47 protein-coding genes and 1 tRNA gene (1 of these 48 running past the window's edge) are annotated in these 56,136 nt (G+C 71.4%); 29 read left to right on the top strand and 19 right to left on the bottom strand.

Annotated elements, in window-relative coordinates:
* The first annotated feature begins 187 nt into the window (after window positions 1-187).
* Window positions 188-260 (top strand) — tRNA-Thr (locus IE134_RS09810).
* 65 nt (window positions 261-325) lie between these two features.
* On the opposite strand, the gene IE134_RS09805 is transcribed toward IE134_RS09810, so the two are convergent.
* On the bottom strand, window positions 326-2,953 hold the full coding sequence (locus IE134_RS09805; RefSeq protein ID WP_032768924.1) for a SpoIIE family protein phosphatase: 2,628 nt from the start codon (window positions 2,951-2,953) through the stop codon (window positions 326-328).
* 401 nt (window positions 2,954-3,354) lie between these two features.
* Between IE134_RS09805 and IE134_RS09800 the strand changes: the two genes are divergently transcribed.
* The 11 genes from IE134_RS09800 (at window position 3,355) to IE134_RS34065 (ending at window position 18,683) form a co-directional block, all read left to right on the top strand.
* On the top strand, window positions 3,355-8,814 hold the full coding sequence (locus tag IE134_RS09800; RefSeq protein WP_098895077.1) for a HAMP domain-containing protein: 5,460 nt from the start codon (window positions 3,355-3,357) through the stop codon (window positions 8,812-8,814).
* Between the two features lie 244 nt (window positions 8,815-9,058).
* Window positions 9,059-9,742: a response regulator gene (locus IE134_RS09795; RefSeq protein ID WP_006128007.1), complete on the top strand. Its 684-nt coding sequence runs from the start codon at window positions 9,059-9,061 to the stop codon at window positions 9,740-9,742.
* A gap of 116 nt (window positions 9,743-9,858) precedes the next feature.
* Window positions 9,859-12,687, top strand: a complete 2,829-nt coding sequence (locus IE134_RS09790; protein WP_189430210.1) for a DNA translocase FtsK — start codon at window positions 9,859-9,861, stop codon at window positions 12,685-12,687.
* Between the two features lie 333 nt (window positions 12,688-13,020).
* On the top strand, window positions 13,021-13,824 hold the full coding sequence (locus IE134_RS09785; RefSeq protein ID WP_030715872.1) for a helix-turn-helix domain-containing protein: 804 nt from the start codon (window positions 13,021-13,023) through the stop codon (window positions 13,822-13,824).
* Window positions 13,825-13,988: 164 nt separating this feature from the next.
* Entirely contained in the window at window positions 13,989-15,470 is a 1,482-nt protein-coding gene (rimO, locus tag IE134_RS09780; RefSeq protein WP_189430208.1) for a 30S ribosomal protein S12 methylthiotransferase RimO, read from the top strand.
* Window positions 15,467-16,336: a CDP-diacylglycerol--glycerol-3-phosphate 3-phosphatidyltransferase gene (pgsA, locus tag IE134_RS09775; RefSeq protein ID WP_030715874.1), complete on the top strand. Its 870-nt coding sequence runs from the start codon at window positions 15,467-15,469 to the stop codon at window positions 16,334-16,336. Before rimO ends, pgsA begins: the two co-directional genes overlap by 4 nt.
* Window positions 16,333-16,842 (top strand): CinA family protein, encoded by a 510-nt coding sequence (locus IE134_RS09770; protein ID WP_189430206.1) that lies wholly within the window; start codon window positions 16,333-16,335, stop codon window positions 16,840-16,842. Before pgsA ends, IE134_RS09770 begins: the two co-directional genes overlap by 4 nt.
* Before the next feature lie 109 nt (window positions 16,843-16,951).
* Window positions 16,952-17,335, top strand: a complete 384-nt coding sequence (locus tag IE134_RS09765) for a helix-turn-helix domain-containing protein (protein WP_003965837.1) — start codon at window positions 16,952-16,954, stop codon at window positions 17,333-17,335.
* Between the two features lie 201 nt (window positions 17,336-17,536).
* Window positions 17,537-18,007 carry a Dps family protein gene (locus IE134_RS09760; RefSeq protein ID WP_030715879.1) on the top strand — a complete coding sequence of 157 codons (471 nt, stop codon included), beginning with the start codon at window positions 17,537-17,539 and terminating at the stop codon, window positions 18,005-18,007.
* A 54-nt stretch (window positions 18,008-18,061) separates the two neighbouring features.
* The gene (locus IE134_RS09755; RefSeq protein ID WP_030715881.1) at window positions 18,062-18,253 is read left to right on the top strand and encodes a CsbD family protein; all 192 of its coding nucleotides are present in this window, start codon (window positions 18,062-18,064) and stop codon (window positions 18,251-18,253) included.
* A gap of 172 nt (window positions 18,254-18,425) precedes the next feature.
* Window positions 18,426-18,683 (top strand): hypothetical protein, encoded by a 258-nt coding sequence (locus IE134_RS34065; protein ID WP_229823456.1) that lies wholly within the window; start codon window positions 18,426-18,428, stop codon window positions 18,681-18,683.
* Here the strand turns inward: IE134_RS34065 and IE134_RS09750 are convergent.
* The 3 genes from IE134_RS09750 to IE134_RS09740 form a co-directional block, all read right to left on the bottom strand.
* Window positions 18,631-19,395 carry an SDR family NAD(P)-dependent oxidoreductase gene (locus IE134_RS09750; RefSeq protein WP_030715884.1) on the bottom strand — a complete coding sequence of 255 codons (765 nt, stop codon included), beginning with the start codon at window positions 19,393-19,395 and terminating at the stop codon, window positions 18,631-18,633. The genes IE134_RS34065 and IE134_RS09750 overlap by 53 nt on opposite strands.
* Window positions 19,396-19,431: 36 nt before the next feature.
* Window positions 19,432-20,301 (bottom strand): Fpg/Nei family DNA glycosylase, encoded by an 870-nt coding sequence (locus tag IE134_RS09745; RefSeq protein WP_189430204.1) that lies wholly within the window; start codon window positions 20,299-20,301, stop codon window positions 19,432-19,434.
* Window positions 20,302-20,382: 81 nt separating this feature from the next.
* Window positions 20,383-25,068, bottom strand: coding sequence for an Lhr family ATP-dependent helicase (locus tag IE134_RS09740; RefSeq protein WP_189430201.1), 4,686 nt, complete (start codon window positions 25,066-25,068; stop codon window positions 20,383-20,385).
* A gap of 102 nt (window positions 25,069-25,170) precedes the next feature.
* Here IE134_RS09740 and IE134_RS09735 point away from each other — a divergent pair, with 102 nt between their 5' ends.
* The 3 genes from IE134_RS09735 to IE134_RS09725 all read left to right on the top strand — a co-directional run bounded on the left by IE134_RS09735 (window position 25,171) and on the right by IE134_RS09725 (window position 27,241).
* A complete protein-coding gene (locus IE134_RS09735; protein ID WP_189430199.1) occupies window positions 25,171-26,019 on the top strand; it encodes an AraC family transcriptional regulator in 849 nt (282 codons plus the stop codon).
* Between the two features lie 95 nt (window positions 26,020-26,114).
* Complete coding sequence (locus tag IE134_RS09730; RefSeq protein WP_098016605.1) at window positions 26,115-26,939, top strand: AzlC family ABC transporter permease; 825 nt, start codon at window positions 26,115-26,117, stop codon at window positions 26,937-26,939.
* On the top strand, window positions 26,936-27,241 hold the full coding sequence (locus tag IE134_RS09725; RefSeq protein ID WP_030715898.1) for an AzlD domain-containing protein: 306 nt from the start codon (window positions 26,936-26,938) through the stop codon (window positions 27,239-27,241). Before IE134_RS09730 ends, IE134_RS09725 begins: the two co-directional genes overlap by 4 nt.
* 39 nt (window positions 27,242-27,280) lie before the next feature.
* On the opposite strand, the gene IE134_RS09720 is transcribed toward IE134_RS09725, so the two are convergent.
* Window positions 27,281-28,195: a hypothetical protein gene (locus IE134_RS09720; protein ID WP_189430197.1), complete on the bottom strand. Its 915-nt coding sequence runs from the start codon at window positions 28,193-28,195 to the stop codon at window positions 27,281-27,283.
* A 79-nt stretch (window positions 28,196-28,274) separates the two neighbouring features.
* Here IE134_RS09720 and IE134_RS09715 point away from each other — a divergent pair, with 79 nt between their 5' ends.
* Window positions 28,275-28,469: a DUF3046 domain-containing protein gene (locus IE134_RS09715; RefSeq protein ID WP_030592235.1), complete on the top strand. Its 195-nt coding sequence runs from the start codon at window positions 28,275-28,277 to the stop codon at window positions 28,467-28,469.
* Between the two features lie 257 nt (window positions 28,470-28,726).
* Window positions 28,727-29,893 (top strand): AI-2E family transporter, encoded by a 1,167-nt coding sequence (locus IE134_RS09710; RefSeq protein ID WP_030715903.1) that lies wholly within the window; start codon window positions 28,727-28,729, stop codon window positions 29,891-29,893.
* A 29-nt stretch (window positions 29,894-29,922) separates the two neighbouring features.
* Here IE134_RS09710 and IE134_RS09705 read toward each other — a convergent pair whose 3' ends face one another.
* Together IE134_RS09705 and IE134_RS09700 are read right to left on the bottom strand one after the other, a co-directional pair.
* Window positions 29,923-30,807, bottom strand: a complete 885-nt coding sequence (locus IE134_RS09705; protein ID WP_098016604.1) for an SDR family oxidoreductase — start codon at window positions 30,805-30,807, stop codon at window positions 29,923-29,925.
* A gap of 121 nt (window positions 30,808-30,928) precedes the next feature.
* A complete protein-coding gene (locus tag IE134_RS09700) occupies window positions 30,929-31,549 on the bottom strand; it encodes a dihydrofolate reductase family protein (protein ID WP_189430195.1) in 621 nt (206 codons plus the stop codon).
* Window positions 31,550-31,844: 295 nt separating this feature from the next.
* Here IE134_RS09700 and recA point away from each other — a divergent pair, with 295 nt between their 5' ends.
* Both recA and recX read left to right on the top strand, forming a co-directional pair.
* Window positions 31,845-32,969, top strand: a complete 1,125-nt coding sequence (gene recA, locus IE134_RS09695) for a recombinase RecA (RefSeq protein ID WP_098895073.1) — start codon at window positions 31,845-31,847, stop codon at window positions 32,967-32,969.
* A 3-nt stretch (window positions 32,970-32,972) separates the two neighbouring features.
* Window positions 32,973-33,725 (top strand): recombination regulator RecX, encoded by a 753-nt coding sequence (gene recX, locus IE134_RS09690; protein WP_030715913.1) that lies wholly within the window; start codon window positions 32,973-32,975, stop codon window positions 33,723-33,725.
* 69 nt (window positions 33,726-33,794) lie between these two features.
* Here recX and IE134_RS09685 read toward each other — a convergent pair whose 3' ends face one another.
* The 9 genes from IE134_RS09685 to IE134_RS09650 all read right to left on the bottom strand — a co-directional run bounded on the left by IE134_RS09685 (window position 33,795) and on the right by IE134_RS09650 (window position 41,272).
* Window positions 33,795-34,463, bottom strand: coding sequence for a DUF6197 family protein (locus tag IE134_RS09685; protein ID WP_189430193.1), 669 nt, complete (start codon window positions 34,461-34,463; stop codon window positions 33,795-33,797).
* Between the two features lie 176 nt (window positions 34,464-34,639).
* The gene (locus IE134_RS09680; RefSeq protein WP_030715925.1) at window positions 34,640-35,053 is read right to left on the bottom strand and encodes a rhodanese-like domain-containing protein; all 414 of its coding nucleotides are present in this window, start codon (window positions 35,051-35,053) and stop codon (window positions 34,640-34,642) included.
* Window positions 35,050-35,625: a cupin domain-containing protein gene (locus tag IE134_RS09675; protein WP_189430191.1), complete on the bottom strand. Its 576-nt coding sequence runs from the start codon at window positions 35,623-35,625 to the stop codon at window positions 35,050-35,052. The genes IE134_RS09680 and IE134_RS09675 overlap by 4 nt, the downstream gene beginning before the upstream one ends.
* Before the next feature lie 73 nt (window positions 35,626-35,698).
* A complete protein-coding gene (locus tag IE134_RS34610) occupies window positions 35,699-35,785 on the bottom strand; it encodes a putative leader peptide (protein WP_311605579.1) in 87 nt (28 codons plus the stop codon).
* 84 nt (window positions 35,786-35,869) lie between these two features.
* On the bottom strand, window positions 35,870-37,576 hold the full coding sequence (locus IE134_RS09670; protein ID WP_189430190.1) for an FAD-dependent monooxygenase: 1,707 nt from the start codon (window positions 37,574-37,576) through the stop codon (window positions 35,870-35,872).
* A 176-nt stretch (window positions 37,577-37,752) separates the two neighbouring features.
* On the bottom strand, window positions 37,753-38,694 hold the full coding sequence (locus tag IE134_RS09665; RefSeq protein WP_189430188.1) for an amino acid ABC transporter permease: 942 nt from the start codon (window positions 38,692-38,694) through the stop codon (window positions 37,753-37,755).
* Window positions 38,691-39,338 carry an amino acid ABC transporter permease gene (locus IE134_RS09660; RefSeq protein WP_006128036.1) on the bottom strand — a complete coding sequence of 216 codons (648 nt, stop codon included), beginning with the start codon at window positions 39,336-39,338 and terminating at the stop codon, window positions 38,691-38,693. The genes IE134_RS09665 and IE134_RS09660 overlap by 4 nt, the downstream gene beginning before the upstream one ends.
* Window positions 39,339-39,530: 192 nt before the next feature.
* On the bottom strand, window positions 39,531-40,454 hold the full coding sequence (locus tag IE134_RS09655; protein ID WP_030715937.1) for a glutamate ABC transporter substrate-binding protein: 924 nt from the start codon (window positions 40,452-40,454) through the stop codon (window positions 39,531-39,533).
* A gap of 32 nt (window positions 40,455-40,486) precedes the next feature.
* Window positions 40,487-41,272, bottom strand: coding sequence for an amino acid ABC transporter ATP-binding protein (locus tag IE134_RS09650; RefSeq protein WP_030715940.1), 786 nt, complete (start codon window positions 41,270-41,272; stop codon window positions 40,487-40,489).
* Between the two features lie 388 nt (window positions 41,273-41,660).
* Between IE134_RS09650 and IE134_RS09645 the strand changes: the two genes are divergently transcribed.
* Both IE134_RS09645 and IE134_RS09640 read left to right on the top strand, forming a co-directional pair.
* Window positions 41,661-42,353 carry a response regulator transcription factor gene (locus IE134_RS09645; protein ID WP_030715943.1) on the top strand — a complete coding sequence of 231 codons (693 nt, stop codon included), beginning with the start codon at window positions 41,661-41,663 and terminating at the stop codon, window positions 42,351-42,353.
* 21 nt (window positions 42,354-42,374) lie between these two features.
* Entirely contained in the window at window positions 42,375-43,769 is a 1,395-nt protein-coding gene (locus IE134_RS09640) for a sensor histidine kinase (RefSeq protein WP_098895069.1), read from the top strand.
* A 36-nt stretch (window positions 43,770-43,805) separates the two neighbouring features.
* Here the strand turns inward: IE134_RS09640 and IE134_RS09635 are convergent, their stop codons facing one another.
* Window positions 43,806-44,807 carry a TAXI family TRAP transporter solute-binding subunit gene (locus IE134_RS09635; protein ID WP_030715949.1) on the bottom strand — a complete coding sequence of 334 codons (1,002 nt, stop codon included), beginning with the start codon at window positions 44,805-44,807 and terminating at the stop codon, window positions 43,806-43,808.
* 137 nt (window positions 44,808-44,944) lie between these two features.
* On the opposite strand from IE134_RS09635, the gene miaB reads away from it, so the two are divergent.
* Window positions 44,945-46,465 (top strand): tRNA (N6-isopentenyl adenosine(37)-C2)-methylthiotransferase MiaB, encoded by a 1,521-nt coding sequence (miaB, locus tag IE134_RS09630; protein WP_030715951.1) that lies wholly within the window; start codon window positions 44,945-44,947, stop codon window positions 46,463-46,465.
* Window positions 46,466-46,548: 83 nt separating this feature from the next.
* Entirely contained in the window at window positions 46,549-47,289 is a 741-nt protein-coding gene (locus IE134_RS09625) for a class III extradiol dioxygenase subunit B-like domain-containing protein (RefSeq protein ID WP_189430186.1), read from the top strand.
* A 91-nt stretch (window positions 47,290-47,380) separates the two neighbouring features.
* On the opposite strand, the gene IE134_RS09620 is transcribed toward IE134_RS09625, so the two are convergent.
* A complete protein-coding gene (locus tag IE134_RS09620; protein WP_030715957.1) occupies window positions 47,381-47,704 on the bottom strand; it encodes an antitoxin in 324 nt (107 codons plus the stop codon).
* 152 nt (window positions 47,705-47,856) lie between these two features.
* On the opposite strand from IE134_RS09620, the gene miaA reads away from it, so the two are divergent.
* The 6 genes from miaA to hflX all read left to right on the top strand — a co-directional run bounded on the left by miaA (window position 47,857) and on the right by hflX (window position 55,954).
* Window positions 47,857-48,795 (top strand): tRNA (adenosine(37)-N6)-dimethylallyltransferase MiaA, encoded by a 939-nt coding sequence (gene miaA, locus IE134_RS09615; RefSeq protein ID WP_189430184.1) that lies wholly within the window; start codon window positions 47,857-47,859, stop codon window positions 48,793-48,795.
* Window positions 48,796-48,902: 107 nt separating this feature from the next.
* Window positions 48,903-49,355: a hypothetical protein gene (locus IE134_RS09610; RefSeq protein ID WP_030715963.1), complete on the top strand. Its 453-nt coding sequence runs from the start codon at window positions 48,903-48,905 to the stop codon at window positions 49,353-49,355.
* 117 nt (window positions 49,356-49,472) lie between these two features.
* Window positions 49,473-50,339, top strand: a complete 867-nt coding sequence (gene dapF / locus IE134_RS09605; protein ID WP_189430182.1) for a diaminopimelate epimerase — start codon at window positions 49,473-49,475, stop codon at window positions 50,337-50,339.
* A 213-nt stretch (window positions 50,340-50,552) separates the two neighbouring features.
* A complete protein-coding gene (locus IE134_RS09600) occupies window positions 50,553-52,706 on the top strand; it encodes a RelA/SpoT family protein (protein ID WP_189430181.1) in 2,154 nt (717 codons plus the stop codon).
* 150 nt (window positions 52,707-52,856) lie between these two features.
* Window positions 52,857-54,302 (top strand): M1 family metallopeptidase, encoded by a 1,446-nt coding sequence (locus tag IE134_RS09595; protein ID WP_189430179.1) that lies wholly within the window; start codon window positions 52,857-52,859, stop codon window positions 54,300-54,302.
* 131 nt (window positions 54,303-54,433) lie between these two features.
* A complete protein-coding gene (hflX, locus tag IE134_RS09590; protein WP_030715971.1) occupies window positions 54,434-55,954 on the top strand; it encodes a GTPase HflX in 1,521 nt (506 codons plus the stop codon).
* Window positions 55,955-56,044: 90 nt separating this feature from the next.
* Here the strand turns inward: hflX and IE134_RS09585 are convergent, their stop codons facing one another.
* A protein-coding gene (locus tag IE134_RS09585; RefSeq protein ID WP_030715974.1) for a trypsin-like serine peptidase crosses the window boundary here: on the bottom strand, window positions 56,045-56,136 show its final stretch. 1,081 nt of this gene lie beyond the right edge of the window; 92 of the gene's 1,173 nt are visible here — the last part of the coding sequence; the start codon falls outside the window, past its right edge; its stop codon occupies window positions 56,045-56,047.

Genomic DNA, 56,136 nt, shown 5'->3' with positions numbered 1-56,136 from the left:
GGACGCCGCCGAACAATCTTTGTGGGAAAGCCCCGCACCTTCTGGTGCGGGGCTTTTCTGCGTTCCAGAGCCGGACCAGCGGCTCGCACCGGACCTGAATCTGTGGGCCCAACCCGCCCCGCCGATCGCGATTATGCGTATCCCCTGATCCCGTGTATGGTTTACCTCGTTGCCACAGCGCAACGAGGCCCCAATAGCTCAGTCGGTAGAGCGTCTCCATGGTAAGGAGAAGGTCTGCGGTTCGATTCCGCATTGGGGCTCAGAACAACGAAAGGCCCCCGCCATATGGCGGGGGCCTTTCGCGTTGTAGTGGAGCGGGCGGGAGTCAGACGAGAGGAGGCTCCGGGACGCGCATGGCGAGGATCGCCATGTCGTCCGAGGCCGGCTCGGCGGCGAAGCGTTCCACGGCCCGCAGGATGCGTGCGGCGACCGCTCCGGCCGTGAGGCCCGTACACGTCGACAGGACGTCCGCGAGGCCGTCGTCGCCCAGCATGCGGGTTCCCTCGCGGCGTTCGGTGACGCCGTCCGTGACGCACAGGAGGACGTCACCCGGGTTGAGCACGACCTCCTGCTCGTACAGGTCAAGGTCCTCGAGCACACCGAGCAGGGGCTGCGGTTCCGCGGCGGACTCCACGGAGCCGTCCTGGCGCAGGCGCAGCGGCAGCGGGTGGCCGGCGCAGACCACCTTCAGGAGGGCGCTGCCGTCCTCCTGGGGCCACAGCTCGCCGTACAGCAGGGTCAGGAAGCGGCTGCGGGCTCCCTCGTCGAGGATCGCCGCGTTGAGGCGCTCCAGGACCGCCGGGCCGCCGAAGCCCTCGCGGGCCAGCAGGCGCAGCGCGTGGCGGGCCAGGCCCGTGACGGCGGCGGCCTCGGGACCCGTACCGCAGACGTCGCCGATGGCGAAGCCGTACGCACCGTCGCGGATCGGGAAGACGTCGTAGAAGTCGCCGCCGACCTCGTTGCCCTCACCTGCGGCGCGGTAGATGACCTCGATCTCGACGTTCGGCACGTCGGGGAGGCCCGGGGGCAGCAGGCTGCGCTGGAGGGACTGGCTGATCGCCATGCGCTCCGAGTACAGGCGGGCGTTGTCCAGGGCCAGGGCGGCCCGGCGGGACAGGTCCTCGGCCAGTTCGAGGATCTCCTGGCGGAAGTGGTCGTCCGAGGGCTTCCCGAGCGTCAGCATGCCGATCACACGGTTACGGGCGACCAGCGGCAGGACCACCGTCTCGCCGCCGACGGCCTGGGCCGTGGCGAGCGTCGTGCGGGTGGCCGTGCTCATGCTGAGCGGGGCGTCGTGGGCCAGGCTGCGGGTCGACGTGGACAGGGCGGCTCGGTGGCCCGCCTCCGCAGGTGCGGCCCAGACGCGGGCGCCCGGCGTCGGAACCGGATCCGGCGGGGCGATCTTCGAGAGCAGGGCCTTGAGGCCGTCGATGAGGTCCTCGTCCTCGTGGAGCACGTACGAGAGGTACGGCTCGGAGGACTGGTCCGCGATCGTGTAGACGGCGCACCAGGTGGCCAGGGTCGGGACCGTCATCTGCGCCATGAGCGCCAGGGTCTGGTCCCTGTCGAGCGTGCCGGCCAGCAGGTCGGAGGCCTCGACGAGGAAGGACAGGGAGCCGCGGCGCAGCCGTTCCAGCTCGCCGAGGCGGGCGGACTCCACGGCCAGCGCGATGCGGTCGGCGGCGAACTGAAGGCGCAGGGCCTCCTCGTTCGAGTAGCGGCCCGCGCCCTCCGCCGCGACGCCGAGGGAGCCGGTGAGCCGGCCCTCGACCTTGAGCGGGACCGTGACGACCGAGCGCATCCCGGTGTCGGTGAGGAGCGGGACGGCGCCGGGGACGGCGGTCAGGTCCTCGTGGACGGCCGGCATGCGGGCGGAGCCGTAGCGTCCCGTTCCGGCTTCCACGGGGACCCGGGCGAAGCGCTGGCGGGCCGAGGGGAGGCCTGTCGTCGCGCGGACCTCCAACTCCGTCTCGTCGTCGGTGGCCAGAAGCAGGAACGCGGCGTCGGCGTCGAGCATGTCGCGGGCGCGCTCCACCGTCCGCTGGAGGAGGCCGTCGAGGTCGTCGGGGGCGGGGGAGCCGATGAAGACCTCGAACGGGTCCGCGGTGCGGCTGTCGGAGGAGGCGTCGGAGACCGGGGCGCGGACCGGGGTCTGGAGGACGGCGCGCTCGTCGTCGCGGACGAGGAGACAGACCGTGGACGGGTCGCCGTCGGTGTCGCGGACCCGCAGGTGCGAGGCGTAGACGGCGATGGTCCGGCCGTCCGCGCCGCGGATGCCGTAGCTGCCCTCCCAGCGGGAGAGCTGGAGGGCGTCGGCGATGCCGGTGTTGGTGCCCGGGGTGTGCGGCCAGGCCACGAAGTCGGTGAACTGCTTCCCGGTGACCTGCTCCGCGGTGTGACCGAACACGAACGCGGCGTCGTCGTTCCACGCGCTGATCGCGCCGGCGCTGTCGATCTGGACGACGGCGACCCGGATCCGCTGGTCGGTCACCGGCAGGAGCGAGGTGGGCAGGACCGGGCCGGCGGAGCGGATGCCCACGGGCCGGTCGGGCAGGTCCAGCTGGAACCAGACGTGCTTGCGGGTGGGGGAGTACTCGACGCCCCAGCGGGAGGCCAGGGCAGCGCAGAGCAGCAGACCGCGGCCGTTCTCGCGGTCCGGGCTGCCGAAGTCGAGGGCGCTGCTCTGGAGCGGGACCTCGCGTTCCGGATAGTGGTCGGAGACCTCGACGCGGACGCCTTCCTCGGTGCGCAGGCACAGGACGTCCGCCGCCGTCCCCGCGTGGATGACGGCGTTGGTCACGAGCTCACTGGTGAGGACGACGGCGTCGTCGACGACATCGTTGTAGCCCCACCCCTGGAGCGTGTCCCGGACGAAGGCGCGGGCGGTCGCGACCGAGCGCCCGACCGGTTCGAAGGTGGCGGCCGCGCGCGCGGTGATCACAGCACTCCCCATATTGGTGTCTCGTCGCTTCCCCGAGTCCTGTGCCCGTTTATCGCCGCTTCGATTCGCTTGCCAGGCTAGACGTATCTCAAGGGTGCCGGGTACACGAGGGCCGAGTTCGGGACAAGTCGCCCCGGTGGTGGTGCGCGGGCGCACAAGTATGGACTCCCGGTGCAAGGGATGGGGGGTAACCGGTACAGGTTCCCCGCGGACCTGTTCCGGCCTGGTACGTTGCAACGATTTGACGTCCGCCCGGTCACCCGTTGACGGTGTGCTGTGGCGGTGAGCCAAAGTGGAACTGGGCAAGCTTCCGGATAGGCCCGAGTGAAACGGTCAACCCCTGCGGGAGGGACACGGTGGAGTCTGGCGTGGCGGCGCAGGGTTCGAAGGCGCGTACAAAAGGCGGACAGTCCGTGAAAAAGCAGCGCAATGGCACCGTCGAAGTGGACGCGGCAGCTCTGAACAGAGTGCTCGCGGGCCTCGTGGCGATGCGCGACGGCAATTTCCGCAGGCGGCTCACCGTCTCGGGCGACGGCGTGATGACGGAGATCGCAGCGGTCTTCAACGAGGTCGCCGACCGGAATCTCCACCTCACCGGTGAGCTGGCGCGCGTACGGCGGGTGGTCGGGCGCGAGGGCAAACTCACGGAGCGGCTGGAGACGGGCGCCTGTGAGGGTTCCTGGGCCGCCGCCATCGACGCCTCCAACGAGCTCGTCGACGATCTCGCGCGACCGGTCTCCGAGGTGGGCCGGGTCCTGTCGGCGGTCGCCGACGGTGATCTGGAGCAGCGGATGGAGCTGCGCTCGCATACGCAGGACGAGACGGTACGGCCGCTGCGCGGCGAGTTCCTGAAGGTCGCCCGTACGGTCAACAACCTGGTCGACCAGCTGTCGGTCTTCACCGAGCAGGTGACCCGGGTCGCCGTCGAGGTGGGCACCGAGGGCAAGCTCGGCGGCCAGGCGCAGGTGCGCGGGATGTCGGGGTCCTGGAAGGACCTCACGGACTCCGTGAACACCATGGCGTACCGGCTGACGGCCCAGGTGCGGGACATCGCGCTGGTGACGACGGCGGTCGCCAAGGGTGACCTGTCGCGGAAGGTCACCGTCCACGTAGCCGGTGAGATGCTCCAGCTGAAGAACACCGTCAACACGATGGTCGACCAGCTGTCCTCGTTCTCCTCCGAGGTGACGCGCGTCGCCCGTGAGGTGGGTACGGAGGGCGAGCTGGGCGGTCAGGCGACCGTGCCGGGTGTGGCCGGTGTGTGGAAGGACCTCACCGACTCCGTCAACACGATGGCGGGCAACCTCACCTCCCAGGTGCGCGGGATCGCGGAGGTGACGACGGCGGTCGCCAGCGGTGACCTGACGCAGAAGGTCACGGTGAGCGCGCGCGGCGAGGTCGCGCAGCTCGCCGAGACGATCAACCAGATGACCGAGACGCTGCGGACCTTCGCGGACGAAGTGACCCGCGTGGCGAGCGAGGTCGGTGGCGAGGGTCTTCTCGGCGGTCAGGCGCAGGTGCCCGGTGCCGCCGGGACGTGGAAGGACCTCACCGACTCGGTGAACACGGTCTTCCGGAATCTGACGACGCAGGTGCGCGACATCGCGCAGGTGACGACCGCGGTGGCCAGCGGCGACATGTCGCAGAAGGTCACGGTCGACGTGGCCGGCGAGATGCTGGAGCTGAAGAACACCGTCAACACGATGGTGGACCAGCTCCAGTCGTTCGGTTCCGAGGTGACCCGGGTGGCCCGGGAGGTCGGCGTCGAGGGCCGGCTCGGCGGACAGGCCGAGGTGCCGGGTGCGGCGGGGACCTGGAAGGACCTCACCGACTCGGTGAACACCGCGTTCCGTAACCTGACCGGCCAGGTCCGGGACATCGCGCAGGTCACCACGGCGGTCGCCAACGGTGACCTGTCGCAGAAGGTCACCGTGGACGTGGCCGGCGAGATGCTGGAGCTGAAGAACACCGTCAACACGATGGTGGCGCAACTCTCCAGCTTCGCCGACCAGGTGACGCGGATGGCCCGGGACGTGGGCACCGAGGGCCGCCTCGGCGGCCAGGCGCGCGTGGACGGTGTCTCGGGTACGTGGAAGGAGCTGACGGACTCCGTCAACTTCATGGCCGGGAACCTCACCTCCCAGGTGAGGCAGATCGCTCAGGTGACGACGGCGGTGGCGCGGGGCGACCTGTCGCAGAAGATCGACGTGGACGCCCGGGGCGAGATCCTGGAGCTCAAGAACACGATCAACACCATGGTCGACCAGCTCTCCGCCTTCGCCGACCAGGTCACCAGGGTGGCCCGCGAGGTGGGTACGGACGGCCGGCTCGGCGGCCAGGCGCAGGTGCCCGGCGTGGCCGGAGTGTGGCGCGATCTGACCGATTCGGTGAACGGCATGGCGGGGAACCTCACCGCTCAGGTCCGCAACATCGCGCAGGTCGCCACGGCGGTCGCGCGCGGGGACCTGTCGCAGAAGATCGACGTGGACGCCCGGGGCGAGATCCTGGAGCTGAAGAACACCCTCAACACGATGGTGGACCAACTGTCCAACTTCGCGGAGCAGGTGACGCGGGTCGCCCGTGAGGTGGGTACGGAGGGCATCCTCGGCGGCCAGGCCGAGGTGCAGGGTGTGTCCGGTACGTGGAAGGACCTCACCCAGTCCGTCAACGGCATGGCGAACAACCTGACCCTCCAGGTCCGCAACATCGCCGAGGTCACCACCGCGGTCGCCAAGGGCGATCTCTCGAAGAAGATCACCGTCGACGCCAAGGGCGAGATCCTCGAACTGGTCACGACCGTCAACACGATGGTCGACCAGCTGCTGAACTTCGCCGACGAGGTGTCCCGGGTGGCCCGTGAGGTGGGCACCGAGGGGATCCTCGGCGGTCAGGCGCGGGTGCGCGGGGCGACCGGTATCTGGAAGGACCTCAGCGAGAACGTCAACCTGATGGCCAACAACCTGACCAGCCAGGTGCGGAACATCTCCCGGGTCTCCTCCGCGGTCGCCAACGGCGATCTGACGAAGAAGGTCACCGTGGAGGCGCGTGGTGAGGTCGCCGAGCTGGCCGACACGGTCAACACGATGGTGACGACGCTGTCCTCGTTCGCCGACGAGGTCACGCGAGTGGCCCGCGAGGTGGGTACGGAAGGCGAACTGGGCGGCCAGGCCCGGGTGCCGGGGGTCGCCGGTACGTGGAAGGACCTCACCGAGTCCGTGAACTCGATGGCCTCCAATCTGACCGGTCAGGTGCGGCAGATCGCCACGGTCACCACCGCCATCGCGAAGGGCGATCTGACCAAGAAGATCGACATCGACGCGCGCGGTGAGATCCAGGAGCTGAAGAACACCATCAACACGATGGTCGACCAGCTGTCCTCGTTCGCCGAGCAGGTGACCCGGGTCGCCCGTGAGGTGGGCACCGAGGGGCAGCTGGGAGGTCAGGCGCGGGTGCGGGACGTCGACGGCACCTGGCGTGACCTCACCGAGTCCGTGAACGAGATGGCCGGGAACCTGACCCGGCAGGTCCGTGCCATCGCGGCGGTCGCCACGGCGGTGACGCGCGGCGATCTGAACCTCAAGATCGACGTGGACGCGGCCGGGGAGATCCAGGTCCTCCAGGACAACATCAACACGATGATCGCGAACCTCCGCGACACCACGCTCGCCAACAAGGAGCAGGACTGGCTGAAGGGCAACCTTGCCCGGATCTCCGGTCTGATGCAGGGCCGCCGCGATCTGGACGACGTGGCCTCGCTGATCATGAGCGAGCTGACGCCGGTGGTCTCGGCGCAGCACGGCGCGTTCTTCCTGGCGATGGCCGCCGGGGACTCCGAGGAGGTCGGTCCCGACAACGGCGAGGCCGGTTCGTACGAGCTGCGGATGCGGGGGAGTTACGGCTACTCTGCGGGGTCGATGCCGACCTCCTTCCGGCCCGGCGAGACCCTCATCGGGACGGCGGCCGAGGAGAAGCGGACGATCCAGGTGGACAATGTGCCGCCGGGCTATCTGAAGATCTCCTCCGGTCTCGGGGAGGCGCCTCCGGCGCATGTGATCGTGCTGCCGGTGCTCTTCGAGGGCAAGGTCCTCGGCGTGATCGAGCTGGCCTCCTTCCAGCCGTTCACGCACATCCAGCGGGACTTCCTCAACCAGCTCGCCGAGATGATCGCGACGAGCGTCAACACGATCAGCGTCAACACCAAGACCGAGAAGCTGCTGGAGCAGTCGCAGGAGCTGACCGAGCAACTGCGTGACCGCTCGCAGGAGTTGGAGAACCGGCAGAAGGCCCTCCAGGCGTCCAACGCCGAACTGGAGGAGAAGGCCGAGCTGCTGGCCCAGCAGAACCGCGACATCGAGGTGAAGAACACCGAGATCGAGGAGGCGCGGCAGGTTCTGGAGGAGCGTGCCGAGCAGCTCGCGGTCTCGATGCGCTACAAGTCCGAGTTCCTGGCGAACATGTCGCACGAGCTGCGCACCCCGCTCAACTCGCTGCTGATTCTGGCCAAGTTGCTGGCGGACAACGCCGAGGGCAATCTCTCGCCGAAGCAGGTGGAGTTCGCCGAGACGATCCACGGGGCCGGGTCCGACCTGCTCCAGCTGATCAACGACATCCTCGACCTCTCCAAGGTCGAGGCGGGCAAGATGGACGTCAGCCCGACCCGGATCGCGCTGGTCCAGCTGGTCGACTACGTGGAGGCGACCTTCCGCCCGCTCACGGCGGAGAAGGGGCTCGACTTCTCCGTACGGGTGTCGCCGGAGCTGCCCGCGACGCTGCACACCGACGAGCAGCGGCTGCTCCAGGTGCTGCGCAACCTGCTGTCCAACGCGGTGAAGTTCACCGACTCCGGTGCGGTGGAGCTGGTGATCCGGCCGGCCGGCGCCGATGTGCCGAACGCGATCCGGGAGCATCTGCTGGAGGCGGGTTCGCTGCGGGACGCGGACGCCGATCTGATCGCGTTCTCGGTCACCGACACCGGGATCGGGATCGCATCCAGCAAGATGCTGGTGATCTTCGAGGCGTTCAAGCAGGCGGACGGCACGACGAGCCGGAAGTACGGCGGCACGGGCCTCGGGCTCTCGATCAGCCGGGAGATCGCCCGGCTGCTCGGCGGCGAGATCCATGCGGCGAGCGAGCCCGGACGGGGCTCGACCTTCACCCTGTACCTGCCGTTGCACCGCGCCGAACTGCCGCCCCAGGGCTACCCCCCGGTGGGTTCCGGTTCCGCCGAGGTGCTGGGCGGCGCGGGCGAGATGGGACAGGTGCAGGCGCCGCAGGGCCAGTCGGCTCCGTACGGCGACCCGGCCAACTCCGCCGGGGTGTTCCGCAGGCGGCGCAAGGCCCTGGGGGACGCGGCCCGCAGGCCCGCGCTGCCGGCCGGGCGCACGACGCCCGAGAGCGCCCCGCAGCAGGAGGAGTGGGTGCAGGGGAGCCAGGGCGAGAGCCAGGGGCAGGAGCAGGGTGCGGCGGCCGAGCCGGCGCCCCGGCGGACGTTCCGCTTCCGGGGCGAGAAGGTGCTCATCGTCGACGACGACATCCGTAACGTCTTCGCGCTCACCAGCGTGCTGGAGCAGCACGGGCTCTCCGTGCTGTACGCGGAGAACGGCCGTGAGGGCATCGAAGTCCTGGAGCAGCACGACGATGTGACGGTCGTGCTGATGGACATCATGATGCCCGAGATGGACGGGTACGCGACGACGACCGCGATCCGGCGGATGCCGCAGTTCGCCGGGCTGCCGATCGTCGCGCTCACCGCGAAGGCGATGAAGGGCGACAGGGAGAAGGCCATCGAGTGCGGAGCTTCCGACTATGTGACGAAGCCGGTCGACCCTGATCATCTGCTTGCGGTGATGGAGCAGTGGATGCACGGAGAGTGATCGGGAATCTAACGAACTGACGTAAGTTGTTGACCGACTGTGCTCGATTGGGTGTGAACGCGCTGCATTCGGGGAACCTTCTGGTCTCCCACCGCGTTTGCGGTATGTGCACAGTGACATCGCGGTGACAGGGTGTGGTGACGGGCGGGGTGCGGCTACCATGACCGGCACAAGGACGGACGGCGTAAGGGAGTCGTCCCCTGGGGCGGCACCCGGTGCATTTCCGGGGCGAGGAGGGCGGGCCATGGTGCAGAAGGCCAAGATCCTCCTGGTCGATGACCGGCCGGAGAATCTGCTGGCGCTGGAGGCCATCCTCTCTGCGCTCGATCAGACACTGGTCCGGGCATCGTCAGGGGAGGAGGCGCTCAAAGCGCTGCTCACGGACGACTTCGCGGTCATTCTGCTGGATGTCCAGATGCCGGGCATGGACGGATTCGAGACCGCCGCCCACATCAAGCGGCGGGAGCGGACCCGGGACATCCCGATCATCTTCCTCACCGCGATCAACCACGGTCCGCACCACACCTTCCGCGGGTACGCGGCCGGTGCGGTGGACTACATCTCCAAGCCGTTCGACCCGTGGGTGCTGCGGGCCAAGGTCTCGGTCTTCGTCGAGCTGTACATGAAGAACTGCAAGCTCCGTGAGCAGGCGGCTCTGCTGCGGCTCCAGTTGGAGGGCGACGGCCACGCGGGCGGCGAGCACGAGAAGGAGCCGGCCGGGCTGCTGGCCGAACTCTCCGCACGGCTCGCGGCGGTCGAGGAGCAGGCGGAAGCGCTCTCCAAGCAGCTCGACGACGAATCCGCGGACGCGGCCGCGGTCGCCACCGCCGCCCACCTGGAGCGCAAGCTGACCGGTCTGCGCCGCGCGCTCGACGCGCTGGAGCCGGGCACCGGCGGGGGCGCGGGCGTCCTGCCCGCACAGGGCTGACATCTCGGGCCTCTGCAGTGAAGCGGCGTCAGTTCCCGGCCGCCCGGCGGCGACACGGACGGGTGAACCACTAGGCGAACGTGTTCACGGGCGGCGACAGCGGTAACCTCGGCACCATGGCCTCACGTACGTCCGGCAAGGGTTCCCAGGGCACGGCGGGCACCGCGAAGCGCGTCGGCCGTACTCCGGGCCCGGCGAAAAAAGCCGCGCCCGCCAAGAAGACCGCACCGAAGAAGTCGGCGGCTCCCGCCAAGAGGGCGCCCGCGAAGAAGGCGGCGGCCAGGAAGCCCGCGCCCAAACCCGCACCGTCACCCACCGGAGGCCTCTACCGGCTGGTGCGCGCGGTCTGGCTCGGTGCGGCACACGGCGTCGGCGCGGTGTTCCGCTCGATAGGGCGTGGCGCCAAGGGACTTGACCCCGCCCACCGCAAGGACGGGCTCGCCCTGCTGCTGCTCGGCCTGGCACTGGTCGTCGCCGCGGGCACCTGGTCCAATCTCCAGGGACCGGTCGGCGACCTGGTCGAGATGCTGGTGACCGGTGCCTTCGGCCGGCTCGACCTGCTCGCGCCGATACTGCTGGGCGCGATGGCGGTGCGGCTCATCCTGTACCCGGAGCGGCCCGAGGCCAACGGCCGTATCGTCATCGGGCTGTCCGCGCTGGTCATCGGGGTCCTCGGCCAGGTCCACATCGCCTGCGGCTCGCCGGGCCGCGAGGCGGGCACCGAGGCCATGCAGGATGCGGGCGGGCTGATCGGCTGGGCCACGTCCAAGCCGCTGATCTTCATGATGGGCGAGGTGCTCGCCGTACCGCTGCTGGTGCTGCTGACCGTGTTCGGGCTCCTCGTCGTCACCGCCACACCGGTCAACGCCATTCCGCGGCGGCTGCATCAGCTCGGCGTCCGCCTCGGCATCGTCGAACCCACCCCCGAGGAGGTCGCGGGGTACGAGGACGACGACGAGCGCTACGACGAACAGTGGCGTGAGGCGCTGCCCGAGCGGACCCGTCGGCGGGGCACACGGCGTACGGACGCGGACCCGGTCCACGACCACGACCAGGCCGAGGAGGATGCGCTCACCAAGCGCCGCAGGACCCGCAGGCCCTCCGCACAGCCCGCGATGAACCGGCCGCTGGACGCGGTCGATGTCGCGGCCGCCGCCGCTGCCGCGCTCGACGGGGCCGTGCTCAACGGCATGCCGCCCTCGCCGGTCGTCGCCGACCTGACCCAGGGCGTCTCCGTGGACCGGGAGCGCACCGGGACGCCGGTGCCCGGGGCCCGGGAGGCCGAGGGGGAGGAGCGCCCGAAGCCCGGAGTCCGGAAGTCCGCGCCCGGGGGCGCCGGCGACGCGACTGGCGGTGACCGTTCCGGTGCCACCTCCGACCGGTCCGGCGCCGTACCCGATCTCACCAAGCCCGCACCGGAGCGCCCGGAGGGGCTGCCCGCCCGTGCCGAGCAGCTCCAGCTGTCCGGCGACATCACGTACTCGCTGCCCTCGCTCGACCTGCTGGAGCGCGGAGGACCGGGCAAGACCCGCAGCGCCGCCAACGACGCGGTCGTGGCCTCGCTGACCAACGTCTTCTCCGAGTTCAAGGTCGACGCCGCGGTCACCGGCTTCACCCGGGGCCCGACGGTCACCCGCTACGAGATCGAGCTCGGCCCCGCCGTGAAGGTCGAGAAGATCACGGCCCTGGCCAAGAACATCGCGTACGCCGTGGCCAGCCCGGACGTGCGGATCATCTCGCCGATCCCGGGCAAGTCGGCCGTCGGCATCGAGATCCCCAACTCCGACCGCGAGATGGTCAACCTCGGCGATGTGCTGCGCCTCGCGGACGCCGCCGAGGACGACCACCCGATGCTCGTGGCGCTCGGCAAGAACGTCGAGGGCGGCTACGAGATGGCCAACCTCGCCAAGATGCCGCACGTCCTGGTCGCCGGCGCCACCGGCTCCGGCAAGTCGTCCTGCATCAACTGCCTGATCACCTCGATCATGGTGCGGGCCACCCCGGACGACGTGCGGATGGTCCTCGTCGACCCCAAGCGCGTCGAGCTCACCGCGTACGAGGGCATCCCGCACCTGATCACCCCGATCATCACCAACCCCAAGAAGGCCGCCGAGGCGCTCCAGTGGGTCGTGCGCGAGATGGACCTGCGCTACGACGACCTCGCCAACTTCGGCTACCGGCACATCGACGACTTCAACCACGCGGTGCGCAACGGCAAGTGCAAGGCGCCCGAGGGCAGCGAGCGCGAGCTGTCCCCGTACCCGTATCTGCTGGTGATCGTCGACGAGCTGGCCGACCTGATGATGGTCGCCCCGCGCGACGTCGAGGACTCGATCGTCCGCATCACCCAGCTCGCCCGCGCCGCCGGCATCCACCTGGTCCTCGCCACCCAGCGGCCCTCGGTCGACGTGGTGACCGGCCTGATCAAGGCGAACGTGCCCTCCCGGCTCGCTTTCGCCACCTCGTCGCTCGCCGACAGCCGCGTCATCCTCGACCAGCCCGGCGCCGAGAAGCTCATCGGCAAGGGCGACGGGCTCTTCCTCCCGATGGGCGCCAACAAGCCCACCCGTATGCAGGGCGCCTTCGTCACCGAGGACGAGGTCGCCGCCGTCGTCCAGCACTGCAAGGACCAGATGGCCCCGGTCTTCCGGGACGACGTCGTCATCGGTACGAAGCAGAAGAAGGAGATCGACGAGGACATCGGCGACGACCTGGACCTGCTCTGCCAGGCCGCCGAGCTGGTCGTCTCCACCCAGTTCGGGTCGACCTCGATGCTCCAGCGCAAGCTGCGGGTCGGCTTCGCCAAGGCGGGCCGGCTGATGGACCTGATGGAGTCCCGCTCCATCGTCGGGCCCAGCGAGGGTTCCAAGGCGCGGGACGTCCTGGTGAAACCCGACGAGCTCGACGGGGTGTTGGCCGTCATCCGTGGGGAATCCGCTTCCTAGGACCTGTCGTCACGAAATCCGCTCCGTAAAGGTTCTGTGGGCAACCGTTTCGTACGGTCGTACGTCCAGTTGAAGGGAAGGACGGAACCGTGCTCCTCCCCGCAGCTCGCTCCGTCACCACCTCACCCTTGTTCCCACCCCCGTTCGGCCCACTACAGGTTGCCCAGTCCTCGATCGGGGCTGTCCTCCGCCCCCGCTCCGCACCGGAGCCGGAGGCGGGGACGTCCGGCGAACCCGATGGCGTACAAAGTCGTCCCTCCCGGTTGCCCCACCCTTTCGTACCCCCCCTAGACTGAACATCCAGCAGGTGGCTCACGCTCGAAAGGCGCCCCCGTGTCCATCGGCAACTCCCCCGAAGACGACCGGCCTTCGATCGGTCGTGCCCTTCAGCAGGCCCGCATCGCCGCAGGTCTGACGGTCGAGGAAGTCAGCAGCTCCACCCGGGTGCGCATCCCCATCGTGCACGCGATCGAGCAGGACGACTTCTCCCGCTGCGGCGGCGACGTCTACGCCCGCGGCCACATCCGCACGCTCGCCCGTGCCGTCGGTCTCGATCCGGAACCGCTGGTCGAGGAGTACGACGCCGATCACGGCGGCCGTCCCGCCCCGACCCCTGCGGCGCCGCTGTTCGAAGCGGAACGCATCCGCTCCGAACCCCGGCGGCCCAACTGGACCGCCGCCATGGTCGCGGCCATCGTCGCCGTCGTCGGGTTCGTCGGCTTCACGCTCTTCAGCGGCGGTGAGGACGAACCCTCCAGCACCGCCCAGGTCGCGGAAGGCTCCAAGCCCGACAAGAACGCGGCCAAGCCCACCGCCACCAAGCCCTCCGACCCCAAGCCCGTGCCCTCCGAGAGCGCCATCGCCGCCGCCCCCCGGGACAAGGTGACGGTCAAGCTCAGCGCCGACCGCGGCAAGAGCTGGATCTCGGTCAAGGACCACAACGGACGGCGGCTCTTCGACGGGCTGCTGCTCCAGGGCGAGTCCAAGACCTTCCAGGACAAGGAGCGCATCGACCTCGTCCTCGGCGACGCCGGGTCGATCGACCTCTTCGTCAACGGCAAGCAGGTCGAGGACCGCTTCGGTCCCGGCCAGGTCGAACGGCTCACCTACACCAAGGGTGACCCCGAGGCCGGCTGACCCGCCGCCTCGATTCCCCTGCCGCGTCCCGACGGGCGCCCGGCCTCGCGCCGGGCGCCCGTCGGCGTTCCCGGCCCCGCCCGGCTGCTACGGGGAGTAACAGCGGCGGGGGCAGGCAACCCTGCACGGCAGGGCGGTCGCCGGGACGAAGTAGTCTTGAGTCCATGCCCGAACGCCGTACCGTCGCCCTTGTCACTCTTGGCTGCGCCCGTAACGAGGTGGACTCGGAGGAGCTTGCAGGCCGCTTGGCAGCGGACGGCTGGGACCTCGTCGAGGACGCCTCGGACGCGGATGTCGCAGTCGTCAACACCTGTGGGTTCGTCGAAGCCGCCAAGAAGGACTCCGTCGACGCCCTGCTCGAAGCCAATGATCTGAAGGACCACGGCCGCACCCAGGCCGTCGTCGCCGTCGGCTGCATGGCCGAGCGCTACGGCAAGGACCTCGCCGAGGCCCTGCCGGAGGCGGACGGCGTCCTCGGATTCGACGACTACGCCGACATCTCCGACCGGCTCCAGACCATCCTCAACGGCGGCATCCACGCCTCGCACACCCCGCGCGACCGCCGCAAGCTGCTGCCGATCAGCCCCGCCGAGCGGCAGGACGCCGCCGTGGCGCTGCCCGGCCACGCCCAGGAGACGCCCGCCCCGGCCCCCGAGGACCTCCCTGAGGGCGTCGCCCCGGTCTCCGGGCCTCGGGCACCGCTGCGCCGCCGGCTCGGCACCAGCCCCGTCGCCTCGGTCAAGCTCGCCTCCGGCTGCGACCGCCGCTGCTCCTTCTGCGCCATCCCCTCCTTCCGCGGCTCCTTCATCTCGCGCCGCCCCTCGGACGTGCTCCAGGAGACCCGCTGGCTGGCCGAGCAGGGCGTCAAGGAGGTCATGCTCGTCTCCGAGAACAACACCTCCTATGGCAAGGACCTCGGCGACATCCGCCTCTTGGAGACCCTGCTGCCCGAGCTGGCCGACGTGGACGGCATCGAGCGGATCCGGGTCAGCTACCTCCAGCCCGCCGAGATGCGCCCCGGCCTCATCGACGTCCTCACCTCGACGCCGAAGGTCGCCCCGTACTTCGACCTCTCCTTCCAGCACTCCTCCCCGAGCGTGCTGCGCACGATGCGCCGCTTCGGCGACACCGACCGCTTCCTGGAGCTCCTGGACACCATCCGGAGCAAGGCCCCCGAGGCGGGTGCCCGCTCCAACTTCATCGTCGGCTTCCCCGGCGAGACCGAGGCGGACCTCGCCGAGCTGGAACGCTTCCTCACCGGTGCCCGCCTGGACGCGATCGGCGTCTTCGGCTACTCCGACGAGGAGGGCACCGAGGCGGTCGGCTACGAGAACAAGCTCGACGCCGACGTCATCGCGGAGCGCCTCGCCCACATCTCCCAGCTGGCCGAGGAGCTGACCTCGCAGCGGGCCGAGGAGCGCGTCGGCGAGACCCTCCAGGTGCTCGTGGAGTCCATCGAGTCGGACGAGGACGGCGAGGTCGCGATCGGGCGCGCGGCCCACCAGGCCCCCGAAACGGACGGCCAGGTGGCCTTCACCACACGCGAGGGACTCGTGCCGGGCCGTATGGTCGAGGCAAAGGCAGTGGGCACCGAGGGCGTCGACCTGGTGGCCGAACACCACGAGCTTGCGGAGGCAGCCAGATGACGGGAGTCCCGGCATCCGCGGCAGGCGGTTCCGGCGCGAAGCCGGTCCGCGGCGGCAAGCTGGGGACTGCGGCCGTCAACCAGGCCAGCCTGTGGAACATCGCGAACATCCTGACCATGGTGCGACTGCTGCTCGTGCCCGGCTTCGTCCTGCTGCTGTTCCACAACGGCGGCTATGACCCGGCCTGGCGCTCGTTCGCCTGGGCGGCCTTCGCCATCGCCATGATCACCGATCTGTTCGACGGCCATCTGGCGCGGACGTACAACCTGGTCACGGACTTCGGGAAGATCGCCGACCCGATCGCCGACAAAGCGATCATGGGCGCGGCGCTGGTCTCGCTCTCCGTCCTCGGCGATCTGCCCTGGTGGATCACCGGCGTGATCATCGCGCGTGAGCTGGGCATCACGCTGATGCGGTTCTGGGTGATCCGGCATGCCGTGATCCCGGCCAGCCGGGGCGGCAAGCTGAAGACGCTCGCGCAGGGTACGGCGGTCGGGATGTACGTCCTGGCGCTCACCGGACCCCTGGCGACCTTGCGCTTCTGGATGATGATGGTCGCCGTCGTGCTGACGGTCGTCACCGGACTCGATTACGTACGCCAGGCCGTCGTCCTGCGCCGCAGGGGCCTCGCGGCGGAGCGCGTCGCAGCGGCCGAGCGGGCGGCGGAGGCCACGGAGGAGGCGTTGCAGGCTGCCGCCGGGACCACGGTCGGGGGCACGATGGAGGGCACGGTCGGTGCGGGTTCCACCGCCGGTGCTGTGGCCGGTGCGACGGACGTACGCGGTGGTGGCACCGACGTACGCGGTGGTGTGACGGATGTACGCGGTACGGCCGAGGCGCGCGACGCCGCGGAGGCCGAGCGGTGACAGCCGCTGCCCAGGTGCTCCGGCTTCTCGGGGCGCGGGGTGAGACGCTCGCCGTCGCGGAATCGCTGACCGGCGGCCTGGTCGCCGCCGATCTGACCTCCGTACCCGGAGCCTCGCGGTCCTTCCGGGGCTCGGTGACGGCCTATGCCACCCCTCTGAAGCGGGAGGTCCTGGGCGTCGACGCGACCCTTCTGGCGGAGCGCGGAGCCGTGGACCCCGAGGTCGCGCTGCAGATGGCGGCCGGTGTGCGCCGGGCGCTCGACGCGGACTGGGGCGTTTCCACCACGGGTGTCGCGGGGCCGGAACCCCAGGACGGGCAGCCGGTCGGCACCGTCTACGTGGCCGTCGCCGGACCCTCCGGCGTCGAGAAAGTGACGGCTCTGCGGTTGAATGGTGAGAGGGCGGATATCCGTAGTGAGAGTGTGCGAAGCGTCCTCGAACTGCTCGCGAGCGAACTCGGTGAAAATGCGCGGGCACAGGATACGGAACAACACGGGGGGAATTGATGTTTGCAGCCCTGAGTGAACACGACATCGCTCCCCGCACGGCCGCAGCACAAGGCGGTACGGTAGGGCGTGAAGGATGCGGCTACGCGGTCCGAGGAGGGAGCCACCGATGATTCTGCTCCGTCGCCTGCTGGGTGACGTGCTGCGTCGGCAGCGCCAGCGCCAAGGCCGTACTCTGCGCGAAGTCTCCTCGTCCGCCCGGGTCTCGCTCGGTTATCTCTCCGAGGTGGAGCGGGGGCAGAAGGAGGCATCCTCCGAGCTGCTCTCCGCGATTTGCGACGCGCTTGACGTACGGATGTCCGAGCTCATGCGAGAGGTGAGCGACGAGCTCTCGCTCGCGGAGCTGGCCGAGTCGGCAGCTGCCAGTGATCCGGTCCCAGTACCGGTTCGTCCCATGCTCAATTCCGTCTCCGTCTCATCGGTCGCAGGTGTGCCGTCGGGACGCGTGACCATCAAGGCGCCCGCGGAAGCGGTGGACGTCGTCGCCGCCTGATCCACGCGGCACTGAGCTCGACCGAAGTCCCGGTCGGCCCCTACCGGGGCCGGCCGGGACTTTTGCGTGACGGGTGTGTGAGCCGGGAGTCAGTGGGCACACGGAGGACAAGGCCCACATGACCGTTTTGCTTTATATGTGCCATCGTGGGTGATGCACCGAAACGGTCAGTGAAGTGGCTGACGGATGGGAGTAGCGCGCATGTCTGTGGTCAAGAGCACGTTGTCCGAGGGTGACCTCAAGGTCGTGGGAACGGCGCTCCAGGGCGCCCTGGTCGACCTCGTCGACCTCTCCCTGGTGGCCAAGCAGGTCCATTGGAACGTGGTCGGTCCGCGCTTCCGCTCCGTGCACCTTCAGCTCGACGACGTCGTCGCCACGGCCCGGCAGCACTCCGACACGGTGGCCGAGCGCGCCTCGGCGGTCGGGGTCAACCCGGACGGGCGCGCCGGCACCGTGGCCAAGGAGACGGCCATCGCGTCCGTGCCCGAGGGCTGGATCAAGGACACCGACGCGGTGAAGATCCTGGTCGACGGGCTCGGCGTGGTCATCGGCCGGATGCGCGAGCGCATCGAGGCGACCGACGAGCCGGACCCCGTGACCCAGGACCTGCTGATCGCGCTGACGGCGGAGCTGGAGAAGCACGCCTGGATGTTCCAGGCCGAGAGCGCCTGACCCGCCTGCGCCGACCGGCGACCCGATACGTCTGACGAACGAAGGAGCGACATCATGAGCGACGGAGCCATGGACAAGCTGAAGGGCAAGGGCAAGGAAGCGGTCGGCAAGCTGACCGGCGACCGCCGCAAGGAGGCCGAGGGCAAGGCCGACCAGGCCAAGGGCGGCGTCAAGGACGCGGCCGACGGCGTCGGTGAGCGCGCCAAGGGCGTCAAGGACTCCCTCGGCCGGGACGACGACAAGTAGTCCCGCGGCCCCGCCGCCCAGGGTTTTCCGTGCCCCCGCCGTTTCGGCGGGGGCACTCCTGTGTGCTCGGGCCCTCTCCTGAGGGGGTGGCTCCTCGGCCGGACGTTCTGGATGCACTGCCGTCGCTGCCAGGGGAAACTGCCGGAAAGGACCCCGGCCGCAGGAGGCAACCTTGATACGGCGATGGGCGCCGGCACTGGTTCTCGGCGGGCTGTGGTGGTGGGCGGTGCTCCGGCTGGTGCTGCGTCCGGACCAGGCGGGGCTGGTGGAGGGGGCGGTGGCGGCGGGCGGCTGGGGGCTGAGCCTGTTGCCGGTTCATGTCGCGTCGGTGGTGCCCTTGGGCCCGTCGAGGGGTTCGGGCGCGGCTCCTGGGCGGCTCACCAGGGCATGGCGACGCCGCCGTTCGGCCGGAGGATCTGGCCGGTCGTGAAGGCCGAGGCGTCCGAGGCCAGGTGCAGCACGGTATGGGCGACGTCCTCGGGCTCGCCGACCCGGCCCAGCGGGGAGATCCGGGCCATCACCGCCTCCGCCCGGTGCTGCCCGGCGGCATCGTGCCGGTCGGTCATCGGCGTACGGATCCAGCCGGGTGCGACGGCGTTCACCCGTATGGCGTGCGGCCCCAGCTCCGTGGCCAGCGTCTTCGTGAGCTGCACCACGGCGGCCTTCGCGACGCTGTAGCAGAGCAGGCCCGCGCTCGCGGAGTCGACGGCGCCCGACGCCATGGTGATCAGCGAGCCGGGGGCGGAGCGGGCCGTCATGGAGCGGGCCACTTCCTGGCAGGCGTACAGCACTCCCTTGAAGTTGGCCGCCAGCACGCGGTCCAGGTCCTCGTCCGCCGTCTCCAGCACGCTGCTGGTGTGCATGATCCCGGCCGCGGCGACCAGGATGTCGAGATGCCCGGCGTCGGCGACCGCGGCACGGACCCGGTCGCGGTAGGTGACGTCCAGGGAGTGGGTCCGGGCGCTGCCGCCCGCGCCGGTGATCAGGTCGTACGTCCGGCGCAGGCCGGTCTCGTCGCGGTCCGCGCAGTGCACCAGGGCCCCGGCCTCCGCGAGCAGCAGGGCGCTGGCCCGCCCAATCCCGCTCGCCGCACCGGTGACGAACGCGGCGCGGCCCGTGAGGTCGTACGCGGAGAGAGCCATGACCGGACCGTACGACCATATCTGACGGATCGTCAACTAGGGCGTCGGTCCCGATTGGCACCCGGGGCACCAGTAGGTGGGCCGGTCGTCCTGGTCGGCGAGACGGATCGGGGTGCCGCAGCGCAGACAGGGCCTGCGGGCCCGCCCGTAGACGTACAGCCGCTCTTGCACGCGGTGGGGTGGGCGTGGCGGCGGGCGGCCGGTGTCCGGGGTCGGCCTGGGGGCGAGGTTCCGGTTCGGCGGGGTGCGGAGTTCGGAGGTGATCGTCGTCGTGCGGGTGGGGCGGTCGCGGTTGGCGTGCAGCAGGCGCTCGGCGAGGGCGACGAGCCGGGGGAGTACGCCGTCGGGGAGGGCGCCCACGGGGAGCCACGGGGTGACGCGGGCGAGAAAGCAGAGCTCGCATTTGTAGACGTTGCCGATGCCCGCCAGATTGCGCTGGTCCAGGAGCGCCTCCCCGAGGGGGCGGTCCGGTGCGGCGAGCAGCCGGTCCAGGGCGAGGCCGGGGTCCCAGTCGGGGCCCAGCAGATCCGGCCCCAGGTGCCCCACGGCCCGGTCCTCCTCGTCGGTGCGCAGCAGTTCCAGCACGGGGAGCCGGTAGCCGACGGCGGTGTGCTCGGTGTTGCCCAGGATCGCCCGGATCTGGTGGCCGGGGCCGCCCCGCCAGCGCTCGTCCGGGGCGAACACCCGCCAGGCCCCGTCCATCCGGAGATGGCTGTGCAGGGTCAGGCCTCCCTCGATCCGGGTCAGCAGGTGCTTGCCGCGCGCGGTGACGTCCAGGACGGTCCGGCCGGTGAGGTCGGCGGTGGCGAAGCGGGGGACGCGCAGGTCCGACCGGGTCAGCACCTGCCCCGCCAGCGCCGCGTGCAGCCGGGTGGCGGTCTGCAGGACAGTGTCTCCTTCGGGCATGCCTCCATCATGGGCGTGCGGGGCCGGCCGTGCGTCGACCCGGGTCCGCCGACCGGCCGTGGCAGCGTCCGATGACCCGGGTCAGGCGCGCAGGCGCAGGCCTCTCGGGGTGGCGAGGAAGCCGGCCGCCTCCAGCGTCCGGCCCAGGGGCGAGGTGAGGGAGGAGACGCCGTTCGTCCGCTCCACCGTCACCGTGCCCAGGGCTCCGGCGCGGGCCGAGGCGGCCAGGGCCTCGGCCGCCGCGCGCAGGGCCGGGGCCTCGGGGTCGGACGGCCAGGCCAGGAGGGTCTTGCCGCCGCGCTCCATGTAGAGCGTCAGCTCGCCGTCGACGAGGACCACCAGCGCCCCCGCCTTACGGCCCGGTTTGTGTCCGGCGCCGTCCGGGGACTCCGGCCACGGCAGCGCCGCGCCGTACGCGTTGGCCGGGTCGGCCGCGGCGAGCACCAAGGCCTCGGGCGGGGTGTCCGGATCCCGGCGGTCACGAGCTGTGGAGGCCGCCCGCAGCCGGTCCACCGCCCCGTCCATCGCGAACTGGGCGGCCCCCAGACCCTCGACCACATAGCCGCGCCGGGCCTGCCCGCTGTCCTCGAAGGCGGCCAGGACGCGGTACGTCGCGGAGAAGCCGCCCTCCACCCCCTCGGCCTGCACCGCGCCGCGGGTCACCACGCCGTGCCGGTCGAGGAGGGTCCGGGCCAGGGCGTGGGCGCGGTGGGTCCGCTCCGGCTCGACCGGGGGCAGCAGCGACCAGCGGCCCGACACGGTCGGCGGGCCGGTCCGCGAGGCGGTCCTGGCGGCGGCGGTGAGCGAGCCGTAACGCCCGCGCGGGACGCTGCGCCGGGAGCGGTGGGCGGTGGAGCCCGCCGTCCGCCCGGAGCCCAGGAGCGAGCGCAGCGGGGCCAGGGTGTCGTTGGTGAGCTGCCCGGACCAGGCCAGGTCCCACAGGGCGTCGGCCAGCTGCTGGTCCGTGCAGTCCGGGTGGGTGGTGGCCCGGACCTGGTCGGCGATCTGGCGGAAGAAGAGGCCGTATCCGCCGGAGAGCGTGGTGAGCACGGACTCGTGGAGCGCCGACAGCTCCAGCGGGTGCGGGGGAGGCAGGAGCAGCGGTGCGCTGTCGGCGAGGTGGAGGGAGACCCAGCCGTCCTTGCCGGGCAGCGCTCCTGCCCCGGCCCAGACGACCTCGCCCGTGGTCGTGAGCTCGTCGAGCATCGCCGGGGTGTAGCCGAGGACCCGGCTCGGCAGGATCAGCTTCTCCAGCGCCGACGCGGGCACGGGCGCGCCCTGGAGCTGCTCGACGGCGCGGGCCAGCCCGTCGATACCCCGCAGCCGGTGGGAGCCGAAGTGCTGCCACTGGGGGAGGAAGGAGGCCAGGGCCGCGGGCGGCACGGGCTCCAGCTCCTGGCGGAGCGCCGCCAGCGACCGGCGGCGGAGCCGGCGCAGCACCGTGGCGTCGCACCATTCCTGGCCGATGCCCGCCGGGTGGAACTCACCCTGGACTGTCCTGCCGGAGGCCGAGAGGCGTTGCAGAGCGCCGTCGGTGACGGCGGTTCCGAGCCCGAAGCGCTCGGCGGCCCGGGCGGCGGTGAACGGGCCGTGGGTCCGTGCGTACCGGGCGAGGAGGTCGCCGAGCGGGTCCTTCACCGGCTCGGTGAACGCCTCGGGGACGCCGACGGGCAGCGCGGTGCCCAGGGCGTCGCGCAGCCGGCCGGCGTCCTCGATCGCCGCCCAATGGCCGGCGCCGGCGATCCGGACCTGGATCGCCCGGCGTGCCGTCGCCAGCTCCGGCGCCCAGGACGGCTCGGCGCCCCGCTCGGCCAGCTCGGCGTCGGTCAGCGGACCGAGCACGCGCAGGAGGTCGGCGACCCCTTCGACGTCCTTGACGCGCCGGTCCTCGGTGAGCCACTGGAGCTCCCGCTCCAGCTCGGTGAGGACCTCGGGGTCGAGCAGCTCGCGCAGCTCCGCCTGGCCCAGCAGCTCGGCCAGGAGATGGGAATCCAGGGAGAGGGCGGCGGCGCGCCGCTCGGCGAGCGGTGAGTCGCCCTCGTACAGGAACTGGGCCACGTAGCCGAAGAGGAGCGAGCGGGCGAAGGGCGAGGGCTCCTGGGTGGTCACCTCGACCAGCCGGACCCGGCGCGCCTCCAGATCACCCATCAGTTCCGTGAGCCCGGGGACGTCGAACACGTCCTGGAGGCATTCGCGGACGGCCTCCAGGACGATCGGGAAGGAGCCGAACTCCGAGGCGACCTGGAGCAGCTGGGAGGCTCGCTGGCGCTGCTGCCAGAGCGGGGTGCGCTTGCCGGGGGAGCGCCGGGGCAGCAGCAGGGCGCGCGCGGCGCACTCCCGGAACCGGGCGGCGAACAGGGCCGATCCGCCCACCTGGTCGGTGACGATCTGCTGGACCTCGCCCTGGTCGAAGACGACGTCGGCCGCCGCCACCGGGGGCTGGTCGCTGTCGTACGCCGGGGCTCCGGGCGGGGGGGCGTCCTTCCCGGCGTCGGAGGTCCCCGGAGGGTCGAAGTCGAGCAGATCCAGGCCCATCATGTCCGCGTCGGGCAGTCGCAGCACGATCCCGTCGTCGGCGTGCATGACCTGCGCGTCCATGCCGTAGCGCTCACCGAGGCGGGCGGAGAGGGCGAGTGCCCAGGGGGCGTGCACCTGGGCGCCGAAGGGGGAGTGCACGACGACCCGCCAGTCGCCCAGCTCGTCCCGGAACCGCTCGACCAGGATGGTCCGGTCGTCCGGCACATGGCCGCAGGCCCGGCGCTGCTCGTCCAGATAGGCCAGGATGTTGTCCGCCGCCCAGGCGTCGAGTCCGGCGGCGAGGAGCCGCAGCCGGGCGTCCTCCTCGGACAGGCCGCCGATCTCACGGAGGAACGCCCCCAGGGCGCGGCCGAGCTCCAGCGGGCGGCCCAGCTGGTCGCCCTTCCAGAACGGCAGCCTCCCCGGAACGCCCGGGGCGGGTGAGACGAGTACCCGGTCCCGGGTGATGTCCTCGATCCGCCAGGACGTCGTGCCCAGGGTGAAGACGTCGCCGACGCGGGACTCGTAGACCATCTCCTCGTCCAGCTCGCCGACCCGGCCGCCGCCCTTCTTCGGGTCGGCCCCGGCCAGGAAGACCCCGAAGAGACCGCGGTCCGGGATCGTGCCGCCCGAGGTGACGGCGAGCCGCTGCGCGCCGGGGCGGCCCGTGACCGTTCCCCCCACGCGGTCCCACACCACCCGGGGGCGCAGCTCCGCGAAGGCGTCGGAGGGATAGCGCCCGGCGAGCATGTCGAGGACGGCGGTGAACGCCGATTCGGGCAGTGAGGCGAACGGGGCGGCCCGCCGCACCAGGGCCAGCAGGTCGTCGGCCTGCCAGCTGTCCAGGGCCACCATGGCGACCAGCTGCTGCGCCAGGACGTCCAGCGGATTGGCCGGGATGCGCAGTGCCTCGATGGCCCCTTCGCGCATCCGCTCGGTGACCACGGCGGCCTGCACCAGATCGCCCCGGTACTTCGGGAAGACCACTCCGGTCGAGACCGCGCCCACCTGGTGCCCGGCCCGGCCCACCCGCTGCAGCCCGGAGGCGACGGAGGGCGGGGACTCCACCTGGACCACCAGGTCGACCGCGCCCATGTCGATGCCCAGCTCCAGGCTGGAGGTGGCCACCACGGCGGGCAGCCGGCCTGCCTTGAGGTCCTCCTCGACCTGGGCGCGCTGCTCCTTGGAGACCGATCCGTGGTGGGCGCGGGCCAGCAGGGCGGGGGCCCCCTTGCCCGCCCCGGACTGGGCCATGATCTCGGCGGGGGCGTGCGCCTCCGGCAGCTCGGGGGCCGGGTCGTCGGGGTCGAAGGCGGTGCCGGTCACCCGCTCGTAGGCGATCTCGTTCAGCCGGTTGCACAGGCGCTCTGCGAGCCGCCGGGAGTTGGCGAAGACGATGGTGGAGCGGTGCGACTGGACGAGATCGGCGATGCGCTCCTCGACATGCGGCCAGATCGAGGGCTTGTCCGCCTGGCCGGAGTCCCCGTCGGTGGCGGGGGAGCCGCCCAGCTCGCCCAGATCCTCGACCGGGACGACGACCGAGAGGTCGAACTCCTTGGTGGACCGGGGCTGGACGATCTCCACCTTGCGCTGCGGCGAGAGGAAGCGGGCCACCTCGTCGACCGGCCGGACCGTCGCGGACAGGCCGATGCGCCGGGCGGGACGGGCCAGCAGCTCGTCGAGCCGCTCCAGGGAGAGGGCGAGATGGGCGCCCCGCTTCGTCCCGGCGACCGCGTGCACCTCGTCGAGGATCACCGTCTCGACGCCCGCCAGCGCGTCCCGGGCGGAGGACGTCAGCATCAGGAACAGCGATTCGGGCGTGGTGATCAGGATGTCCGGCGGCCGGGTCACCAGGGAGCGCCGCTCGGCCGGCGGGGTGTCCCCGGAGCGGATACCGACGCGCACCTCGGGCTCCGGCAGGCCCAGGCGCACCGACTCCTGGCGGATGCCGGTCAGCGGCGAGCGGAGGTTGCGCTCGACGTCGACCGCGAGGGCCTTGAGCGGAGACACGTACAGCACACGGCAGCGCTTCTTGGCGTCGGCGGGCGGCGGCTCGGCGGCCAGCCGGTCCAGCGAGGCGAGGAACGCGGCCAGCGTCTTGCCGGAACCGGTCGGCGCGACGACCAGGACGTCGCTGCCCTCGCCGATGGCCCGCCAGGCGCCCTCCTGCGCGGCGGTGGGCGCGCTGAAGGCCCCGGCGAACCAACTGCGGGTCGCCGGCGAGAACGCGTCGAGCGCTGATCCGGTCATGTCCCCCATCGTGCACCCCGCCACTGACAACGGGCCGGTGACACCGCACGCGGTGGCCCGCTCGGCCGGTCGCGCACGACCCGGACCTGCGAGAATGGCCGTATGGCGGGAGCGGACGGCGTGGCGGAGTGGGCACGGCACTGGCAGTACGCCGCGCTGCCCGACCTCGATCTGCTGCGCGCCCGGTACCTCCGCCACACCTTTCCCCGGCACAGCCACGAGGGCTATGTCTTCGGGGCGGTCACCGGCGGGGTGGAGGACGTGGGGCTGCCTGGCGGCACGGTCCACGCGGTCCCCGGAACCGTCGTCATGATCAACCCGGAGGTGCCGCACACCGCACGCTCCGGGGCGCCCGAGGGCTGGGCGTACTCCACGCTCTACCCGTCGGCCCAGGTGATCAACGACATCGCGGCCGAGGTGACGTCCCTGCGCGGTACGGTCGGCTTCGCCGAGACCCGGGTGACCGACCCCCACGCCTCCCGGCTGATCACCGAGGTGCACCGGGCGGCGGAGGAGGGCAACGCGCTGGCGGCCGACAGCCTGCTGCGGATCCTGGTCACCCGGCTCCTCAGTCGGCACGGCAGCCCCTTGCCCGGCCTGACCGCGCACGCCGGGGGCGCGCGGAACGCCGTACGCGCCCGTGCCGCGCTGGAGGAGCGCATGGCCGACCCGCCCACGCTGGAGACGCTCGCCGCCGAGCTGGGCACCGGTCCGTTCGCGCTGCTGAGGGCCTTCAAGAAGGAGTACGGGATGCCGCCCCACACCTGGCTCACGGACGCCCGGGTGCGCAGGGCCCGCCGCATGCTCGACGCCGGGGTCGCCCCGGCCGAGGCCGCGGCCGCCGTCGGCTTCACGGATCAGCCGCACCTCAACCGGCACTTCACCCGGATCGTGGGCGTGCCGCCGGGCGCGTACCAGCGCGAGCGCGGAGTGCTGCGGCCCAGCCGGTGAAGCGCGCGCGAACGCACCGGAGTCACCGAAAGCACCGTCCGGGCGTGCAAGAACGTACAAGACCGGGTCGGGAAGACCCCCGTAGCGTTCCGGACGTGGCAGAACAGACAGCACCCCCAGAGAGCACCGGCACGCCCGGTGCCATATCCGCCGGTCCGCCCGGACCGGCGGCCGAGGACCGACCGGACAAGCCGGACGCGGCCGTCGTCCGGGACGCGCTCGGCGTCGGTATCGCCGTCGGCCTCTCCGGCTTCGCCTTCGGCGTCACCTCCGCCGGATCCGGCCTCAGCCTGCTCCAGACCTGCGTCCTGAGCCTCCTCGTCTTCACCGGTGCCTCGCAGTTCGCCCTGGTCGGGGCACTGGCCGCAGGCGGCAACCCGTACACCGCGGCGGCCGGGGCGTTCTTCCTCGGCGTCCGGAACGCGTTCTACGGTCTGCGCCTCTCCCAACTGCTCGCCCTTCCCCGCGCGGTACGGCCGTTCGCCGCCCACTGGGTCATCGACGAGACGACCGCGGTCACCCTGCCCCAGCCCACCCGGCGGGCCGCGCGCATCGGCTTCACGGTCACCGGACTCACCCTCTACGTGCTGTGGAACCTCACCACCCTGGTCGGTGCCCTGGGCGCCGAGGCGCTGGGCGACACCGACGCGTGGGGCCTCGACGCGGCGAGTCCCGCGGTGTTCCTCGCGCTGCTCGCGCCGATGCTCAGGAGCACCACCGAACGCGTCACGGCGGGACTGGCCGTCGTGCTGGCCCTGAGCCTGCTGCCCGTGCTGCCCGCGGGGGTGCCCGTCCTGCTGTCGGCGCTCGCCGCGCCTGTCGTCCTCTTCCTCATGGGACGGACGAAGCGGGGACCGGGCGACGGGAAGGGTTCGAACGGCGCGGTGACACAGCGGAAGAAGGGTGAGCGGCACTCATGAACGTCTGGATTGCCATCGGACTGACCGTGGCGGGCTGCTACCTCGCCAAACTCCTGGGCCTGCTGGTGCCCGCGGGCGTACTGGAGCGGCCGCTCGTCCAGCGGATGGCCGCCCTGCTGCCCGTGGCACTCCTGGCGGCACTCACCGCGCAGCAGACCTTCGGCGACGGCCAGCAGCTCGTCCTCGACGCACGGGCCGCCGGTCTCGGCGCGGCGGCACTCGCCCTGGTGCTGCGCGCTCCCTTCCTGGTCGTCGTCGGCGCGGGCGTCGTGGTCACGGCGGGCGTACGGGCGCTGGCCTGAGCGAGGGGGCCGTACCTCCTGTGCGGCCTGCCGCGGTGGTCAGCCGAGCGGGCGACCGTACGCGCGCAGCGTCTCCAAGGCCCTGAGCGTCACCAGCGGGCGCCCTTCCAACGCGGTTCCCGGCGCCCACCGGCGCCAGGTCACGGGCCAGCCGCCGTCCTCCTGCTGCTCCGCCTCCAGATGGTCGAGCGAGCGCTCCAGCTCCTCGTCGGTGAACCAGCGGCGGGCCAGGGACCCGGGCGTACGGGCGTAGTCGTGCGGGAAGTGGTGCTCGCCGGGTGCGTAGCCCGCCGCCACCGGGTACTCCGCCCGGCGGGACGGGTCGAGCACCGCGAGCCGCTGCTCGCGCACCAGCCGGCCGAGGCGGTCCGCAGCCGCCTCGGCTCGGGCCCGGTCCGGGGCGCCGTCCAGAAAGGCGACCGCGGCCTCGACCTCGTAGGGGTGGGACTGCTCCAGAGCCTCGACGGCGCTCCAGCAGAAGTCCGTCGCCCGGAACAGCCAGGCGTTCCACACCTGATTGCCGTGCAGCAGCCCGACGACCGGGCCGGTCGCGAGCAGCTCCGCCGGCGGGTCGTCCACGATCGGGATGAACGGGGCCGCGGGATAGCCACGCTGCGTGGGTAGCAGAGCGGGCAGCGCGCCTTCTTTGGTTGATACATCGGTCAGAAAGCGGCAGATCCGTTCAACGCGCTGTCCGTCGCAGCGGTCGATCGAGTCGAGAACGCTCAGTGCGTGGGCGGCGTGCAGCGGCTGGCTGACGGGGCCCCGGAGATCGGGTTCCAGCGCGTGACCGTAGCCGCCGTCCTTGTTGAGGTAGGCGGTCAGGGCCGTCTCGACGGGGTCGGGGTCTCCGCCCAGGAAGGCGTGGGCGAACCTCCTCTGTTCGAGGATGCGGGCGGTGAGCCAGATGAACTGCTCGGCACGGGCGAGGGTGTGTGCTCCGGTTCCAGCCATGGACCGACCGTAGAGGGCGAAGGGGCCGGGCACATGCCAGGTGGACCTGCTGCACTCTCAGGAGCGGGATACTGGTGGCATGCGGTTGACGATTTTCTGGGAGCGGATGGCCGACCACTTCGGTGCGGCGTACGCGGACTCCTTCGCCCGCGACCATGTGATGGCCGAACTCGGCGGTCGCACGGTGCACCAGGCCCTGGACGCGGGCTGGGACGCCAAGGACGTCTGGCGCGGGGTCTGTGCGGCCATGGACGTCCCGGCGGACAAGCGCTGAACGTCCCACGAACGTTCAGGACGTCCCCGAACGTCCCCGGCTGTCCCGGCGGACAAGCGCTGCGCCTGTGAGACCCCTTTTCGGCGGGAGCTGAGCCGGAGCGGGCGGTTCGGGGCGGGGGACCGGCTGTCCGTGGCGTAGGCGAGACTTGTCCCGTGTCATCGACAGACGAGAGCGCCCCGGCCCAGCCGTCCGCCTCCCCGCCCGCTCCGCCGGCCGCCCCACCCGCGTCGCCGTCCGGATCCGGCGGGGTCCGTATGCCCGGCTGGCTGCCGCGTGCGATGGTGCTGGCCCTGGCGCTCTACGCGTGCTTCCAGCTCGGCAGTTGGGCGTTCGACCAGCTCATCGGGTTGCTGACGAACATTCTGATCGCGTTCTTCCTCGCGCTCGCCATCGAGCCCGCGGTCGGCCGGATGGCGGCTCGCGGGATGCGCCGCGGACTCGCCACGTTCCTCGTCTTCCTCGCTGTGACGATCTTCGGCGTCGGATTCGTGGTGCTGCTCGGGTCGATGCTCGCGGGCCAGATCGTCGACATGGTCGACGAGCTGCCCAAGTACATCGACTCGGTGATCAACTGGGTCAACCAGACCTTCCGCACCGAACTCTCCCGGGTCGAGGTCCAGGACAGCCTGCTGCACTCCGACTGGCTGCAGAAGTACGTCCAGAACAGCGCCACCGGAGTGCTCGACGTCTCCACCACGGTGCTGGGCGGGCTGTTCCGGCTGCTGACGATCTTCCTGTTCTCCTTCTACTTCGCGGCCGACGGCCCCCGGCTCCGCCGCGCGCTGTGCTCCGTCCTGCCGCCGGCCCGGCAGACCGAGGTGCTGCGCGCCTGGGAGATCGCGGTCGACAAGACCGGCGGCTACATCTACTCGCGCGGTCTCATGGCGCTGATCTCCGGCGTCGCGCACTACATCCTGCTGGTCATCCTCGAAGTGCCCTACGCCCCGGCGCTCGCGGTCTGGGTCGGACTCGTCTCACAGTTCATCCCCACCATCGGCACGTATCTCGCGGGCGCCCTGCCCATGCTGATCGCCTTCACGGTCGACCCCTGGTACGCGCTGTGGGTGCTCGGCTTCGTCGTGATCTACCAGCAGTTCGAGAACTATGTGCTCCAGCCCAAGCTGACCGCGAAGACCGTCGACATCCACCCTGCGGTCGCCTTCGGATCGGTCATCGCCGGCACGGCCCTGCTCGGCGCGGTCGGCGCGCTGGTCGCCATCCCCGCGATCGCCACGCTCCAGGCGTTCCTGGGCGCCTATGTGAAGCGGTACGACGTCATGGACGACCCGCGCGTGCAGGGGGGAAGCACCCGCGCGCCCGGTAGGCCGTTGCCGTCACGCATGCGCCGGCTCCTGCAAGGACCCCGGGTCGGCGGCAGCGGGGGAGCGGAGGGCACGTCGGACGGGCCGCGTCAGCGGTAGCGGTGCCCGTTCGGCGAGAACAGCCGGCGTCAGCGGTAGCCCGTCACGTCGGCCGGGAGGCCCGGGTCCTGGACCTCGGTCAGATAGCGCCAGGCGTCGGGCCGGTCCCCGTCCACGTCGGTGAAGCCGTACACCTGGGCGAGCTGCCCGCTGGAGAGCGACCTGCCGTTCCAGCGGGCCAGCTCGGGATCGCCGGCGAGGGCGGCCACGGCGCGGCCGACGTACGCGGGTGACTCGGAGATCGCGAAGTGGGGCGTCTGCGCGACGGCGTCGCGCCAGGTGGCCTCGGTCACCCCGTGGGCCTGGAGCATGGCCTCGGACCGGAGCCAGCCCGGGGTCAGCGCCACGGCCGTCGCGCCGTGCGGCGCGAGTTCATGGCCGAGGGCGAAGGCCATCCGGTTCACCGCGGCCTTCGCCAGGTCGTAGAAGAACGAGACGCGGTAGTGGGACGCGTTGTACTCGTCCGTCCCGTCGGTCATCTCGACGACCAGCCCGCCCGGTGTCTCGATCAGCAGCGGCAGCGCGAAGTGACTGGTGATGGCGTGGGTGTCGACGGCCAGCCGCAGGGTGTGCAGTCCGGTGTCGAGCGACGACTCCCATACCGGCTTGTCCCACTCGATCTCCGCGCCCCAGATGTCGTTCACCAGGATGTGCAGGGCTCCCTGCTCGCTCGCGATCCGGGCCACGAGCGCCCTGACCCGGTCGGGGACCAGATGGTCGACCTGGACGGCGATGCCCCGTCCGCCCGCCGCGTCGACCAGGGCCGCGGTCTCCTCGATCGTCTCGGGCCGGTCCATCTCGGAGCGCTCGGAGCCGCTGGTCCGGCCGGTCACGTACACGGTCGCCCCGGAGGCGCCGAGCTGGACGGCGATGCCTCGCCCGGCTCCGCGGGTGCCACCGGCGACGAGCGCCACACGACCGGCCAGGTCGGGGCCGGGGTGCTGCCCGCCATGGGGTGCTCCGGGCTCCGTAGTCGCTTCCATACCGACCGAATATAGGGCGATACACCCAGGCCTGCAGGTGGTCGGTGGCCGCTCAGGACAGGACGCGGTAGGTCACATGGGTCACCGTGTCCCCCGTGCGCGTCTCGACCTGCTCGAGATCCAGTGACGGTACTCCGTCGAAGAGGCGGGTGCCGGCGCCGAGCGTGAACGGCACGATGTGCAGCCGCAGCTCGTCGATCAGGCCCGCGGCCAGGTACTGGTTGATGGTCCGCGCGCCGCCGTGGATCGACACGTCGCGGTCTCCGGCGGCCTCGCGGGCCCGGCGGAGCGCGGACTCGATGCCGTCGGTGACGAAGTGGAACGTGGTGCCGCCGTCCATCGGCTGCGGGTCGCGCGGATGGTGGGTGAGCACGAAGACGGGTGCGTGGTACGGGGGATTGTCGCCCCACCAGCCCTTCCAGTCGCGATCCCACGTGCCGCGTACGGGGCCGAACATGTTGCGGCCCATGATGAAGGCGCCGATCGTCTCCAGCCGGTCGAGCTCGGCCTGGCGCAGCTCCGGCGTCGCGAACATCCACGAGTGCAGCCGGTCGCCCCAGCCGTCGCCGCCGTCCTCGCCGAACGGACGCTGTTCGCTCTGATCGAGCCCGGCCGAGTATCCGTCCACGGAGATCGAGAGGTCGCAGGTGACCCTGCCTGAATGTCCGGTCATGATGCCGTCCTCCTGTGGCGACCGTGCGGCGCCCGCGGGGCGAGCCGCCCGATGCGGCTGTCACGGGGTAGACCGCCGAGGGCCCGAGAGCTCATCGTGCCACCGTGTCGCCGCACCCGCGTGGTGCGCTTGACACGGAAATCGAACATCCATTCTGATGGGATTCCGGCCGGGTTTTCCCGGGCCCGGCCGTGGAGTTGTCCACAGGCCGGGAGGACGTCGAGGCCCATTGTCAGTGGCAGGGGTTAGCGTCTGTGACGTGAAGCGATCGACTCAAGCAAATCGGGTGGAACCCATGGCAGGAACCGACCGCGAGAAGGCGTTGGACGCCGCGCTCGCACAGATTGAACGACAGTTCGGCAAGGGTGCGGTGATGCGCCTCGGTGAGCGGCCGAACGAGCCCATCGAGGTCATCCCCACGGGATCGACCGCCCTCGACGTCGCCCTCGGCGTCGGCGGTCTGCCGCGCGGCCGCGTGGTGGAGGTGTACGGACCGGAGTCCTCCGGTAAGACGACGCTGACGCTGCACGCCGTGGCGAACGCGCAGCGGCTGGGCGGCTCGGTGGCCTTCATCGACGCCGAGCACGCCCTCGACCCCGAGTACGCGAAGAAGCTCGGCGTCGACATCGACAGCCTCATCCTGTCCCAGCCGGACAACGGTGAGCAGGCGCTGGAGATCGTCGACATGCTGGTGCGCTCGGGCGCGCTGGACCTGATCGTCATCGACTCCGTGGCGGCCCTGGTGCCCCGTGCGGAGATCGAGGGCGAGATGGGCGACTCGCACGTGGGTCTCCAGGCCCGGCTGATGAGCCAGGCCCTGCGCAAGATCACCAGTGCGCTCAACCAGTCCAAGACCACCGCGATCTTCATCAACCAGCTCCGCGAGAAGATCGGCGTGATGTTCGGCTCCCCGGAGACCACGACCGGTGGCCGGGCGCTGAAGTTCTACGCCTCGGTGCGCCTCGACATCCGCCGGATCGAGACGCTGAAGGACGGCACCGACGCGGTTGGCAACCGCACCCGCGTCAAGGTCGTCAAGAACAAGGTCGCCCCGCCGTTCAAGCAGGCGGAGTTCGACATCCTCTACGGCCAGGGCATCAGCCGCGAGGGCGGACTGATCGACATGGGCGTGGAGCACGGCTTCGTCCGCAAGGCCGGCGCCTGGTACACGTACGAGGGCGACCAGCTCGGCCAGGGCAAGGAGAACGCCCGCAACTTCCTCAAGGACAACCCCGACCTCGCCAACGAGATCGAGAAGAAGATCCTGGAGAAGCTGGGCGTCGGCGTCCGCCCGGACGCCGACGCGGGCGAGCCCGCAGCGGACGCGGCTGCGGCACCGGCGGCCGACGCGGCGGCGAAGCCGGCGACCACCGCGACCACCAAGGCCAAGCCGGCCAAGACCGCGGCGGCCAAGAGCTAGGCCGTGACGCGTCGTACGGAGTGGCCGGACAGCCCTGCCGAGCCCGGCGGCGATGCCGGATCCGGTTACGGGCCCACCGACGCGTCCGCCGCCGCGCGGGGGGCGGCAGCGGACGACGTCGGGGCGCGGTCCGGGCGCCGCTCACGCGAGGGAGCGGGCGCCGGGAGCGGATTCGGCGAGGGGGCGGGCCGCCGTGCCCGCTCCGGCACCAGAAGCAGCGGCTCCCCTTCCTCGTCGAGGGCCGAGAAGGGGGAGCCGCGTGACCCGGTCGAGCAGGCGCGCAACATCTGCCTGCGGTTGCTCACCGGGACACCGCGGACGCGCAAACAGCTCGCGGACGCCCTGCGCAAGCGGGAGATCCCGGACGAGGCGGCCGAGGAAGTGCTCGCCCGCTTCGAGGGCGTCGGGCTGATCGACGACGCGGCGTTCGCCGGGGCGTGGGTGGAGTCCCGGCACCACGGCCGGGGGCTCGCGCGCCGCGCCCTCGTCCGTGAGCTGCGGACGAAGGGCGTGGACTCCGCCGTGATCGACGAGGCGGTCGGGCAGCTCGACCCGGACCAGGAGGAGGAGACGGCGCGCCAGCTCGTGGCCCGCAAGCTCCGCTCCACACGGGGCCTGGAGCGGGACAAGCGGCTGCGCCGCCTGGCGGGGATGCTCGCCCGCAAGGGATACGGGGAGGGCATGGCCCTGCGGGTGGTGCGGCAGGCGCTGGAGGAGGAGGGCGAGGACACGGAGGGCCTCGACGAGCCTTTCTGACGCCGATCATCTGACGCCGATCCTCCGACGTGGATCCTTCGCCGGTCCTTCGTCAGTCCTTGTCCGGCGCTACTGTCCGGCCAGGGACGCGCGGCGGATGGTGGCGTCGACGAGCGCCAGGGCATCGGCGGCGGTGCGGCCGGGATGGCGGTTCCAGGGGCCGATCAGCCCGGGCCACCCCTGCGCGCGCAGCTCCGTGATCAGCCAGGCGCCGGCCCGGTCCACGGTGTCGAGGGACCCGTAGCCGAGGCGGTGCGCGGAGACCATCGCGCCGCAGACACAGCGTGCTCCCCGGGCGTTCCGCAGCCGGTACGGGGTGTTCTGCCAGCCCCACTCGGCCAGGATCTGCCGCGCGTAGCCGAGATGGACCGAAGGGCGCAGTTCGCTCTGCCCGACCCGCCGCCAGAGGTGGACGCGGTCGGGCAGCATCGCCCCCAGCCGTCCGGGCAGCGGGCGCTCGTGCGGAGGCGGCGTGGGGAGGGCCCGCAGGGTGTCGTCGATCAGCTGGTCCACGGGTACCGACAGCAGGCCCCGCCAGTCGGAGGGCCTTGCAGGTCCGAGGGCCGGCGCGGGCTCGGGGGCCGGCGTGGGCTCGGGGGCCGGCGCGGGCTCGGGGGCCGGCGCGGGCTCGGCGGCGGTGTGCTCCCAGCCCGTGACGATCTGCTGCCACGCCTGGGTGTCGTGCAGCAGGGCAGCCTGGCCGTCGAGCTGATCAGGGGTGAGGACAGCGGTCGCCATATGCGGTCATCTCCGTACATTTCGGTCCTCTGTGTGAGGCGAATGTCGGTCACGCACGGCGATTGCTCCAGTGGAACGTGGCGTTCGGGTGTGTGGCAGCAGAAACCTGGCGCCCGGCACCTGAGCTCAGGTGCCGGGCGCCAGGGGGATGGGCGCCAGGTTGCGGGTGCCGGGCGTCAGGTGGCGGCTACCGGGAGTCCCGCCGCGCGCCACGCCTGGAAGCCGCCGATCAGATCGGTGGCCCGGTGGAGTCCCAGTTGCCGCAGCGAGGCGACCGCCAGGCTGGAGGCGTATCCCTCGTTGCAGATGACGACGACCTGGAGGTCGTGGCCCACCGCCTCAGGTGCGCGGTGGCTGCCCTGCGGGTCGAGCCGCCATTCCAGTTCGTTGCGTTCGACGACCAGCGCGCCGGGGATCAGGCCGTCCCGGTCGCGGAGGGCCGCGTACCGGATGTCCACGAGCAGGGCCCCGGCCTCCGCCGCCGCGGCGGCCTCGCGCGGGTCGATCCGGTCGTAGCCGGCCCTGACCCGCTCCAGCAGCTCGTCGATGCCCACCGGGACAGGGGCTTCCGTGCTTCGGTTCTCGCTCACTGCCAGTCCTCGGGGCTCTCGGTCTGCTCCAGCCGGAGCACCGCACCGGTGCGGCTGAACCGGCGGATCCGCGGCAGCGGCGGGTAGTAGGCGTGGACGGAGACCGCGTGCACGTCCTCGGACTCGTTGAGGACCTCGTGGACGTGGTTCTGCCCGAAGGCCCGGCCCTGACCGGCCGCCAGCTCCCTCGACCGGTCCACGCCGTCCGTCAGCTCCAGCGTCTTCCAGCCGTCGGTGGGCAGCCGCACGGCCAGCGAGTGCTCCTTGAGGGCACCGGCCGCCGTCGTGAACGCGCCGATCGAGTCGGCGTGGTCGTGCCAGCCCGTACCGGTGCCGGGCGGCCAGCCGATCAGCCACGCCTCGCTGCCGCCGGGGCCGTCGAGCCGGATCCAGGTGCGGCCCTCCGGATCGAGGGGCAACGAGGCGATGAGCGCCTCGTTCCGGGCGGTGCGGCGGACGAAGTCCAGCAGCTCCGTGATCGTCGGCGCGGCGAGAGCGGGAGAGGAAGAAACGGGGGAAGTGGGAGAAGGCACCGAGCCGGCTGTGGGCACGGCGGAGTGAGCGGAAGACACGAGGACCGTCCTGAGAGTTCGCGCGGGGTTCCGGCCGTGCGGAAAACGGCACGAGCCGGCAGAGGGAGGCGATTCAGCAGGACGGACGACACACGCAGCCCGCGTAACGGACGAGGTCCATATGGACCCTCCGCCACAGGCGCACATCGGTGTCGGTCATGATCTGGAGTACACCATGCGTGCCCGTGACGGTCAATGTGCGTCCGCCGGTGAGGCAGATGTGCGGCGGACGACGGACCACCGGTCAGCGATGCCCGGCGGTCCCCTCGGCGTGGACCCGCGCCCGGCTCCCCTTCTCGCCGCCGCTCTCCCGGCCCTCGCTCTCCTCGTCCTCCTCCGCCACGCGCTCCCGTCCATCACGCGGCGCACCGCCCAGTGCGGCCTGCGCCGCGGTGAACAGCTCTGCGGGCCGTACGCCGCCGAAGGCCGCCACCAGATGCCCGTCCGGCCTCACCAGCAGCACGGTATGGGCCGACGCCCCCGGATAGCTCTCGGTGACCAGCAGCTCCGTCGTACCGGGGAGCGCCGCCACGGCGTCCGTGAGACGGGGCATGACGCCCGCGGTCTGCCAGTGCCGCCGGTCCCAGACGCCGGTCCCCGGCGCGACCAGGATCACCAGCGGATGGCCCTGCCCCAGCCGCTCCCGCAGCCGTGTCGTCGTTCCGTCCGGCGCGGTCACCGTCACATCGGCGACCGGCGCACCGGGGGGCGTACCGACAGCGGTGTGCGCCTCGGCGTGCGGTGGTGAAAGGGGGGAGTGTGAGTACGAAGGGGGCGCACCCAGTGCTCCGCGGCCCAGATGGCCGTCGGCGAGGAGGGTGTCGTGACCGCGTGCGGCGCCCGGGACCAGGGTCCGCAGACCGCCTCCGCCGCGCAGTATCGGCAGCGACTGATCGGCGGCGCGCAACCGGGCGGCCACGGCGGCCCGCCGCTCCGCCTGGTAGCTGTCGAGCAGCTGCTCGGCCGGGCCGTGGTGCCAGGCGTGGGCCAGCTTCCAGGCCAGGTTCTCGGCGTCCCGGATGCCCTCGTCGAGTCCCTGCGTGCCCAGAGCGCCCAGCAGGTGTGCCGCGTCCCCCGCCAGGAAGGCACGCTGCTTGCGCCAGCGCCGGGCGAGCCGGTGGTGGAGTGTGTGGACGCCGGTGTCCAGCAGTTCGTACGCCGGGGTCTCGCCGCACCAGCCGGCCAGCGTGTCCCGGATCCGGGTGATCACCGCCTCGGGGGTGACCAGTTCGCCGCGCGGCGGGAGCAGCCAGTCCAGCCGCCAGACGCCGTTCGGCAGGGGGCGGGCGGAGACCTCCTCGCCGCCGGTCCGCCAGGGCGGCTGCCGGTGGAGAACGGCCTCGTCGGGCCAGGGCAGTTCGGCCCGCAGGGCGGCGACGGCATGCCGCTCCACCGCCGTACGGCCGGGGAACCGGATGTCCAGCAGCTTGCGCACGGTCGACCGGGCGCCGTCGCAGCCGACCAGATAACTCCCGCGCCACCAGGTCGATCCCGGCTCCCTGGTGTGCACCGTGATGCCGTCGCGGTCCTGCTCCAGCGTGTCGATGCGGCTCATCGGCACCAGCCGGACCAGCGGTTCCTTGTCCACCGCCGCACGCAGCGCGGTGCTCAGCTCGTGCTGCGGCAGGTGCAGCGGCGAGGGAAGGAGCCCGGGGAGCGGCTCGCCCTCCTCGTCCGGCCGGCCCCCGCTCAGCGGCATCTCCCGGACCGACTGCTTCCGGCGCATCGAACGCCAGCCCGTCCAGCGCAGCCCGACCCGGTCCAGCTCCCGGCAGCCGAGACGGCCCATCAGGTCGGCGGTGTCCTCGCGCAGCACGACCGTGCGGGCGGGCCGGGGCTCCTCCGTGCCGGCCCCCTCGTCGAGGAGCACCGAGGGGACGCCCTGGGCGGCGAGGGCCAGCGACAGCGTCAGGCCGACGGGCCCGGCGCCGACGACGATCACCGGGTCCACGGCGCGTACCCTCCGGCCCTTACGGTCATGCGGAACGTGGCAGAGGTAGCCGGGTGCGTGATCACAGAACGTATGCAACCCACTGGTGGTGCTTGCGTCAAGTGACCGAGGCAGCGACGCGTGCGCCGCTGCCTCGAATGCTCCTGCCGGGAGGGGTCGGTGTGGCCCCGGGGAGGTCAGTCCTTCGTCACTCCGGCCCCAGCGGCACCGCCGTCCGTCGGGCCTGCGCCCCCTGCGCCCCCCGCCCCAGGGCCGGGAATGTCCTCGACCGTGGGGATGCCGGCGGTCTGGACGCCGGGCGCCACCTTGATGCCGGTCTTGGCCCGGCGGCCGCGCTTCTCGATCCACGTCGCCAGCGCCGAGAGCAGCAGACACATCGCGATGTAGATCGTGCCGATGACGACGATCGTCGAGACGTACGGGTACTGGCCGTTCACCTGGGTGTTGGAGGCGATCAGACGCGCGGTCTGGAGCAGCTCCGGGTACAGGATGATGAAGCCGAGCGAGGTGTCCTTGAGGGTCACCACGAGTTGGCTGATGATCGTCGGCAGCATCGACCGGATCGCCTGCGGCATCAGGACGGTCGTCATGACCTGCGTCTTGCTCATGCCGAGTGCGTACGCGGCCTCGCTCTGGCCCTTGGGCACCGAGTTGATCCCGGCGCGCAGCACCTCGGCCTGGACACAGCCGTTGTAGACGGAGAGACCCGCCGCCAGCGCCCACATCGAGTAGTCGGTGAGGAAGCCGACCCAGATCGCGTAGATGGTGATCAGGAGCGGCAGCGAGCGGAACAGTTCGATGAAGGTGGTCGCCACCCAGCGGACCGGCTTGTGGTCGGAGAGCCGGCCCACCGCCAGGAGCACACCGAGGACCAGCGAGCCGACCGCGGCGAGACCGAACGCCTTGAGGGTCGCGAGCACCGCGTCGGCGATGTTCTGCCGGATGCCCGCGTAGTTGAAGATGTCCCACATCTCGGGGGCGAGGTGCCCCTTGTCGGCCAGCCGCATGACGCTGACGGCGATCAGCGCCACGATGGCGAGGCTGCCGACGACGGCGTAGATCCGGTTGCGGACGACGGCCTTGGGGCCCGGGGCGTCGTAAAGAACGCTGGCGCTCATCGGGCGACCTCCATGCGACGCTCCAGCAGCCGGAAGAGGCCACTGATGGTAAAGGTGATGATCAGGTACCCGATGGCCACCCAGATGAAGACGGGGACGATGTCGTAGCCCTTGTCGCTCATCAGCTTCTGCCAGCCGAAGAGTTCGGCGTTGCTGAAGGCGCCGGCGATCGCGGAGTTCTTCGTCAGGGCGATGAAGATGCTGCTCAGCGGCGGGATGACCGTCCGCGTCGCCTGGGGGAGCACCACGATCTGCAGGGTCTGGGCGAACGTCATGCCGATCGAGCGCGCGGCCTCGGCCTGTCCCAGCGGCACGGTGTTGATGCCGGAGCGGACCGCCTCGCAGACGAAGGACGAGGTGTAGAAGCCGAGGGCCAGGGAGCCGAGGACGAACGGGCTCATCCCCGGGAAGAGGATCTCCGGCACCACGAAGAAGAAGATCAGGAAGAGCAGCGTCAGCGGGGTGTTGCGCATCAGCGTGACCCACGCGGTGCCGAAGTACCGCAGCGGCGGTACCGGCGAGACGCGGAATCCGGCGACGACGACACCGAGAACCAGGGCGATAAGCGAGCTGACGGCGGTGATCGACACAGTTCCTATGAAGCCGTCGCGGAACGCTGGGAAATTGTCGAGCAGTACGTTCATGAGGTCTCCGCGTCGGCGGTCATCGGCATCGGGGCAGGGGAAGGAGCGCCCCGTTCGCCCGCCGTCCCCGGGGAGAGGGGGACGGCGGGGGCGTACGGGACGCCGGGGTCACTCGCGGGGCGTCGTGACGGGTGTCTGCGTTCAGACACCGGGAGCTGCCGGGCGCCCGACGATGCCGGGCGCCCGAGGGCGTCAGTAACGCTCGATGGCCGGCGGGTCGACGAAGTCCGAGCCGGACAGACCGAGGGTGGCCTCGTAGATCTTCTTGTACGTGCCGTCCTTGACGCGGTCCTCCAGCGACTTGCTGATGGCCTCGCGGAGGACCTTGTCGTCCTTGTTCAGGCCGACGCCGTAGGGCTCGTCGGTGAACGGCTTGCCGACGACCTTGAGCTTGCCCTTGTTGGCGGCGGCGTAGCCCTTGAGGATCGAGTCGTCGGTGGTGACGGCGTCGACCTGCTTGGTCAGCAGCTGCTGCACGCAGTCGGAGTACTTGGCCAGCTCGACGACGCTCGCGCCGTACTCGGGCTTCTTGATCTCCTGGAGCGGCGTGGAGCCGACGATCGAGCAGACCTTCTTGCCCTTCACCGACTCCTTGCCGGTGATCGCCGTCTCTTCCTTGCGCACCAGGAGGTCCGCGCCGGCCTTGTAGTACGGACCGGCGAAGCCGACCTGCTTCTTGCGCTCGTCGTTGATCGTGTAGGTGCCGACGTAGTAGTCGACCTGGCCCTTGGAGATGGCCGTCTCACGGACGCCGGAGTCGACGGTCTTCCACTCGATCTGCTTCTCCGAGAAGCCGAGGTCGGCGGCGACCATCTTGGCGATCTCGATGTCGAAGCCCGAGCGCTCCTTGGTCGCCTGGTCCTCGAAGCCGAGGTACGGCTGGTCGGCCTTGGCGCCGATGATGAGCTTGCCGCGCTCCTTGGCCTTCTTGAAGACCGGGGAGTCGAGGGCGACGTCCTTGGCGGCGGTGTACGTGGGCAGCTCGGGGGCACCGGAGGCGCCCGGCTGGGTGCCGCCCGGTTTGTCACCGGCGGAACCCTCCTTGCCACCACACGCGGTCGCGGTCAGGGCGAGGACGGCGATGGCCGCCACGGCGGCGGACTTGCGGAGCTTCATGTGAACAATCCTTAGGTCGTGGGTCGTTGTCGTCAGTGGTGAAGGATCTTCGACAGGAAGTCCTTGGCCCGGTCGCTGCGCGGATTGCTGAAGAACTGGTCGGGCGCCGCCTCTTCGACGATCTTCCCGTCCGCCATGAACACGACGCGGTTGGCGGCGGACCGGGCGAAGCCCATCTCGTGGGTGACGACGATCATCGTCATCCCGTCCCTGGCCAGCTGCTGCATGACTTCGAGGACCTCGTTGATCATCTCCGGGTCGAGCGCCGACGTGGGCTCGTCGAAGAGCATGACCTTCGGGTCCATCGCCAACGCCCGTGCGATCGCGACGCGCTGCTGCTGGCCACCGGAGAGCTGCGCCGGGTACTTGTCGGCCTGTACGCCGACGCCCACCCGGTCGAGCAGGGTCCGGGCCTTCTCCTCCGCGGCCTTCTTGTCGGCCTTGCGGACCTTGATCTGGCCCAGCATGACGTTCTCCAGCACCGTCTTGTGTGCGAAGAGATTGAACGACTGGAAGACCATGCCCACGTCGGCACGCAGCCTGGCCAGCTCCTTGCCCTCCTGGGGCAGGGGCTTGCCGTCGATCGAGATGTCTCCCGAATCGACCGTCTCCAAGCGGTTGATCGTGCGGCACAGCGTGGACTTGCCGGACCCGGAAGGCCCGATGACGACCACGACCTCGCCCCGGGCGATGGTCAGGTCGATGTCCTGGAGCACATGCAGCGCGCCGAAGTGCTTGTTGACGTTGCTCAGTACGACCAGGTCGTTCGCCGCGGGCGCGGCATCCTCGGCGTCCTTGGTCACTGAAACTCCGCTCATCGGCTTCTTGCTCCGTCCTCCTCGGTTGAAGAAGGACACTAATGACGCAGTGCGACCAACGTCATTACATCTGAGCGGAAATTGAGCATAACGATCCGGCGGCAACCGGACACTCCGTGTGAACAGGACGCCCCGCGCCGCCCCGGGGCGTACCGGGTGCATAACGGAAACCCTGCTGTAACCGGCAGGCTCTTGACTGGTGTGCCGTTCATCGGCGTGGATGCCTTGAGCGAGGTCGACGCGAAGCGTCGATGAACGGAAGATCACGGCAAGGGTCTTCCGGATCAAGCAGGGTGAAACGCGGGATAACACGCGGTGACACCGTGCAACGGTTGCACGTATGAGCCCGAGGAGCCGGACGGCCCCGGGAGAGACGGAGAGGAGGGCCATGAGACTGCTGCTCGTCGAGGACGACGACCATGTCGCGGCGGCCCTGTCCGCCGTGCTCGCCCGGCACGGGTTCCAGGTCGTGCACGCCCGCAACGGCGAGGAGGCCCTCCGCGCGCTGCTGCCCGCGGAGAAGGAGCCCTTCGGGGTGATCCTCCTCGACCTCGGCCTGCCCGACCAGGACGGCTACGAGGTGTGCGGCAAGATCCGCAAGCGCACCGCGACCCCCGTGATCATGGTCACCGCCCGCGCCGACGTGCGCTCGCGCATCCACGGCCTCAACCTCGGCGCCGACGACTACGTCACCAAGCCGTACGACACCGGCGAGCTGCTCGCCCGTATCCACGCGGTCGCCCGGCGCACCTCCGGAGCCGAGGACACCGCCCCGACCCCGGTCGCCGCCCTGCGCCTCGGACCGGTCGCCATCGAGCTGCCGACCCGCCGGGTCAGCGTCGACGGCGAGGAAGTCCAGCTCACCCGCAAGGAGTTCGACCTGCTGGCCCTCCTAGCCCAGCGCCCCGGCGTCGTCTTCCGCCGCGAGCAGATCATCAGCGAGGTCTGGCGCACCAGCTGGGAGGGGACCGGACGCACCCTGGAGGTCCACGTCGCCTCCCTGCGCTCCAAGCTGCGGCTGCCCACCCTGATCGAGACCGTGCGGGGCGTCGGCTACCGGCTCGTCGCGCCGTCCGCGTAACCGAACGGGTACGTTTCCCCGGTGCGCTCCCGCCTGCTCCCGCTGCTCATCGTCCTGATGGCCGCAGTCCTGGTCACCCTCGGCTTCCCGCTCGCGATCAGCGTGGCCGCCGCCGAGCAGCAGCGCCTGGTCATCGATCGGATCGACGACACCGCGCGGTTCGCCGCCCTCGCCCAGGCCATCACTGACACCTCCCCGGACAGCGAGGAGCGCCGCCGCACCCTCCAGACCGACCTGGAGGTCTACGCCTCGGTGTACGACATCCGCGCCGGCGTCTTCTTCCAGGACGACCGGGCCCTGGCCAAGGCGCCCGGTTCCTGGGCCCTGCCCGCCGAGGGGGAGGGGCGCACGGCCTTCGACGAGGCGCTGCTCGGCCGCCGCTCGCACGATCCGCCGCAGGTCTGGCCCTGGCAGAACGGGCGCGTCGTCGTCGCCTCGCCCGTGGTGCGCGACGGCGACGTGGTCGCCGTGGTCGTCATCGACTCGCCCACCGGCGAGATGCGGTCCCGGATCCTGCGGACCTGGCTGCTCATCGGCCTCGGCGAGGCACTGGCCCTGCTGGTGGCGGTTGCCGCGGCGGTCCGGCTCACCGGCTGGGTCCTGCTGCCCGTACGGACCTTGGACGCGGCCACCCGTGACATCGCCGGGGGCCGCATGCGCTCCCGCGTCGCCGCGTCCGCCGGGCCGCCGGAGCTCCGGCACCTGGCCCGCTCCTTCAACGAGATGGCGGACAACGTCGAGGACGTGCTGGAGCAGCAGCGCGCCTTCGTCGCCGACGCCTCGCACCAGCTGCGCAACCCGCTCGCCGCCCTGCTCCTGCGCATCGAGCTCCTCGCCCTGGAGCTGCCCGAGGACAGCGAGGAGATCGCGGCCGTGCGCACCGAGGGCAAGCGGCTGGCCCGGGTCCTCGACGACCTCCTGGACCTCGCGCTGGCCGAGCACGCCGAGGCGGACCTCCAGCTGATCGACATCGTCCCGCTCACCGCCGAGCGGGTCGCGTCCTGGCGCCCGATGGCGGACCGGGAGGGCGTGCGGCTCACTCTGGAAGGCGCCCCGGCGGCCACCGCCTGGGCCGACCCCGTGGCGCTCTCCAGCGCCCTGGACGCGGTGATCGACAACGCCCTGAAGTTCACCCCGGCCGGCGAGGACGTCACCGTCACCGTCGCCGCCGGAACCCGAACGACGACCGTCGTGGTCGCCGACCGGGGCCCCGGCCTCACCGAAGCGGAGCTGGAACGCGTCGGGGACCGCTTCTGGCGCAGCACCCGCCACCAGAACGTCAGCGGCTCGGGGCTGGGCCTCTCCATCTCCCGGGTGCTGCTCGCGGCGGGCGGCGGCTCGATCGCGTACGAGCACCACCCACCGCACGGCCTGCGGGTCACCGTCTCGCTGCCCCGCGAACGGCCGGGCGGCTGAGCCGGGAAAGAGCCGGGCCGCGCGTCCTAGGAGGGGTCAGGGCTTCACCGAGCGGTAGTAGTCCTTGGCGCCTTCGTGCACGTCCAGCGGATCCGTGTAGATCGCCGTCCGCAGATCCACGAGCTGCGCCGCGTGGACCTCACGGCCGATCCGGTCCCGGCTGTTGATCACCGTCCGGGTGAAGGCCTCGGTCATGGCCGCGTCCGTACGGTCGGTCGTGACGAGCAGGTTGGCGACGGCGACCGTGGGCACCGACTGGCCCTGCTGGGCCTCCGGATAGGCGTCGGCGGGCATCATGGCCGACCGGTAGAAACGGGTGGGACCGGTCGCCGCCTGCAGCTTCGCGACCAGGTCGGCCTCCAGCGGCACCAGCCGGACGTCGAAGCGCTCCGACAGCTCCTGCACGGCGGCGGTCGGCAGCCCGCCCGACCAGAAGAAGGCGTCCAGCTGCCCCTGCGTCAGCCGTACGGGCATCGTGTCGATGCCCACCGGCACCGGGGTGATGTCGTCGGCCGGATCGAGCCCCGCCGCCTTCAGTAGCCGGTCCGCCACCAGCCGCACCCCGGAACCCTCCTGGCCGACGCCGACCCGCTTGCCCCGCAGGTCGGAGGCGCTGCGGATGTCGGAGTCGCGGGGGACGACCAGCTGGACGTAGTCGTCGTACAGCCGGACGCAGCCGCGCAGCCGCTGGGCCCCCTGCCGGCCGTCGCGCAGATAGGTGGCCACGGCGTCGGCCGTCGCGATGGTGAAGTCGGCCTCGCCCGTCGCCACCCGCGCGAGGTTCTGCTGCGACCCCTCGCTGGTCCGCAGCCGTATGGCCACCTCCGGCATGTCCTTGGCGAGCGCGTCCTCCAGCCGCTCCCCGTACCGCTGGTAGACGCCGCTGGGCACCCCGGTGGAGAAGGTGAGCGGACCGCTCGGGTCCCCCTCGTCCCCCCGGGGCTGCAGCCACCACGCGAGCAGCCCGAGCACGACCGCGAGGACGGCGCCCGTCTGCAGGGTGCGCCGGCGGCCGAATCGGGACAGAGCGTGGTGCATGCGCGCGATCCTGCCAGCTCACCCGCCCCCCTGGCCAGGCTCGCCCATGAGGCCCGCCCCACAGTCGGCGGGGGAGAGGAGAGGGGCCGGGCACGGGGCAGGAGGGGCGCCGCCCGGCAACCGCCTACCCTTGTCCCATGAGCAGCGGCAACCGGAGCGAAGCAGTGGACGTCCAGAAGAGCTACGAGGTGCGCACCTACGGGTGCCAGATGAACGTCCACGACTCCGAACGGCTGTCGGGTCTCCTGGAGGGCGCCGGTTACGTCCGCGCCCCCGAAGGCTCCGACGGCGACGCCGACGTCGTCGTCTTCAACACCTGCGCGGTGCGGGAGAACGCCGACAACAAGCTGTACGGGAACCTCGGCCGCCTCGCGCCGATGAAGACCAAACGCCCGGGGATGCAGATCGCCGTCGGCGGCTGTCTCGCGCAGAAGGACCGCGACACCATCGTCAAGCGGGCCCCCTGGGTCGACGTCGTCTTCGGCACCCACAACATCGGCAAGCTGCCGGTCCTCCTGGAGCGCGCCCGCATCCAGGAAGAGGCGCAGATCGAGATCGCCGAGTCCCTGGAGGCCTTCCCCTCCACGCTCCCCACCCGCCGCGAGTCCGCCTACGCCGCGTGGGTCTCCATCTCGGTCGGCTGCAACAACACCTGCACCTTCTGCATCGTCCCCGCGCTGCGCGGCAAGGAGAAGGACCGCCGCACCGGCGACATCCTGGCCGAGATCGAGGCGCTGGTCGCCGAGGGCGTCTCCGAGATCACCCTGCTCGGCCAGAACGTCAACGCGTACGGCTCCGACATCGGCGACCGCGAGGCCTTCTCCAAGCTGCTGCGTGCCTGCGGAAAGATCGAGGGCCTGGAGCGCGTCCGCTTCACCTCGCCGCACCCCCGCGACTTCACCGACGACGTCATCGCCGCCATGGCCGAGACGCCCAACGTGATGCCGCAGCTCCACATGCCGATGCAGTCCGGTTCGGACACGATCCTCAAGGCGATGCGCCGTTCCTACCGCCAGGAACGCTTCCTCGGGATCATCGAGAAGGTCCGCGCCGCAATGCCGGACGCCGCCATCTCCACGGACATCATCGTGGGCTTCCCCGGCGAGACCGAGGAGGACTTCGAACAGACGATGCACGCCGTCCGCGAGGCGCGGTTCGCCAACGCGTTCACCTTCCAGTACTCCAAGCGCCCCGGGACCCCGGCCGCCGACATGGACGGCCAGATCCCCAAGGAGGTCGTCCAGGAGCGGTACATGCGCTTGTCCGCCCTCCAGGAGCAGATCTCCTGGGACGAGAACAAGAAGCAGGTCGGCCGCACCCTGGACGTCATGGTCGCCGAGGGCGAGGGCCGCAAGGACGGCGCCACCCAGCGCCTCTCCGGCCGCGCGCCCGACAACCGCCTGGTCCACTTCACGCAGCCCGAGAAGGCCGTGCGCCCGGGTGACGTGGTGACCGTCGAGATCACCTACGCCGCCCCGCACCACCTGCTCGCCGAGGGCACGCCGCTCGCCGTACGGTCCACCCGTGCGGGCGACGCCTGGGAGAAGCGCACCACCGAGGCCGCCGCGAAGCCCGCCGGAGTGATGCTGGGCCTCCCCGGCATCGGCGCCCCGGACCCGCTCCCGGCCGCCGCGGCCCCGGCCTGCGGCATCGGCTGAGGGCCCGGGGGCGCCGGGGGGCCGGCCCCCCGGCCCGTACGCGGCCGGCCGGCCCACGGCCCCCGGCAAGTACGCTGACCGGCATGCTTGTCGCCGCCGCCGTCTGCCCCTGTCCGCCGCTCCTGGTGCCCGAGGTCGCCGCCGGGGCCGCCCCCGAGCTCGACGCCGCGCGTGACGCGTGCCTCGACGCCGTGGGCGTGCTCGCCGCCGCGCGACCGGACCTGCTGGTCGTCGTGGGGGCCGGCGACGAGCCGTCCGAGCCGGGCGAGCACCCGACCGTCGGGCCCTACCCGCCCGGCGCACACGGTTCCTTCCGGGGCGTCGGCGTGGACCTCGACGTGACGCTCGGCCAAGCAGCCGACGGGGACACGACGGCCGGACGCCCCCTGCCGCAGTCCCTCACGGTGGGCGCCTGGCTGCTGCAACGGGCCCGCTGGACGGGCGCCCCCGTGGAAGGGCTCGCCTTCCTGCAGACCGCGGACCCGGAGGACTGCGCGGAGGCCGGCCGCGCCGTCGCCGGACGCACCGACCGGGTCGCGCTCCTGGTGATGGGCGACGGCAGCGCCTGCCGCACCCTCAAGGCCCCCGGCTACCTCGACGACCGGGCCGCCGCCTTCGACGCCCGGGCCACCGAGGCGCTCGGCTCCGCGGACCTCGACGCCATCGCCGCGCTCGACGCCACGCTCGCCCACGAGCTCAAGGCGGCCGGCCGGGCTCCCTGGCAGCTCCTCGCCGGTGCCGCGCGGGACGCCGGGCTCGCCGGACGGCTGCTGTACGAGGACGCCCCCTACGGCGTGGGCTACACCGTCGCAGCCTGGTCCTGAAGAGACCGGCCCGACGAACTGCTTCTGAACAGACCGGCGGCGGGCCCGGAGCGCTCGGCTCCGGACCCGCCGCCGGGGCAGGACCGCTGCGTCAGGGCGCGGGCGGCGGCGGAGGAGGCGTGTTGCCGGGGCTGCCGGGGGTGCTCCCGGGCGTACCCGGGGCACCGGGGGTTCCGGGAGCACCGGGGGTTCCGGGCGTGCCGCCGTCCTTCTGGCCCAGCTTGTCCACGGCCTCCTTGGCCTTGCGCGTACCCGAATCGATCTTGTCGCTGTACTTGCCCTTGGTCTTCTGGTCGACCGTGCGCGCGGCCTTGTCGAGGCCCTGCTCGATCTTGCCCCCGTGCTGCTGCGCGAGGTCGCCGACCTTCTCCTTGGCCGGCCCCAGCTTGGCCTTCAGGTTGTCCAGGAACCCCATGGGTCACCTTCCGTGCAGTGTGGAGGACTGTCTTCGCGGGAACGTTCTCCCGCCCCCATTGTCCGTCACCTCTCCGTTCCTGCCGTTTTTACTCCCCCGACGGCGCCACCCGGTGTGTTCGGGAGAGCCCGGATTTTTGGGACACTGTCCGGGTGATCCCTCCCCACCCCACCCTCCGAGTCATCACCGTCGTAGGCCCCACAGCGGCCGGAAAATCGGATCTGGGGGTCTTTCTCGCCCAGCGGCTCGGCGGCGAGGTGATCAACGCCGACTCCATGCAGCTCTACCGGGGCATGGACATCGGCACGGCGAAGCTGACGCTCCCCGAGCGCGACGGCGTGCCGCACCACCTGCTGGACATCTGGGACGTCACCGAGGCCGCCAGCGTCGCCGAGTACCAGCGCCTGGCCCGCCGGGAGATCGACCGGCTGCTCGCCGAGGGGCGCACCCCGATCCTGGTCGGCGGTTCCGGGCTGTACGTGAAGGGCGCCATCGACGCCCTGGAGTTCCCCGGTACGGACCCCGAGGTGCGCGCCCGCCTCGAAGCGGAGCTGGCCGAGGGCGGCTCCGGCGTCCTGCACGCACGGCTGGCCGCCGCCGACCCGGAGGCCGCCCGGTCCATCCTGGCGAGCAACGGCCGCCGCATCGTCCGCGCCCTCGAAGTCATCGAGATCACCGGCAAGCCCTTCACCGCCAACCTCCCCGGCGACGAACCGGTCTACGACGCCGTCCAGATCGGCGTCGACGTGGAACGCCCCGAACTGGACGAGCGCATCGCCCTGCGCGTCGACCGGATGTGGGAAGCCGGACTCGTGGACGAGGTGCGCGCCCTGGAGGCGTCCGGGCTGCGCGAGGGCCTCACCGCCTCACGGGCCCTCGGCTACCAGCAGATCCTCGCGGCGCTCGCGGGGGAGTGCACCGAGGACGATGCGCGGGCCGAGACCGTGCGCGCCACCAAACGCTTCGCCCGCCGTCAGGATTCGTGGTTCCGTCGCGACCCGCGTGTCGTGTGGCTCGGCGGCGGTGACCATGACCGGGGGGAACTCCCGCACCGGGCACTGACGTTGGTCGAACGAGCGGTCACAGCCTGATCACGTGATGGCATCGGGAAGCTCCGCCCGTCAATTCGGCGCCCGTGACCGTGCCATCATCGAGCATCGATCCACCAGTGGAGTCCGAGTTGGGAGGGCGCGTGGCGATGGAGGCCGGCCCTCGCGACACGGAGCAGCGCGACACAGAGCACGAGGTGCCGTCACCGCGGGAGACCGCGGGACGGCTGAGCCCCGACGGGCCCGACGAGCAGGACGTGACCCCCGAGGTCGAGGTCGAGCTGCGGCCCACCCGCAAGCTGCGGATCTGGCAGCTTGCCCCCATCGTCATGCTGGCCGCGGTCGGCTCGCTGATGTTCGCCTTCCCGCTCGCCTTCGAGTTCGGTGACGGCGGCGCCATCGTCGCCATGCTGGGGCTCCTGATCAGCTGCTGCGCGGCCGGCTGGGGCATGATGGCGGCCCGCCGCGTGGGTCACACCTGGCCCGGACTGCCCTCCCGGGGTTCGGGCGACCGCCCCGACTGGCGCGTGATCGCGCTGTACGCCGTGACCGGCCTCGCCCTGGTCGCCCTCGCCGTCTGGCGCGTGGCCCGGCTGCGCTGACGGCCGCGGCGGACCCGCACGACGAGCCCTCGACGCCCCTTGGGCGGCCCGGCCGGCGAAGCCGGTCGCGGGGGTCCGCCGGAGCGGATTGTCGGCGCCGCCTCGTACAGTGGGCGTGTGAGCACCTCGCAGATCGCCTTCCTCAAGGGTCACGGCACCGAGAACGACTTCGTGATCGTCCCGGACCCGGACAACGCCCTCACGCTGCCCGCCGCCCTCGTCGCCCGGCTCTGCGACCGCCGGGCCGGTATCGGCGGCGACGGACTGCTGCACGTCGTGCGGTCCGCCGCGCACCCCGGGGCGCGGTCCATGGCGGAGACGGCCGAGTGGTTCATGGACTACCGCAACGCGGACGGCTCGATCGCCGAGATGTGCGGCAACGGCGTGCGTGTCTTCGCGCACTACCTCCAGCGCGCCGGCCTCGTCGAGGAGGGCGACCTGACCGTCGCCACCCGGGGCGGGCCCAAGCGCGTGCACCTCGCCAAGAACGGCGACATCACCGTCTCCATGGGACAGGCCCTGCTGCCCGATGCGGGCGTCACGGTCAGCGTCGACGGCCGCAGCTGGCCCGCCCGCAACGTCAACATGGGCAACCCCCACGCCGTCGCGTTCGTCGACGACCTGGACCACGCGGGCGATCTGTTCACCGCCCCGCCCTTCACCCCCGAGGCGGTCTACCCCGAGGGCGTCAACGTCGAGTTCGTCGTCGACCGGGGCCCGCGCCACGTCGGGATGCGGGTCCACGAGCGCGGCTCCGGCGAGACCCGCTCCTGCGGCACCGGCGCCTGCGCGGTCGCCGTCGCCACCGCCCGCCGGGACGGTGCCGACCCCGCCGTGACCGGTCTCCCCGTCACATACCGGGTGGATCTCCCCGGCGGCACCCTCGTCATCACCGAGCACCCCGACGGCGCGGTCGACATGACGGGCCCCGCTGTGATCGTCGCCGAAGGCGTCATCGACCCGGCCTGGCTCGAAACCGCCTGATCATTGGCTTGACGCTTTCCCTCGGACGGTTCGCCGCCCTCTGAGGCGGGGTGCGCTCGAAACGGTGATCGGTCCGGGCTTCGCTCGAATGGGTGATCCGTTTCACGCTGGGCGAGAGCTGGACTGCGCCACGTGGTGGGCTCGGTAGCATCAAGCACCGGCCCCGAGGCGCATCCAGCCCTCGCCCCGCCGGTCGAGTCGCCGGAGGTGCCCATGAGTGCAGAGGCCGCCGATCCGGGCGCCCCCCTTCGCAGGCGGAGCCGCCCCCGGATCGATCTGCGCAGACTGGGCCGGGTGGCACTGCGCGGCCCGGTCTCCCGCGACCGGCTGCCCGACGCCATCAGCCATGTCGCCGAGGCACACCGCGCCCACCACCCCGACGCCGACCTGACCATCCTGCGCCGGGCCTACGTCCTCGCGGAGTCCTCGCACCGCGGCCAGATGCGCAAGAGCGGCGAGCCGTACATCACCCATCCGCTGGCCGTGACGCTGATCCTCGCCGAGCTGGGCGCGGAGACCACCACCCTCACCGCCTCCCTGCTCCACGACACCGTCGAGGACACGGAAGTGACGCTCGATCAGGTCAAGGAGCAGTTCGGCGACGAGGTCTGCTATCTCGTCGACGGCGTCACCAAACTGGAGAAGGTCGACTACGGCGCCGCCGCCGAGCCGGAGACCTTCCGCAAGATGCTCGTCGCCACCGGCAACGACGTCCGGGTCATGTCCATCAAGCTCGCGGACCGGCTGCACAACATGCGCACCCTCGGGGTGATGCGCCCCGAGAAGCAGGCCCGGATCGCCAAGGTCACCCGGGACGTCCTCATCCCGCTCGCCGAACGGCTCGGCGTACAGGCGCTCAAGACCGAGCTGGAGGACCTGGCCTTCGCGATCCTGCACCCCGAGGAGTACGAGGAGACCCGCGCCCTCATCGCCGCCGCGACGGGCCCGGACGACCCCCTCGAAACCATCGCCGACAACGTGACGCACACCCTGCGCGACGCGGGCATCAGCGCCGAAGTCCTCATCAGGCCACGCCACTTCGTCTCCGTGCACCGGGTCCGCAGGAAACGCGGCGAACTGCGCGGCACCGACTTCGGGCGGCTGCTCGTCCTGGTCGGCGAGGACGCCGACTGCTACGCCGTCCTCGGTGAACTGCACACCTGCTTCACCCCGGTGATCTCCGAGTTCAAGGACTTCATCGCCGCCCCCAAGTTCAACCTCTACCAGTCGCTGCACACCGCCGTCGTCGGCCCCGAAGGAGCCGTCGCCGAAGTCCTCATCCGTACGCACCGGATGCACAAGGTCGCCGAGGCGGGTGTCGTCGCGCTGGGCAATCCGTACGCCCAGGACCCCGCCGCGCCCCCGCAGACCGAGCCGTCCGACGAGCGTGCCGACCCGACCCGGCCCGGCTGGCTCTCCCGGCTGCTGGACTGGCAGGAGTCCGCCACCGACCCCGACACCTTCTGGACCACCCTGCGCGACGACCTCGCCCAGGACCGCGAGATCACCGTCTTCCGCACCGACGGCGGCACCCTCGGGCTGCCCGCCGGGGCCAGCTGCGTCGACGCGGCCTACGCCCAGTACGGCGACCTCGCCCATACCGCCATCGGGGCCCGGGTCAACGGTCGCCTCGCCACCCTGAGCACCGTCCTCAGCGACGGCGACACCGTGCAGCCGCTGCTCGCCCAGGACACCGCATCCGGCCCCTCGCCCGACTGGCTCGACCACGCGCGCACCCCCGCCGCCCGGATCGCGATCACCGGCTGGTTCAGCGACCACCCGGACGAGGCGAAACCCGACCCGGAGACCGCCGACGCGACCGGACCCGGCACCCGGGGCGAGCCCGCCGCCGCGACGGAACGCGAGGCTCCGGCCCGCAGCCGGTCCGGTCCTCGCCCCACGGGCGTCGTCGTGGACGACCCGAACGCGCAGGTGCGCCTGGCCGGCTGCTGTACGCCGGTGCCCCCCGACGAGCTGACCGGCTTCGTCGTCCGGGGCGGCGCGGTCACCGTGCACCGCCGGGAGTGTCCCGCCGTCGCCGCCATGCAGGAGATCGGCCGTGCCCCGGTCGCGGCCAGCTGGGCGGACGGGGAGGGCCGGGAGTCCGACGCGGGCTGCCGGGTCACCCTGGTCGCCGAATCGTTCGGCCGCCCCCGGCTCCTCGCCGACCTCACCGAGGCCATCGCCACCGCCGACGCGGCGATCGTCTCCGCCACCGTGGAGCCCCCCAGCGAGCAGCGGGTCCGCCACACCTACACTCTCCGGCTCCCCGACGCGGCCGGTCTTCCCGGCCTGATGCGGGCCATGCGCGACGTCGCCGGGGTCTACGACGTCAGCCGCGCCCAGCACCCGGCCCCGACGGGCTGAGCGGCACCCGGAACGGCCGTCCCACCGGCCGGGCCGCCCCGAACGCACCCGGCCCCGACGGGCTGAGCCGCCACGCACCACCCGTCCTCGTTCGGGTGGTGCGGCGCGCGGCTCCCCGGCCGGGCGGCCCCGCGCTGATAGCGGTAGTCCATGCCGCTCCTGACCCGCCGCCTGCGCGCCGCCCTGCTGGCCACCGCCTCGGCCACCCTCGTCGCCGCCGCCCTGCCCGCACCCGAGCCCCTGGGCATCGGCGACCGGATCTTCCCCGAGCTGGGCAACCCCGGATACGACGTTCTCGCGTACGACATCGCCTTCACCTACCACGGCTCCAACACCAAACCTCTGGACGCCGTCACCAAGATCCGCGCCCGCACCACCGCCCCGCTGGACCGGATCAACCTCGACTTCGCCCGGGGGACCGTCCGGGGCGTCGAGGTCAACGGGCAGAGCGTCGACTTCGGCAGCAAGAGGGAGGACCTCGTCCTCCAGGCACCCCGCCGCCTCCCCGCGGGCGTACCGCTGAACATCACCGTCCGGCACACCAGCGACCCGAGCGGATCCGGGGACGACGGCGGCTGGGTGCGGACCACCGACGGGCTCGCCATGGCCAACCAGGCCGACGCCGCCCACCGCGTCTTCCCGAGCAACGACCACCCCTCCGACAAGGCGTACTTCACCTTCCGGATCACCGCCCCGCACCGGCTGACGGCGGTCGCGGCCGGACTGCCCGTGGAGAAGACCCGGCACGGCTCCTCGACCACCTGGACGTACCGCACCGAGCACCCCATGGCCACCGAACTGGCCCAGGTCTCCATCGGCAGCTCCGCCGTCGCGCACCGCACAGGACCGCACGGGCTGCCGGTACGCGACGTCGTCCCGGCCGCCGACCGGAAGAACCTGGAGCCCTGGCTGAAGAAGACCCCGGCCCAGCTGGAATGGATGGAGCAGCGGGTCGGCCGCTACCCCTTCGAGACGTACGGGGTGCTCGTCGCCGACAGCCCCATCGGGTTCGCCCTGGAGACCCAGACGCTGTCGCTGTTCGGGAAGTCGTTCTTCACCGAGCCCGGCTACCCGGAGTGGTACGTCGACTCGGTGATGATCCACGAGCTGGCCCACCAGTGGTTCGGCAACAGCGTCTCGCCCGCGAGCTGGTCCGACCTCTGGCTCAACGAGGGACACGCCAGCTGGTACGAGGCCCGCTACGCCGAGGAGAACGGCGGCCCGACCCTGGAGCGCCGGATGCGGGAGGCGTACAAGCTGTCCGACGCCTGGCGCACGGATGGCGGCCCTCCGGCGCACCCGGAAGGACCGGCCCCGGGGCAGAAGCTCAGCCTGTTCCGCCCGGTGATGTACGACGGCAGCGCGCTGGTGCTCTACGCCCTGCGCCAGGAGATCGGCGAGGCCGCCTTCGACCGGCTGGAGCGCACCTGGGTCCGGGTGCACCGGGACTCCACGGCGACCACCGCGGACTTCACCCGGCTCGCCTCCGGGATCGCCGGCCGGGATCTGACCGCCTTCTTCGACGGCTGGCTGTACGGGAAGAAGACCCCGCCGATGCCCGGACACCCGGACTGGAGCAGCGCGAAACCCGCGTGACGGGCTCGGTGGGGCCGTGCCACTATCGACGCGTCGGCGCGGCGGACCGCACCGGAGTTCCCCGAAGGGAATCATCCGGGAAGATCACACGTTGTGACTGACGTAAAGACTTCTATCGACGTAAGGATCCAATGACCTCCTCTTCTTCCCTTCCCCAGGACGCGCAGGACGCGCAGAGCGCCACGGAGAACACCACCGAGAGCCTCACCGAGGCCCGCCGGGCCGACGCCCTGATGGAAGAGGACGTCGCCTGGAGCCACGAGATCGACGGAGCCCGGGACGGCGACCAGCTCGACCGTTCCGAGCGTGCCGCCCTGCGGCGTGTCGCAGGTCTCTCCACCGAGCTCGAGGACGTCACCGAGGTCGAGTACCGCCAGCTGCGCCTGGAGCGCGTGGTGCTGGTGGGCGTCTGGACCTCGGGGACGGTGCACGACGCGGAGATCTCCCTCGCGGAGCTCGCCGCCCTCGCCGAGACGGCGGGTGCGCAGGTGCTGGACGCGGTGTACCAGCGGCGCGACAAGCCCGACCCGGCGACGTACATCGGTTCGGGCAAGGCGCTGGAGCTGCGCGACATCGTGCTCGAGTCCGGTGCCGACACCGTCGTCTGCGACGGTGAGCTGAGCCCCGGCCAGCTGATCCATCTGGAAGACGTCGTCAAGGTCAAGGTGGTCGACCGGACCGCCCTGATCCTCGACATCTTCGCCCAGCACGCCAAGTCCCGTGAGGGCAAGGCGCAGGTCTCGCTCGCGCAGATGCAGTACATGCTGCCCAGGCTGCGCGGCTGGGGTCAGTCGCTCTCCCGGCAGATGGGTGGCGGCGGTTCCAGTGGCGGTGGCGGTATGGCCACCCGTGGTCCCGGTGAGACCAAGATCGAGACGGACCGGCGGCGGATCCGCGAGAAGATGGCGAAGATGCGCCGGGAGATCGCGGAGATGAAGACCGGCCGCGAGATCAAGCGGCAGGAGCGCAAGCGCAACAAGGTGCCCTCGGTCGCCATCGCCGGATACACCAACGCGGGCAAGTCCTCGCTGCTCAACCGTCTGACCGGGGCCGGTGTCCTGGTGGAGAACGCTCTGTTCGCCACCCTGGACCCGACCGTCCGCCGGGCCGAGACGCCGAGCGGCCGGATCTACACCCTGGCCGACACCGTCGGGTTCGTGCGGCATCTGCCGCACCACCTCGTCGAGGCGTTCCGCTCCACGATGGAGGAGGTCGGCGAGTCCGATCTCATCCTCCACGTGGTGGACGGCTCCCACCCGGTGCCGGAGGAGCAGCTCGCCGCGGTGCGCGAGGTGATCCGGGACGTCGGCGCGGTGAACGTACGAGAGATCGTCGTGATCAACAAGGCGGACGCGGCGGACCCCCTGGTCATCCAGCGCCTGCTGCGCAACGAGAAGTACGCGATCACGGTCTCGGCCCGCACGGGCGAAGGCATCGACGAGCTGCTCGCGCTCATCGACGCCGAGCTGCCCCGGCCGTCCGTCCTGGTCGAGGTGCTCGTGCCGTACATCCAGGGGGCTCTGGTCTCCCGGGTGCACGCCGAGGGCGAGGTGCTCTCCGAGGAGCACACCGCCGAGGGCACCCTGCTCAAGGCCCAGGTCCACGAGGAGCTGGCCGCCGAGCTGGAGACCTTCGCCCTGGCCGCGCACTGACGGCTGCGGGACCGTACGACAGCCGAAGGCCCGGCCCGGACTCTCCAGGGAGTCCGGGCCGGGCCTTCGGCGTACGACCGGCGTCCAGGGTTACCGCCCCGCGAACTTGTCGCTCATCGTCGCGAAGGTGCGCCGGGCGTCCTCGCCCAGCCGCGGTCCGGCCAGCCAGCCCGAAGTGACCG

The sequence above is a fragment of the Streptomyces rubiginosohelvolus genome, assembly GCF_014649875.1.
Lineage (GTDB): Bacteria > Actinomycetota > Actinomycetes > Streptomycetales > Streptomycetaceae > Streptomyces > Streptomyces rubiginosohelvolus.
This window is presented reverse-complemented; position numbering and strand designations above follow the sequence as displayed.

Bases quoted from the DNA above. Each gene is read 5' to 3' on its own strand.
- IE134_RS09635 (WP_030715949.1), bottom strand. From the start codon at position 44,807: ATGCACCACGCTCTGTCCCGATTCGGCCGCCGGCGCACCCTGCAGACG.
- IE134_RS09805 (WP_032768924.1), bottom strand. From the start codon at position 2,953: ATGGGGAGTGCTGTGATCACCGCGCGCGCGGCCGCCACCTTCGAACCG.
- IE134_RS09700 (WP_189430195.1), bottom strand. From the start codon at position 31,549: ATGACCGGACATTCAGGCAGGGTCACCTGCGACCTCTCGATCTCCGTG.
- IE134_RS09760 (WP_030715879.1), top strand. From the start codon at position 17,537: ATGTCTGTGGTCAAGAGCACGTTGTCCGAGGGTGACCTCAAGGTCGTG.
- IE134_RS09685 (WP_189430193.1), bottom strand. From the start codon at position 34,463: ATGGCGACCGCTGTCCTCACCCCTGATCAGCTCGACGGCCAGGCTGCC.
- IE134_RS09595 (WP_189430179.1), top strand. From the start codon at position 52,857: ATGCCGCTCCTGACCCGCCGCCTGCGCGCCGCCCTGCTGGCCACCGCC.
- IE134_RS09745 (WP_189430204.1), bottom strand. From the start codon at position 20,301: ATGCCCGAAGGAGACACTGTCCTGCAGACCGCCACCCGGCTGCACGCG.
- IE134_RS09740 (WP_189430201.1), bottom strand. From the start codon at position 25,068: ATGACCGGATCAGCGCTCGACGCGTTCTCGCCGGCGACCCGCAGTTGG.
- IE134_RS09795 (WP_006128007.1), top strand. From the start codon at position 9,059: ATGGTGCAGAAGGCCAAGATCCTCCTGGTCGATGACCGGCCGGAGAAT.
- IE134_RS09720 (WP_189430197.1), bottom strand. From the start codon at position 28,195: ATGGCTGGAACCGGAGCACACACCCTCGCCCGTGCCGAGCAGTTCATC.
- recA (WP_098895073.1), top strand. From the start codon at position 31,845: ATGGCAGGAACCGACCGCGAGAAGGCGTTGGACGCCGCGCTCGCACAG.
- IE134_RS09725 (WP_030715898.1), top strand. From the start codon at position 26,936: ATGAACGTCTGGATTGCCATCGGACTGACCGTGGCGGGCTGCTACCTC.
- IE134_RS09765 (WP_003965837.1), top strand. From the start codon at position 16,952: ATGATTCTGCTCCGTCGCCTGCTGGGTGACGTGCTGCGTCGGCAGCGC.
- IE134_RS09710 (WP_030715903.1), top strand. From the start codon at position 28,727: ATGCCCGGCTGGCTGCCGCGTGCGATGGTGCTGGCCCTGGCGCTCTAC.
- IE134_RS09660 (WP_006128036.1), bottom strand. From the start codon at position 39,338: ATGAACGTACTGCTCGACAATTTCCCAGCGTTCCGCGACGGCTTCATA.
- hflX (WP_030715971.1), top strand. From the start codon at position 54,434: ATGACCTCCTCTTCTTCCCTTCCCCAGGACGCGCAGGACGCGCAGAGC.
- IE134_RS09610 (WP_030715963.1), top strand. From the start codon at position 48,903: ATGGAGGCCGGCCCTCGCGACACGGAGCAGCGCGACACAGAGCACGAG.
- IE134_RS09755 (WP_030715881.1), top strand. From the start codon at position 18,062: ATGAGCGACGGAGCCATGGACAAGCTGAAGGGCAAGGGCAAGGAAGCG.
- IE134_RS09620 (WP_030715957.1), bottom strand. From the start codon at position 47,704: ATGGGGTTCCTGGACAACCTGAAGGCCAAGCTGGGGCCGGCCAAGGAG.
- IE134_RS09645 (WP_030715943.1), top strand. From the start codon at position 41,661: ATGAGACTGCTGCTCGTCGAGGACGACGACCATGTCGCGGCGGCCCTG.
- IE134_RS09735 (WP_189430199.1), top strand. From the start codon at position 25,171: ATGGCGGGAGCGGACGGCGTGGCGGAGTGGGCACGGCACTGGCAGTAC.
- IE134_RS09655 (WP_030715937.1), bottom strand. From the start codon at position 40,454: ATGAAGCTCCGCAAGTCCGCCGCCGTGGCGGCCATCGCCGTCCTCGCC.
- miaB (WP_030715951.1), top strand. From the start codon at position 44,945: ATGAGCAGCGGCAACCGGAGCGAAGCAGTGGACGTCCAGAAGAGCTAC.
- IE134_RS09665 (WP_189430188.1), bottom strand. From the start codon at position 38,694: ATGAGCGCCAGCGTTCTTTACGACGCCCCGGGCCCCAAGGCCGTCGTC.
- IE134_RS09625 (WP_189430186.1), top strand. From the start codon at position 46,549: ATGCTTGTCGCCGCCGCCGTCTGCCCCTGTCCGCCGCTCCTGGTGCCC.
- rimO (WP_189430208.1), top strand. From the start codon at position 13,989: ATGCCCGAACGCCGTACCGTCGCCCTTGTCACTCTTGGCTGCGCCCGT.
- IE134_RS09790 (WP_189430210.1), top strand. From the start codon at position 9,859: ATGGCCTCACGTACGTCCGGCAAGGGTTCCCAGGGCACGGCGGGCACC.
- IE134_RS09750 (WP_030715884.1), bottom strand. From the start codon at position 19,395: ATGGCTCTCTCCGCGTACGACCTCACGGGCCGCGCCGCGTTCGTCACC.
- IE134_RS09600 (WP_189430181.1), top strand. From the start codon at position 50,553: ATGAGTGCAGAGGCCGCCGATCCGGGCGCCCCCCTTCGCAGGCGGAGC.
- IE134_RS09715 (WP_030592235.1), top strand. From the start codon at position 28,275: ATGCGGTTGACGATTTTCTGGGAGCGGATGGCCGACCACTTCGGTGCG.
- IE134_RS09650 (WP_030715940.1), bottom strand. From the start codon at position 41,272: ATGAGCGGAGTTTCAGTGACCAAGGACGCCGAGGATGCCGCGCCCGCG.
- pgsA (WP_030715874.1), top strand. From the start codon at position 15,467: ATGACGGGAGTCCCGGCATCCGCGGCAGGCGGTTCCGGCGCGAAGCCG.
- IE134_RS34610 (WP_311605579.1), bottom strand. From the start codon at position 35,785: ATGACCGACACCGATGTGCGCCTGTGGCGGAGGGTCCATATGGACCTC.